Here is a 55,924-nt window from a genome sequence, read left to right as displayed (position 1 = left end):
CGCCAGCACTTCGCCGCGCGACTCGCGTCCGCGCATCGCCAGCCGCTCGGCCAGCACATCCGGCGAGGCGGTGATCTCGACGATGGCCAGATTGGCGTAGCGCTCGCGCAACACCGGAATGACCGCGCGCGATACATTCGCCACCGCGACACGGCCGTTGGCCACCGACCAGTCGACATCGGCGGGCAGGCCATAGCGCAGGCCATGCGCCTCCCAGGAGATGGCGAAGGCGCCGTCGGCCTCGGCTTCGACGAAGGCGGCGTCGGCCAGCGTGTCGTGATCCTCGCTCGCCGCATCGCTCGGCCTGGTGATGACGCGGCGGACGAACTCCAGCCGCGTCTCATCGGTGAACAGCGCGCGGGCGTAGCCGATCACCGTGTCCTTGCCGGCGCCGCTCGGGCCGACGACGGCGACGAAAACGCCATGGCGGATCGGAAACGTTTCGGCGGACAGTTCGCGCTCGATCAAGGCCGACACCATCATGCAACCCGCAGTCCCTGCCGCCAGACGGTGCGCACCACCGGGACATGGTCGTCGACTCGCACGCGCACCAGATCGGCGCGGCGGCCCTGCTCGATGATGCCGCGGTCATTGAGGCCAACCGCTTCGGCCGGGTTCTTCGAAACCATGGCGACCGCCTGCGGCAGCGAGATGCCCTCGACCACGTCGCCGAGGAAGAAGGCCGACTGGATCAGGCTGAACGGAATATAGTCTGATGACAATATGTCGAGCAGGCCGTCGCTCGCCAGTGTGCGGGCCGAGACATTGCCCGAATGCGAGGCGCCGCGCATGACGTTGGGTGCGCCCATCAGCACGCCGAGCCCGGCTTCTTTCGAAGCGCGCGCGGCTTCTTGAGTGGTCGGGAACTCGGCGACGCGCACGCCCTGTTCGATCGCCTCGCCGACGTGGCCAATGGTGGCATCGTCATGGCTGGCCAGCACGATCCCGCGCTCCTGGCAGGCGGCGGCGATATGCACCCGGTTCGGCCTCGAATTGAGCGCCGACTCGCCCATTCGCTTCTCGCAGAACTTCTGGAAGTCGCGGTCGGTCAGCTTCAGCTTGCGCTGGTAATAATAGGCGTAGGTTTCCAGATTGACGAACTGGCGCTGTCCCGGCGCATGGTCCATCAGCGATGCCAGCTTGACCCGCTCGTCGCCGTCAAAATTGGCGAAGGCCTGCAAGCAATCTGGCGCCGAAACCTCACAGCGCAGATGCAGGAAGTGATCGGCGCGCAGACGATCCTGCGCGACGCTGTCCTCGATGGCATCGGCCAGCTTGCGGATATCGGCCAAGGTAAGATCGGCGTCCTCGTCCATGCCGACGCGCAGGGCGTCGAGCACGGTGGTGATGCCGGCCGTCGCCACTTGCGCGTCATGGGCAAGCACAGCCGCGATCGGATTCCAGCGCACCTTCGGCCGTGGCGCGTAGTGGCCCTCGAGATGATCGGTATGCAGTTCGACCAGCCCAGGAATGACATAGTCGCCGCCCATGTCCTCGCCGGTCCGGCTGCTACCTGCATCGACGTCGGCGATAAACCCGTCGCGCAGCACCAGCGAGCCCTCGACGATCTCGTCGGCAAGCACGATGCGGGCATTGGAAAGAACGGTCTCGGCGGTCATTTCAGGCAATCCTTGGTTCTTCCGGTCGGAACTGTTCCGGCTCAGGCGGTCTTTCTGGCCGGGCGGCGCCCAAGCGCGTGATGGGAAAGCACCATGAACGGTGCCCCCGGTTCGAGTTCGACAAACAGCGTCAGCGCATCCACCAGCACCGGTTGCCGAAGCACGTCCGCGAACAGGCTGTCGATTGCTGCGCGCAGACGTGGGCTTTCCTGTGGCCCGGCCCGGCCGGACAGCGTCATGTGGAAGCGGAAGGTCTCGAAGACATAGGGGTAACCCCACTGGCAGAGGTTGCGAAACTCGGCCGGCTTCAGCGAATCCGGGCTGCGCCGCTCGATCTCGGCCTCGGTCAGCGGCGCGCGGAACCGGTCGAAATCGCGCACGACGTCATCGGCGAAACGGTTGAGCGGCGGCAGCGGCCCTTCCGGCACGAGCGCGAAAAAACTGTCGATCTGGCTGACGACGAGACGCGGGATCGTCACCACCGGCGTTGTTTCGGCGAAACGGTCGAGTGCCGCGCGCAGCGAGGCCTCCGTCTCGTTTGCCGCCAGGCGGAAGGGCGCCTTCAGCGTCGCGTGGAAGCCGTAGCGGCGCGCCGAAGCGGTGTGGAAGGCGACTTCCGCCGCCGACAGGTCAGCCACCGCCTCGACGGGCTTCGTCGCGGCGCCGAACGCGTCGCGGCCCAGCCAGTTGGCTGCGATCCGCGCCAGCGGCTCGTCCTGCCGGGGGGTGAAATAGATGGCGTAGCGCATGAAAAATCCTCGTCAGTCTCGCTGCCATAGGTGATTTCCATGACGGATTGACGAAGCTTTGAAGGGTTTTCGATGGCAAATCGACCCCTGTCGGTCCTTAGCCGACGATTTTTCCGAGCTGGACCAGTGGCTTCGGTCGAAACCCCGGAAGGGTCAGGCCCTCATCAACCATTCGTGCTCTGGCGCATTGTGGAATTTCCAGGTCCGCTTCGGCCCAGCCATGACGTTGAGGTAATAGAGGTCATAGCCATGGCAGGCGGCGCAGGGATGATAGCCCTCGGGCACCAGCACGACATCGCCGTCCTCGATCGCCATCGCCTCGTCGAGCGCGCGATGGCCGGTCTTGTCGGCGTCGGTGTAGACGCGCTGGAAGGCAAAGCCCTGCGGCGGGTTGAGGCGGTGGTAGTAGGTTTCCTCGAGATAGGATTCGGCGGGCAGATTGTCCCGGTCATGCTTGTGCGGCGGGTAGCTCGATGTGTGGCCCCCGGGCGTGATGACCTCGACCACCAGCAGCGAGTCCGCCGGCTGACCTTCCGGCAGGATGTTGGTGACGTAGCGCGTGTTGGTGGCCTTGCCGCGCACCTCCTGGCCGAGATCGTTGGGTCCGATCACCCGGACCGGCAATCCGCCGCCGAGGCCCGGTGCCGAGCAGACGGCGAGTTCCAGCTCGGTTCCCGCGGTCACCGACCAGTCCGATCCCTGCGGCACGTAGACCGACCATGGCTTGCCTTCGAAGGGCGACATGCGTTGCCCGAGCAGGCCGAGATCCTTGCCGCCGGCTTTCGCCTTGCCCTTGCCGGTGACGAACACCAGGCAGATTTCGCGGTCGTCAGTCTTTCCGGAAGCCGTTTCGCCCGGCTTCAGCCGATGCAGGTCGAAACCGACATAGGTCCAGCCGGCGCTTTCCGGCGTCACATGGGCGACGCGGCCATGGCCCTTGTCGGCTTTGACGAGCAGCTTCGACATTTTTTTGTCTCCTATTCCGTTGGCGCGAAGGCTCCGGGAAGCCAAGCCGTGTGTTTGAAAGGGCCATCGCAAATCTTCGGCCGGCGCCCTTCCGAAGCGGGAGGCGTTTCAGGCAATCTCCAACGCACGCGACCCGTTCCGCGCCCAACGGCCCCTCTATTCCTTCGGTTCGCCCTCGGCCGGCGCCTTGCTCTCGTCCGCCGGCTTGTAGAGGTAGAAAAACTGCCAGACGCCGTAGCCGGCAAAGCCCAGCGCGATGACGCCCCAGAACGGGGTGCCGGTGGCGAACTCGATGATCGACCAGATGACGCAGACCGCGACGACGGCGACACGACGCCACAAGGGCCGGAAGAAGGGGTGCTCGGAATCTTTCATCGGGCCAATCTACAGCAACCTGCCTCGCCGTGAACCCATCGTGTCAGGCATTCGGGAAACCCTGGGTTTCGACTGTATAGCCGGCTGATGTCATCACCCGCATCAATTCCTTGTGGCCAACCTCAGCCATCTTGAGCGGCGGGTTCTTCTTCGGGTCCTGCTCGGCCTCGACCACGAACCAGCCCTCGTAGCCATGGTCGGCGAAGCGCTGCACGATGGCGCCGAAATCCAGCGAACCGTCGCCCGGCACGGTGAAGGCGCCGAGCGCCACCGCGTCGAGGAAGGATTGTTTGGTGCGATCGACCTTTTCGATCACCGCCATGCGAACATCCTTCACATGCACGTGGCTGATCCGCCTGTGGTGGTTGTCGATGGCGCGCAGCACGTCGCCGCCGGCGAAGGCCAGATGTCCGGCGTCGAGCAGCAGCGGAATGCCTTCGCCGGAATGGCGCATGAAGGCGTCGAGTTCCGGCTCGGTCTCGACCACGGCGGCCATATGGTGGTGATAGGAGAGCGGCATGCCTTGCCCGGCGCACCATTCGCCGAACGCGGTCAGGCGCTTGGCATAGGCCTTCATCTCGTCGTCCAAGAGTTTCGGCTTGGTGGCCAGCGGCTTGGAGCGGTCGCCCTGAATCGAGCGGCCGACCTCGCCATAGACGATGCAAGGCGCGTTCACCGCCTTGAACAGGTCGATCATCGGCTGGATGCGATCCTGGTTCTTTGCCATCTCCTCGTCGACCAGCGTGCCGGAAAACCAGCCGCCGCACAGCGTCACGTCAGCCTTCTTCAGGATCGGCAGCATGACAGCGGGGTCGTTGGGAAAACGCCGGCCCATCTCCATCCCGGTGAAGCCGGCCGAGCGCGACTGGCGCAGGCATTCTTCCAGCGACACGTCATCGCTGAGTTCGGCAAGATCGTCATTCCACCACGCAATGGGGGACATGCCCAGTTTGGCTTTCAAGTTCTAGCTCCGGTTTCTTGTTCACCCTCCCCCTTGTGGGGAGGGTCGCTGCGCAGCAGCGGGGTGGGGGTCAGCGCCGATATCAATCGCCAACGCTCTGCATCTGCCGCTTTTCGTCATAGGCCTTGCGTGCCGCGTTGATCTGGGGCCGCGCGGACACTTCCGGCACCGCCACGTCCCACCAATGGCCGCCGGCATCGGTGGAGACAAGCGGGTCGGTGTCGATGACCAGCACCGTGGTGCGGTCGTTTGTCTTGGCCTTTTGCAGCGCGTTTTCCAGCCCGGCGATCGACGGCACTTTCTCGGCGATCGCGCCCAGGCTCGCCGCGTGAGCGGCGAAGTCGATGTCGGGCAGGATCTCGTGGCGCGAGTCTTTCAGCAGGTTGTTGAAGTTGGCGCCGCCGGTCGCCATCTGCAGCCGGTTGATGCAGCCATAACCCCTGTTGTCGAGCACCACGATGGTGAGCTTCAAGCCGAGCATAACCGATGTGGCGATTTCGGAATTCATCATGAGGTAGGAGCCGTCGCCGACCATGACGACGACCTCCCGGTCGGGCTTGGCCATCTTGGCGCCGAGCCCGCCGGCAATCTCGTAACCCATGGTCGAGAAGCCATATTCGCCATGGTACGAGCCGGGCGCTCCCGCCTGCCAGAGTTTATGCAGTTCACCCGGCAGGCCGCCCGACGCGTTCAGCAAAATCACGCCTGACCCCATTGCACGCTGTACGGCGCCGATCACTTGCGCATCCGAGGGGAAGGCGGCGTTGGTCGACGCCGTCACCTTGGAGGCGTCAACCTGCCAGGCCTTCTTGCCGGCAGCGGAATTGTCGGTCCACGCGGAAGGCGCTTTCCAGCCGCCCAGCGCCGCACCCAGTTCGGCCAGCCCCTCGGCCGCGTCGGCGACCAGCGGCAGCGCGCGATGCTTGCCGGCATCGAAAGGCTGCACGTTGAGCCCAACGATGGTCTTGCCGGAGTTCTTGAACAGCGCCCACGAGCCGGTGGTGAAATCCTGCAGGCGCGTGCCGATGGCCAGCACCACATCGGCCTCTTCGGCCAGCCGGTTGGCGGCAGACGTGCCGGTGACGCCGACCGCCGCCATGTTGAGCGGATGATTGTCCGGCAGCGAGGATTTGCCGCCTTGCGTCTCGCACACAGGAATGCCGGCGCCTTCCACGAATTTCGCCAGTTCATCGGAAGCCTGCGAATAGAGCACGCCACCGCCGGCGATGATCAGCGGCTTCTTCGCGCCCTTGAGCGCCGCCGCCGCCGCTGCCAGTTCGCCGCGATCCGGACGCGGCCGGCGCTGGTGCCAGACCCGCTCGGCGAAGAAGCTCTCGGGATAGTCGTAGGCCTCGGCCTGTACGTCCTGGCAGAGCGACAGCGTTACCGGGCCGCATTCGGCCGGATCGGTCAACACGGCCATGGCGCGGCTCAGCGCCGGGATGATCTGCTCGGGTCGGGTGATGCGGTCGAAATAGCGCGATACAGGGCGGAAACAGTCATTGACCGTCGCCGTGCCGTCGGAAAAGTCCTCGGCCTGCTGCAGCACCGGATCGGGAATGCGGTTGGCGAAGACATCGCCCGGCAAAAACAGGACGGGCAACCTGTTTACGTGTGCCAGTGCCGCCGCCGTCACCATGTTGAGCGCGCCCGGGCCGATCGAAGAGGTCGCGGCCATGAAGCGGCGGCGGAAATTGGCCTTGCCATAGGCGATCGCCGCGTGCGCCATCGCCTGTTCATTATGGGCGCGGAAGGTCGGCAATTCCTGCCGCACCTGGTAGAGCGCCTCGCCGATGCCGGCGACATTGCCGTGGCCGAAGATCGCCCAGACGCCGCCAAAGATCGGCACTTTCTTGCCGTCGATCTCGGTCATCTGGCGGCTGAGGAAGCGGGTCAGCGCCTGCGCCATCGTCAGGCGGATTGTCTTGCTCATCTTGTTTTCCTCCGCGGTCCTGCGTCGCGTCTTGTTATGCTACGCTCTTCTTATGCTGCTTTGCGGCCGCGCGCGGCAAGCCACGCTTCGGTCAACTGCTCGAAGCGCGACGCCATGTCGGCGACGGCCTCGTCATCCGACATCTTGCCGGCCAGCCATTGTTCGGCCGCGTGGACGAAGATGGTGCGGCCGACGGCAAAACCTTTCACGATCGGCGCCTTGGCGGTTGCGGCGAAGGCCGCTTCCAGCTCGTCCTGCGGTGCTTCAAGCCCAAGCAGCACGATGCCGCGGCACCACGGATCGTGTTTCAGGATGACGGCTTCGATCCTGGCCCAGGCGCCGCTCGATGCCTGTGGCTCGAGCTTCCACCAGTCCGGCTTGACGCCGAGCGCATAGAGTTCCTCCAGCGCACGCGGGATCGTCGTGTCGTCGAGCTTGCCATGCTTGCCGGCGATGATCTCGATGAGAAGCTCCCGGCCGACTTTCCGCGCCGCCTCGAACAGCGCGCGCAGCTTCTGCTGCTGCTCTTCCTTGAGCGCCGCCGGATCGTCCGGGTGGTAGAAACACAGGCACTTGATGCAGTGATCGACAGGCCATTCCACCAATTGCGAGCCGATGTCCTGCGAGAACTCGAAGCGCAGCGGCCGCGAGCCCGGCAGTTCCACCGGCCGGCCGAGCCAGGCGAAGGGATGGCGGGCGAATTCGAACATCGCCTCGCGGCCATGTTTCTCATCGATCAGCATGCCGTAGCCGTCGCGTCCGGCGGCGACCTTGGCCGCCGCCTTGACCGCCAGCACCTTGAAATCGCGAATGCGTGCCGGATCGGCGCCGGCCTTCGCGGCGACATCCTCGAGCTGGATGCGATGGTCGCAGGCGAGCGCCATCAGCGAAGGAACGTCGCGCCGGCGGGTTGTCGCCCAATGAATGTGGTTGATCGCCTCGTCCTTGCGCAGCGCCCGATGCTTGCTTCCGTTCTTGAGGAAGAACTGCAGCTCCTCGAAGGTCGGATATTCCGGCGCGCACAGCAGCCGCGAGACGGCGAAGGCGCCGCAGGCATTGGCCCAGGTCGCCGCCGTCGCATGGTCTTCGCCGCCGAGCCAGCCGCGCAGGAAGCCGGACATGAACGCGTCGCCTGCGCCGAGCACATTGTAGATCTCGATCGGAAAACCCTCGCCGACGACGCCGTCTTCCAGATCGTCGCTGATCGGCCCGTCATAGACGATGCAGCCCATGGCGCCGCGCTTGAGCACGATGGTCGCCGAAGACAGCGCGCGGATCGTCTTCAGCGCGCTCAGGCAGTCGTCGGCGCCCGACGCGATCATGATCTCTTCCTCGGTGCCAACGATGAGATCGCAATCGGGCAGCACCGTCTTCAACTGGGCCGAGACCCGGTCGGACTTCACATAGCGCTCGAAGCCCTCGGCATGACCGGCGAGGCCCCACAGGTTCGGCCGGTAGTCGATGTCGAAGACCACCTTGCCGCCCTTGGCTTTCATGATGCGGATCGCCTTGCGCTGGGCGGCGTCGCTGTTGGGGCGCGAAAAATGCGTGCCGGTGACGACGATCGCACCGGCCGAGGAGATGAACGCTTCGTCGATATCCTCTTCGGCCAGCGCCATGTCGGCGCAGTCCGAGCGGTAGAAGATCATCGGCGAAACGCCCTCATCCTCGACCGAAAGCAGCACCAGCGCGGTCAGCCGCTCCTTGTCGGTCTTCAGCCCGTCGGTGTTGACGCCTTCCCGCTTCAGCTGCTCGCGGATGAAACGGCCCATCTGCTCGTCGCCGACGCGCGTCAGCAGCGCCGAGCGCAGGCCGAGCCTGGCCGTACCGACCGATATGTTGGCCGGGCAGCCGCCGACCGACTTGGCGAAGGAGGTGATGTCCTCCAGCCGCGAGCCGATCTGCTGGCCATAGAGGTCGACCGAGGCACGACCGATGGTGATGACGTCGAGCGGCGCCTGTCTTGCGTCCACGGCTTCGCTCATTGGAACCTCCCGTCGGTCTTGTTGTCATGAACAACATTGTTTGGGTAACACGCGCGAGCGGCAGCGTGGCGCCGGCAATATGAAATAATAATTCCAATCCATAGTCAATATGGAATGAGCATTCCCAGCCGAAAAGTGCGGGAGCATGATCCCCGACCGAGGCCGCGGCAAGCGACCGGCTGGGCCCGGCTCAAAGCCTCGGCCGAGTCGCGTCAGGACCTGCTCAGGCCTTGCGCTTGCGGCTGACGTCGCGCCGCTTCTCGCCGACGCCGACGGTCAGCGCCATGGCCAGCGCCATCGTTGCCGACAGCGAACGGAAGCCGGCGAAATCCGCCTCGGCAACCTCGAACCACACGCTGGCAAACTGGGCAAGCGGCGAAAACGAACTGTCGGTGATGGCCACGATCGGCACGCCCTGCTCGGAAATTGCGCGGGCTTCCTCGATGGTGGCCGGCGCGTAGGGCGAGAAGCTGATGGCGATGACGGCGTCCGCCGGCGTGGCGAAGGAGACCATCTCGGCGTTCAGGCCGGCTGCCGATTCGATCAGCTGGTTGCGGATCTTCAACTTGCCCAGCGCATAAGCGATATAGCTCGCCACCGGGTAGGAGCGTCGCTTGGCCAGTACATAGATGGTCTGCGCCTTCGCCAGCAGCGAAATCGCATCTTCGAAGTGCGCGTCGTCGAGCGTGCGCGAAATGTCGTTGAGCGAGGTGCTGGCGGCGGCGACGAAGCCGTCGAAGATCGCCCGGTGGCCCGCGCCGGCATCGGCCTTGGCGCGCAGCGCCTGCAACCGTTCGTCATAGGACGAATTGCGCTCGCGCAGCCGCTCGCGAAACACCTGCTGCAGGCTGGTGAAGCCGTCGAAGCCAAGCTGCTGGGCAAAGCGGATGAGGGTGGAGGGCTGCACGCCGGCCGAGGCGGCGATGCTAGCCGCGGTGCCGAAGGCGATGTCATCGGGATTGTCGAGCGCATAGGCGGCGATCTGGGCGATGCGCTTGGGCAGGCTTTCGCGCCGATCGAGGATCGTGGCGCGCAGCGTCTCGAAGTCGCGAGGTACCCGTTCGTCCATCGTCGGCCCGTCCAAGCTTGTCCAAAGCGCGTCATGTCGAAGCGGTTTCAGTCGGCGCGCTTTAGGCCGTTTGATCCCATGCATGTCGTTGTCCCAAACCGCTGCGCACTTTGGGCGACATGCACTGGAAGCGTCCTCTGTGCCCCATCATAGCGAGCCTGCGCAAGAACACCATAAAAAATGAGGCAGACATTCCATTCGAGATAAAAATGGACTAATTCATCCACGCAACCTTTCTGTCAGTGGAGGAACGAGGGAAGATGGTCGGCGTAGGTCTTATCGGCACCGGGTTCATGGGCAAATGCCACGCCATCGCGTGGAGCGCCGTCGGTGCCGTCTTTCCGGACGTGGCCAAGCCACGGCTCGTCCATCTCGGCGAGGTCAATGAGGACTTGGCCCGGCGCAAGGCCGGCGAGTTCGGCTTCGAGAAAGCGTCCGGCGACTGGCGCGCGGTCGTCAACGATCCGGAGGTCGATGTCGTCTCGCTGACCACGCCCAACCAGTTCCATCCGGAAATGGCCATCGCGGTTCTTCAGGCCGGCAAGCATCTGTGGTGCGAAAAGCCGATGGCGCCGAGCTTCGCCGAGGCCGAGGCGATGGCCGCAGCGGCGAAGAAGTCAGGCAAGGTCGCCGCGCTTGGCTACAACTACATCCAGGGCCCGGCCATCCGTCACATCGGCGCACTGCTCGACGAGAAGATCATCGGCGAGGTCAACCATCTGCGCATCGAGATGGACGAGGATTTCATGGCCGACCCGGAAGCGCTGTTCTTCTGGAAGCACGAGGCCGCTTCCGGCTATGGCGCGCTCGACGATTTCGCCGTGCATCCGCTGTCGCTGGTCACCGCGCTGTTCGGCCGCGTCGCCAGCGTCATCTGCGACATGGCCAAGCCCTATGCCGACCGCAAGCTGGCGGCGGGCGGACGCCGCGCCGTCGAGACCTATGATATTGCCAGCGTCTTGATGCATCTGGAAAACGGCATTGCCGGCACGCTGCTGGTCAACCGCTCGGCGTGGGGCCGCAAGGGCCGCATCGCCATCCAGATCTTCGGCTCGAAAGGGTCGATCCTGTTCGACCAGGAGCGGATGAACGAGTTCCAGCTCTATCTCACGTCCGATCGCCCGACCGAACAGGGCTATCGCACCATCCTGGTGGCGCCGCAGCACAAGCCCTACGATCTTTTCGTGCCGGCGCCCGGCCACAGCCTCGGCTTCAACGATCTAAAGATCATCGAGTGCCACGAACTGCTGGCGCGGCTTGCCGGCACGCCGGCGCGGCTCATCGAGTTCGCCGAAGGCCTGGAGATCGAGCGCACCGTGCATGCAATGGCACGCTCCTTCAAGGAAAAGCGCTGGGTCGACGTGAGGTAGAGCGGCTGCTTCCCTTCTCCCCCTTGTGGGAGAAGGTGTCGCCGAAGGCGACGGATGAGGGGTGTTCCAGGGAACGCCAGCGTCTCATTCCGCTGGAACACCCCTCAACCGTCTCGGCGCTAACGCGCCGATCCACCTTCTCCCACAAGGGGGAGAAGGGAAATCGCGTCAGCTGCCAACCGCCGCATTCGCCTCCCAGCCGTTGACCCAGACCTGCCGCAAGCGGTCGCCTTCGCCCTTGAAGCGCAGCCCGGTCGGCTGGCAATCCGCGATCCGGTCGCTGCGGAAATTGCGGATCGCCTGGCGCAGCTCGCACCAGGCGACGATGTTGGCGGTTTCGGCGTAGTAGATGAGCGCGATCGGCCGGACGAGGCGCTCGGAGGCGCGGCCCATCTCGTCGCGATAGGAGAGGTCGAGCTTTTCCTCGTCGCGGATGGCGCGGCGCACCAGCGCCAGGTCGATGGTGCCGGCCGAGGGCGCGGCGAATCCCCACGCATGCAGCGCATTGGCGTCGAGCGTCTGCCGCAAAGGCGGCGGCACCGCACCGGCGATCTTGGCGCCGACACGCTTGGCCGCCTGCTTGAGCTCGTCGTCTCCCGTGCGCTCCAGCAGCGCCAGCGACAGGACGATCGCCTCCATCTCCTCGATCGAAAACATCAGCGGCGGCAGATCGAAGCCGGGACGCAGTATGTAACCGATGCCGCGTCCGCCCTCGATCGGCACGCGCATCGCCTGCAGGGCCGCGATGTCGCGGTAGATGGAACGGATGGTCACTTCCAGCTGCGCGGCGATCGTCGCCGCCGTCACCGGCTGCCGCGCCAGCCGCAGGATCTGGATGATCTCGAACAGGCGCGACGCCTTGCGCATTTTCTCACCCGGCTCCGATCGCAACTGACACATCATCGTCAGTTGGGTTGGTCTATAGGACTGCCTATCGAGTTGAAAATCAACAAATTCCTCTGCGGCGCGCCGTCAGGAGGCGACGAGCAACTGACATGAATTATGCGGAAAATCCATGAATTATGCGGAAAATCTTTGGCTCTTCTTCATCCTCCTGTTCGGCATCATCGCCGTTCCGGGCATGGACATGCTGTTCGTGCTGGCCAATGCGCTGACCGGCGGACGCGACCGGGGTCTTGCAGCAACCGGCGGCATCATGGTCGGCGGCATTGTGCACACGCTGAACGGCGCCATCGGCGTCGGCCTGCTCATGCATTTCGTGCCGATCCTGTTCACGCCGCTGCTGATTGCCGGCGCCGCCTACATGGCCTTCATCGGCATCACGCTGATGCGCAGTTCGATCACCGTCGGTGATGACGGGCCCGCCGGCAGCCGCTCCGCATGGAAGGCGTTTCGCCAGGGTTTCGTGACCTGCCTGATCAACCCGAAGGCCTACCTCTTCGTGCTGGCCGTCTACCCGCAATTCCTGAAGCCGGATTATGGTCCGATCTGGATGCAGGCGACCATCATGGGCCTGATGACGGTCCTGACCCAGGCCGCGATCTATGGCGGGCTCGCAATATCAGCCGGCCGCAGCCGCAAGCTTCTGATCGCCAATCCGCGGGCGACCGTTCTCGCCGGCCGGGCGGCCGGCTTGCTGTTGTTTGCGGTCTCGGTGTTCACCGCGTGGGAAGGGCTGAGGACGGCGTGATCCCTGGCTGAATCGGGAACCGCCGCCCTGCCTTGTGCCCGGCCAGATCAAGCGGCGCCCGGTCGGCTCTCCATCATGGCGCGGCGTGTCGAGCGGCGCCATTCGACGGCGCCGGCAAGGCCGTGCAGCACGGTCTCGGTGGTTGCCCAGTCGATGCAGCCATCGGTGATGCTCTGGCCGTAGACGAGCGGCTTGCCTGCCACCACGTCCTGCCGGCCGGCGACGAGATTGCTCTCGATCATGACGCCGACGATGCGCTCGTCACCCGCCGCCACCTGCCCCGCGACATCCGCTGCCACCTTGGGCTGGTTCTCCGGCTTCTTCGAGCTGTTGGCGTGGCTGACATCGATCATCAGCCTGGGTGCGACGCCGATGCGGGCGAGTTCCACGCTAGCCGCCTCGACGCTCGCCGCGTCATAGTTGGGCTGAACGCCGCCGCGCAGGATGACATGGCAGTCCTCATTGCCGGTGGTGGTCGCGATGCCGCTGCGGCCGCCCTTGGTCACCGCCATGAAATGATGCGGCTGCGCGGCGGATTTCACCGCCTCGGCGGCGATCCTGAGATTGCCGTCGGTGCCGTTCTTGAAACCGACCGGGCAGGAGAGGCCCGATGCCAGTTCGCGGTGGATCTGGCTCTCGGTCGTGCGCGCGCCGATCGCGCCCCAGGCGACGAGGTCGGCAATGTATTGCGGGGTGGTCATATCGAGGAATTCGGTCGCCGCCGGCAGGCCGAGATTGTTGACGGCCGAAAGGACGTTGCGCGCCATCCGCAAACCCTTGTCGATGTTGAAGCTGCCGTCGAGGTCCGGATCGTTGATCAGGCCTTTCCAGCCGACCGTCGTGCGCGGCTTTTCGAAATAGACCCGCATGACGATCTCCAACCGGTCGGACAGGGCCTCGCGCAGCGCCGCCAGACGGCTGGCATAGTCGACCGCAGCGACCGGATCGTGGATCGAACAGGGGCCGACGACGACGAGCAGCCGGTCGTCGGTCCCGTTCAGGATGGCATGGATGGCGTTTCGTGACGCGCTGACGGTGCGCGTCGCCGTCAGCGTGCGCGGGATTTCCCGCATCACCTGGTCGGGTGTGCTCAGTTCTCGGATTTCCTTGACCCGAAGGTCGTCTGTGGTGGTCAACACGGCTTTCTGCTCCTTTTTGGGAACCTGCCGGCTGATACAAAAAAGCCGCCAGGTCTGGCGGCTGTTCGGATATTGTTGCTGCAATCTTCAGATCGAGCGCAATCCTCCCGCCGCCAGCGAGCTGCTAAAGTACCAATAGGTGGCGGTCAGGTGGATCATGCGGCTCATATAGTGGAAGCCGAGGCGTTTGTCACGCGGGTGATGGCTGGTAGGCCGAACCGCAGCGATTTCGTCATTCCCAGGGCAAAGCAGGAGCGAAGCTCCGTCGCGGAGACCCTGGGATCCATGCCGCGACCCTGGCCACGGAGTGCAGCGGAGCAGAATTCTTGACCGTAGTGACGCTTCGGATTTCCCGGCATGGATCCTCGGGTCTGCGCCGCGTCGCGGCGCTCCTTGCTCCGCCCGTGGATGACGAAGTGATGGACGTTCCCGCCAAACTTCATGCCGTCCAGGGATCGAAGAGTTCTATCCCAAAGCCTTCGAAATCCTTCGTGTTGCGCGTTACCAAGGTGAGCTGCTGCGCGATCGCCGTGGCTGCGATCAGCCCGTCCATCGACGAGAGGCCGCGACCGCGGCGCTTCGCAAGGCCCATCAGGTCGCCCCAGGCCAAGGCAACCGGTTCGTTCACCGGCAAAACCCTCTGCTCGAAGCGCTGCGGCAGGTCCCGGGCGAGCCATTCGGCAAGGGCTTCGCGTTTCCGGCCCTCATCCATGAGGGCGACGCCGCGCCGGATCTCGGCGATCGATACGACGCTGATGAATGAGCGGTCCTCATCAAGCCCGTCCAGCCAGTCCAGAACGCGTGCGTCCGGCTCCGGCCTTGTCACCTCGGACAGGACATTCGTATCGAGCAGCACTCTCACAGCGGCAGGTCACGCGGCTCGTCACGCTGACGCTCGAGGTTGAGATCGGCGCCGCGCAGTGGTGACTCCAGCAGGAACTGCGCAAGCGTACCTTTGCGCACGGTCTTGCGCTGCCATTCCTCGGCCGAGACGACAACCACGCTCGGTTTGCCGTTTCTGGTGATCGTCTGCGGCGATGACTGCGCGCGCTCGATAACCTCCGAGAGCCGGGCTTTTGCCCCGGCGACCGTCCAATTGGTGTCTTTGGGCGACGGTAGCATCGCATCCCTCATGACTAGCTTGACTATCATGACTATATAGGGAGGGCGGTGCTGCCGCAACAGGGGTTGAAACTACTCCGGTGACGCCCCCGCGACGCTCTGGTCATAGTCGACCAGCGATCCGGTCATGACACCGGACTGCGGGCTGACCATGTAGCTGATCAGCCGGGCAAGCTGGTCCGGCTTCACCAACTGGCCCATCGGCTGCGCGGCTTCGGCCTTCGCCAGCCAATCATCCGGCGCGTCGTGCCATTTCTTCTGCACGATATCCTCGCCCTCGGTGTCCATCCAGCCGGGCAGCACGGCGTTGCAGCGGATGCGGTTGAAGCGATAGGCGTTGGCGACGTTCTTGGTCAGCGTCATCAGCGCGCCCTTGCTGGTCGAATAGGGCGTCAGGAACGACTGGCCGGTATGCGCCGACATCGACAGCACGTTGACGATCGAGCCGGGTGCTTTCTTTTCCAGGAGATGCGCCACCACGCCCTGCATCAGGAAAAACGGGCCGCGCACATTGGTGTCGAAGATCGTGTCGAACAGCTCTTCCGAGGTTTCGACCAGCGAGCCCCGTGCGGAAGTGGCGGCGGCGTTGACCAGCGCGTTGATGGTGCCGAAATGCGAGAGCGCGGCGGCGACCGCGCGCTTGCAGTCGGCCACCTTCGAAACGTCGGCGCTGATGAAGATCGCGTCGACGCCCGCTTTCTTGAAATGGGCGACCGCCTTGTCACCCTTCTCCTGCGAGCGGCCGATAAGCGCCAGCGCCCGGCAGCCTTCGTCGGCCAATGCTTCGGCGACGGCAAAGCCAATGCCTTGCGCCCCGCCGGTGACGATGGCGCGTGTGTTCGAATTGCGATCGGCTGATGCGCTCATCGCTTTGCTCCTGTGGCTTGGGTCCGGGTTCTTACTTGTCGAGGCGAACGGTCTTGCCTGATGTCGCCGACTTCAGCGCCGCGTCCGCCAGCTTTAGCGCCACCAGTCCGTCCGCGCCGCTCGGCGACGCCTTCTTGCCCGAGGTCGCGGCGGCAATGAACGCGGCTATCTCGATGGCATAGGCGTCGAGATAGCGGGTCATGAAGAAATCGTGCAGCGGCGGGCGGGTATAGCCCTTGTCGTTGGCGACTTCGATCGACACCGGCCGCTGGTTCTCGGCGGCCACCATGCCTTTCGAGCCATGCACCTCGATGCGCTGGTCGTAGCCATAGGTGGCGCGGCGCGAGTTGGAGATGACAGCCTGCTTGCCGGACGCGGTTTCGAGAATGACGCTGACCGAGTCGAAATCGCCGGCCTCGCCGATCTTCTTGTCCACAAGCACCGAGGCATGGGCGCTCACGGCAACTGGTTCCTCGCCGAGCAGGAAGCGCGCCATGTCGAAATCATGGATCGTCATGTCGCGGAAAATGCCGCCCGAGCGCTTGATGTAATCGATCGGCGGCGCGCCCGGATCGCGCGAGGTGATGGTGACCATCTCGACGGTGCCGATGGCGCCATCGTCGATCGCCTTGCGCACGGCGGCGAAATGCGGGTCGAAGCGCCGGTTGAAGCCGACCATCAGCGTTGCCTTGGCCTTGTCGACCACGGCCAGGCACTTCTCGACGCGCTTGACGTCGAGGTCGATCGGCTTTTCGCAGAAGATCGCCTTGCCGGCCTTGGCGAAGCGCTCGATCAGATCGGCATGGGTATCGGTCGGCGTGCAGATGACGACGGCGTCGATGTCACCGGCTTTCTCGATGGCATCGATGCTGCGCACCTCGGCTCCGTAGGCGCTTGCCAGTTCGGTCGCCGCCTTCTCGAAGGCATCGGCGACGGCCACCAGTTTGGCCTGCGGGTTGGAGCCGACGGCGCGGGCATGGACCTTGCCGATGCGGCCGGCACCGAGGAGGGCGAAACGAACAGTCATGGATATTTCCTCTAGGGGGATGGGGTTCGAGAGAATTGTGTCTCCACCTTCCCGTCGGGAAAAGGTGGCAAGTTGTTTCCGAGCGCCGCGGATCGTCCCGGAACCGGGTGATCGCCCTGTTTTAGGCCGCGAGTTCCGCCTCTCCGGTCTTGGCCCCGGTGATGTAGGAGACGATGTCCTGCCCGTCAGTGTTCTCCTTGCGCAGATTGGCGACGATGCGGCCGCGCCGGAAGACGACGATGCGGTCGCAGAGGTCGAACACCTGGCGCATGTTGTGGCTGATCAGGATCAGCGGCTCGCCATTGTCCTTCAATGTGCGGATGATGTTTTCGACCTGTGCGGTCTCCTGCACGCCGAGCGCCGCCGTCGGCTCGTCCATGATGATCAGCTTGGAGGCGAAGGTCGCGGTCCGGGCGATCGCCACGCATTGCCGCTGGCCGCCCGACATATGGCGGATGGTGTTCGACAAATTGGGGATCTTCACCGCGGTGCGGATCAGCGCAGCTTCGGTCGCCTTGCGCATGTATTTGCGGTCGAGGATCGAGAACGGGCCGAGGTTGAACAGCACTTTTTCGCGGCCGAGGAACAGGTTCGACGGCACGTCGAGGTCGTCGGCCAGCGCCAGGTTCTGGAACACGGTCTCGATGCCGGCCGTGCGAGCCTCGATCGGCCCGGCAAAATTCACTTCCTTGCCGTCGAACCAGACCTGGCCGCTGGTGCGCTGTTCGACGGCGGTGATCTGGCGCACGAAGGTCGACTTGCCGGCGCCGTTGTCTCCCATGATGGCGACATGCTCGCCTTTGCGCAGCTCGAAATTGGCGCCTTCCAGCGCATGCACGCCGCCATAGCGCTTGGTCAGGTTTTCGGTCTTCAGGACGATGTCTGTCGTGGAGATATCTGGCATGGTCAAGCCCTCAATGCCCGCATACGCTGGCGCCATTGGTCGAGAACGACCGCGCCGACGATGATCACGCCCTTGACCATCTCCTGGTAGTAGGCGTCGAGGCGCAGGAAGGTGAAGCCGGAGATGATGACGCCGAAGATCAGCGAGCCGATCACCGTGCCGATGATCGAGCCGCGGCCGCCCGACAGCGAGACGCCGCCGATGACCGCCATGGCGATGGCGTCGAGCTCGTACATCACGCCCATGCCGGACTGCGCGGTGAGGTTCTTCGAAGAGAGCACCACGGCGGCGAGCGCGGCGAGAATGCCGGCGATGACGTAGACCAGGATCTTGTGGTTGGCGATCTTGATGCCGGACATGCGCGCGGCGTCCTCGTTGGAACCGATCGCGTAACAGTGCTTGCCATACCTGGTGTAGGTCATGATCAGCTGGAACAGGATAGCCAGCGACAGGAAGATGATGACCGGCATCAACCCCTTGCCGATCGCCGCGAAACTTTCGGTGGGAAACGAGATCGGCTGGCCCTTGGACCACCATTTGGCGATGCCGCGCGCGGTGACCATCATGCCGAGCGTGGCGATGAATGGCGGAATGCGCGTGTAGGCGATCAGCGCGCCGTTGACCAGGCCGGCGAACAGGCCACAGCCGATCGCCACCAGCACCGGCACGATGACCGGCAGGTCGGTCCAGCCTTGCGCCAGGAACATCGCCTTGGGATTGGGGTTGCCGTTGACGGTCGCCACCTGGGCGAAGCTCATGGCGATCATGGCGGTCGCGCCGACGATCGAGCCCGAGGACAGGTCGATGCCGCCGGTGATGATCACTTGCGTCACGCCGATGGCGATGATGCCGACGATCGACACCTGCAGGATGATAATCTGCAGGCGTGCCTCGTTGAAGAGACCGCCGACGTCGCTGCGGGTGTTGAACAGGAAACTGTCGCCGAGAAAGATACGGCCGATCAGTTCGAAGATGACGACCAGGATGACGAGCGCCAGGAAGACGTTGAATTCGGCCGGCCAGTTGCGCTTCTTCGCGTCATAGCTGACCCCGCCGACGCCGTGAGATGTCTGTGCCAATCTTCTATCCTCCATCAGCCGCGGTCGTCCTCGGTACCCGAAGGCGCTTAGGGAAGAGGAGCGGCGCTGTCGTTGCGCGAGAGCGCCGCTCCGTGGATCCGTTGCTCAGTTCTTCTTCAGGAACTTGTCGATGTTGGCCGGCGTCACCAGTTGGAAGGGCACGTAGACCTTGTGCTCGACCTTCTCGCCCTTGGCGAGCTTCAGTGCCGCATCCAGCGCACCGGCGCCCTGGCCGGCCGCGTCCTGGAACACGGTTGCGTCGAGGTCGCCGGCTTGCATGGCCGCCAGCGCGTCCTGGGTGGCGTCGACGCCGCCGACCACAACCGACTTCATGTCGATGTTGGCGGCCTTCATCGCCTGGATGGCGCCAATGGCGCTTTCGTCATTGTTGGCGATGACGCCGTCGAACGGCTTGCCGGTCGACAGCCAGTTGGTCATCAGGTTCTGCGCTTCGTCGCGGTTCCAGTTCGACGTCTGCTTGTCGATGATCTTGATGAAGCTGCAATCTGGCGTGGCGATGACCTCTTCGATATCCTTGGTGCGCTGCACGGCGGCCTGGTTGGAAAGCTCGCCCATGATGACATAGACATTGGCTTCCTTCTTGCCGGCTTCCTTGAACAGGCGGCAGATTTCCTTGGTTTCGAGCGTGCCGGAATCGGCCTCGTTCGAGGCGACGAAGGCCTGGTTGTCCGGCAGCGTGTTCACATTGACCGGCTCGCGGTTGACGTAGACCAACGGAATCTTGGCGGCTGCGGCGGCATCCGACATGGCCTGCGTGGCCGAAGTGTCCACCGGGTTGACGATGATGGCGTCGACGCCCGAAGCCGCGAAGTTCTTGATCTGGTCGAGCTGCTTGGCAACGTCATTCTGCGCGTCTTCGACCTGCAGCTCGACGCCGCTCATGCCCTTGGCCTGCTCGATCATGCCGTTGCGCAGCACGGTCAGGAAGTTGTCGTCGAACTTGGCCATCGACACGCCGATCTTGGCGGCCATGGCCGATGAACTCATCAGCGCCGCGAAGGCGACGCCCAAAAGCAGTTTCTTCATTGTAATCTCTCCTCCACTTTTGGTGTCCGGTTGCACCGATCTATCCGGAATCCCCGATCTCCCCGGGGAATCTCTCCCTGATGTCATTCCGTTCCCTGTGGCTCCCGCATCGGCAGGAATGCCAAACCGTCTGTTTGAAACAGATATTCCGGAACGAAAGAACCAAAATACACAGCCAGTGAAATATTTATTCCATTCCAGCGGAACGTCAAGGGCGATTCCGCGGCCTGCCGCCGGATTTTCGGATCGTTCTGATGGATTCTATCATTTCCGGCCGCCACTCTCGGACGAGAAAGGCTAGATATTTTCCGGCAGATAGATGTCGAAGGGCAGGAAGGTCTGGCCAGGCGCGTTGGCGGCACCGGCTTCGATGGCGTGCACCATTCGATCGACCAGTTCGCGGCAGAGCGCGGCCAGCGGCGTCGAGATCACCATGGTGAGGATGTTGTCGGCGAGTGCCGCGCGCGACGCGGCATTGATCTCGTTGCAGACGACCACCGGCATGTTTACGGGCCTTACTGCCCGCAGCGCCGAGACCGCGCCTTCCATGCCGCCACCGGCGACATAGCAGCCGGCAAGGTCCGGATAGCGCGCCAGGAGATCGATCATCGCATCATGGGTCACCTGGTTTGCCTCCAGATTGACCAGCGTTTCGAGCACGCTGAAGTCGGGTGCATGCTCGCGAAAGAACGAGCGGAAGCCGATCTCGCGCAACTCGTGGCCATGGAAGCGAAGGCTGCCGACGAAGAGCGCTACTTTGCCGGGCTGCCGCGCCGCCCTGGCGATCATCCAGGCCGCGGTACGGCCGACCTTGCGGTTATCGAGGCCGACATAGCCCTCGCGGATACCGGCGGCGAAATCGGACAGCAGCGAGAACACCGGTTGCCCTCTCGCCTTCAACGCCTCGACCGCCGCGGTCAGGGTCGGATGGTCCGGGCCGACAACGGCGATGGCCCTCGATTTTGCCGCCAGCCTGCGCATCTGGGCGGCGATCTCGTCTGGGACCAGGGAACTGGCGAAGTCGATGGTTGCGGCGCCACGGAACCGCTGCGACTGCGAGACCGCCAGTTCGAGCTCCGTTGCGAAGTCGCCGTAGAAGACGTCATTGCCTCGCAAAAGCAAGAAGCCGAGCCGGTACTCGGGCAACTCATGGCGCATGCGTTGCTTGATCAGGCCGGCCGCGTGATAGCCGATCTCGGTCGCGGTCTCATAGACGCGGCGCGCGGTTTCCTCGCGCACCGGCAGGCGATTGTTGAGCACGCGGTCCACCGTGGCGACGCTGACACCGGAGATGCGCGCCAGGTCGGTGATGGTCGGCCGTTTCGCCATGATCGCCCTCATTCGAATTGCAGGGTATCAATACATCATTCTGATAGGAAATGATAGAAACTATCTTTATGATGTTGAGTCTATCATGGCTCGGCGTTATTTTGACGGTGGAAGCTGGCAATATCAGGCATTCGCCAATGCCTTGCCGAGGGAGGCAACCATGACCATAGCGCCGTCCCGGCGTGACTACAGCCTGATCGGCCGCGACGCCAAGCTCGCCGTGGAGAACGGCCTGTCGGCGGCCGAGTGGTATCACACCGACATTCCGCGCAAGCAGATGAAGGAGCTGATGCAGCGCTCCGACGGTCCGGCGATCCGCGATACCGCGATCTGGATTGCCGCGCTCGTCGTCAGCGGCGCCGGCGGCGCCTGGTTCTGGGGCAGTTGGTGGTGCGTGCCGTTCTTCTTCGTCTATGGCGTGCTCTACGGCTCCTCGACCGATTCACGCTGGCACGAATGCGGCCACGGCACGGCCTTCCGCACGCAGTGGATGAACGACGTCGTCTATCAGATCGCCTGCTTCATGATCATGCGCAATCCGGTGACCTGGCGCTGGAGCCACACGCGCCACCACACCGACACCATAATCGTCGGCCGCGACCCGGAAATCTCCGTCATGCGGCCACCGGACCTGGTGCGCGCCATCCTCGGCTTTGTCGGCGTGCTCGATGCCTGGCATGCGATGTCAGACATGCTGCGCAACGCCGCCGGCAACATCAGCGCCGCCGAAAAGACCTTCATTCCGGAGCAGGAACAGGGCAAGGCGATCCGCATTGCCCGCGTCTGGACCGCCATCTATGCCGCGACCATCGCGCTGGCGCTCTATTCCGGCTCGTTCCTGCCCTTGATGCTGGTCGGCCTGCCCAGGCTCTATGGCGCCTGGCACCATGTCATGGTCGGCCTGCTGCAGCATGGCGGCCTGGCCGACAATGTCACCGACCATAGGCTGAACAGCCGCACCGTCTACATGAACCCGATCAGCCGCTTCATCTACTGGAACATGAACTATCACGTGGAGCATCACATGTTCCCGATGGTGCCCTACCATGCGCTGCCGAAGCTGCATGCGCTGATCAAGCACGATTTGCCGGCGCCGACTCCGTCGATCCTGGCCGGCTACCGCGAGATGATACCGGTCTTCCTGCGCCAGCTGCGCAACGAGGATTATTTTCTCAAGCGCGAACTGCCGCCGACCGCCAGGCCGTATCGCGAGGAATTCCACAGCGATGCCGTCGCCGCCGCGGCGGAATGACGATGCGATTTTTGCGGAGGAACAAATGAGCGACTGGGTCGAGGCCTGCGCCGCCGATGACATCGACGAAGAGGACGTGATGCGCTTCGACCATGGCGGCCGCACCTTCGCCATCTATCGCAGCCCCGACGACGAGTACTTCGCCACCGATGGGCTTTGCTCACATGAGAAGGTGCATCTCGCAGACGGGCTGGTGATGGACGACATCATCGAATGCCCCAAGCACAATGGCCGCTTCAACTACAAGACGGGTGCGGCCAAGGGCGCGCCGGTCTGCGTCAACTTGAAAACCTATCCGGTCAAGGTCGACGCCGGCAAAGTCCTGGTTCAGATCGGGTGACGGATATGGCGCGCGGCATGGTCATCATCGGCGCCGGCGAATGCGGCGGGCGCGCAGCGCTCGCGCTGCGCGATCTCGGCTATGACGGGCCGGTGACGATCGTCGGCGACGAACCGCATCTGCCCTATGAAAGGCCGCCTTTGTCCAAGGACGCGATGGCCAGCGACACGCCGGAAATCAAGGCGATCGCCAGTGACGAGATGCTGGCTGAGAAGTCGATCCGCCATATCCATTCCGTCCAGGCCGTGGCGATCAATCGCGCGGCGCATGCGGTGCGCCTGTCGGACGGCTCGGTGCTGCCCTACGACAAGCTCCTGCTGGCCACCGGCTCGACCCCGCGCAAGCTGCCGATGCCCGGCCTTGGCGCGCGCTGCGTCTATCTCCGCACCTTCGCCGATGCGCTGGCCATCCGCGCCCATCTCAGCGCCGGCAACCGCATTGCCATCATCGGCGGCGGCTTCATCGGCCTGGAACTCGCCGCCGCGGCCCGCAAGCTCGGCGCCTCGGTCACTGTCATCGAGGCGCAGCCGCGCATCCTGATGCGCGGCGTGCCGGCCGAGATCGCCGAAATCATCCATCAGGCGCACATTGCCGAAGGCGTCGACATACTGTGCGGCGACGGTATTGCGTCGATCGCCGACGACGGCAGGCAAGTTCGCATCGCTCTTGCCGGCGGCCGAGAGGTATCCGCCGATCTCGCCATTATCGGCATCGGCGCCGTGCCGGTGACCGCGCTGGCCGCCGAAGCTGGCCTGGCGATCGAAAACGGCATTGCCGTGGACGAGCAACTGCGCAGCAGCGATCCCGACATCTTTGCCGCCGGCGACTGCTGTTCGTTCCCGCTCGCCGTCTATGACGGCCGTCGCGTGCGGCTGGAAGCCTGGCGCAACGCCCAGGAACAGGGCGCGCTGGCGGCCAGAAACATGCTGGGCGCCGGCGAGGCGCATGCGGCGGTGCCGTGGTTCTGGTCGGATCAGTATGGCCTGTCGCTGCAGATCGCCGGGCTCTCGGACGAAGGCCGGAGCACGGTGCGCCGCGATCTCGGCGAAGGCGCCTTCATCCTGTTCCATTTGGCTGAGGACGGCAGGCTGGTGGCGGCGAGCGGCATCGGCCCCGGCAATGCGGTCGCCCGCGACATCAGGCTGGCCGAAATGCTGATCGGCAAGCGGGCAAAGCCCACGCCGGAAGCGCTGGGATCGCAGGACGTCAAGCTGAAGTCGTTGCTGGCGGCGTGAGATTTACCCTCCCCCTTGTGGGGAGGGTCGCTGCGAAGCAGGGGGATGGGGGGCGGCACCGACCCCCACCCGGACCTTCGGTCCGACCTCCCCACAAAGGGAAGGTAGAGGGCCGTGCCCTAAAACAGCGCCTTCAGCTCCGACAATTTGTCGTTGACCAGCCAGCCGTAATAATTCTCTTCCGGCAGTTTCGCCGGCTCGCCGGCGGCGCGGCGCTTGTCGTTTTCGGCCTTCAGCGCATAGGCGCGCTGCTCCGGATTGCCGACATTGTAGAGCGTGGCGGTCAGTCCCGGATTGCCCGAAATGTCGAAGCCGGCAATGCTCTTGTAGGCGTCAATCGATTTCCGGATCGTCGCCGCCACATAAGGCAGTGTCAGGTCCGGATCCATGATGGTCTTGTAGACCGCATTGGGGTCGGCGACGTCGAGCTCCGGCAGTCCGGACACCTTGTGCACGAGATCGCTCATCTGCAGGGCGGTCAGCGGGTTCAGCTGGCCGAGCCCGAAAGTCTGGCCGGCATAGTAGGGCTGGAAGAAGGTGGCGCCGAAACGGTCGTCGGGAAAGCTTGTCCCGCCAACGGTCTTGCCGCGAAACGAGCGGTTCCACACCTGCTCGCGGCATTCCCACAAATCGTAGCTGTCCGACATTCCGGCGCATTTCCTGAATTCCGGCCGCTGCACGAAATCCGTGATGTCCTCGCCGTCATAGGCGAAGGACAGCTTGCTGGAGAGATAGGAGATCGCCTTGACGTAGTAGGTCTGCAGCCGGTCATAGGCATCGACATTGTAGGTGTGCTCGCCGACGATGGCGCCCACGATGTGCATCGGATCGACGCCGTAGGCGGCAGCCGCCTTCTTGATCTTGGCGCGCAGGTCGGCGTCATTCTGCAGCAAAGCGTAGACCTTGCGGTATTTCGCCTGGAAGGTGGTGTTGGTCGCCTGCGTGCGCCGGCTCGAGGCACCCGGAATGTCCGGCTGCTCGGCATTGCGGTTTCCCGGCGGCACCAATGTCGCCGCTTGCGCGCCGAACAGCGTCGCCGCCAGCGTCAGGCCGAGAAGGACCAGGATGAGTTTTTTCATGCGCCGCCGCTGCCCAGGCAATTCCAGGAAAGTGTGAAACGGTTTTCCGTCCGGAATTGCGTCAAACCAAGAGATCGAGAATTGCCCAAGAGATCGAGAATTGCCGCGCAAACTAGGTAAAGCTCTTGGTCGAGTCGAGAGCGCCCCCGCACAAGGCAAGACGAAAGGTGGCCAGATGGTACCATCTGGCCACACATGATGCTTTTGCCGGGACGTGTTGCCTGAACCGGCGCCGGATGAACCGGCGCCGCCTTTTAAAGGATGAATCGCGACAAATCTGTGTTTCGCGAGAGATCGCCGACATGCTTTTCGACATAGGCGGCGTCGATGGTCACCGATGTGCCGTTGCGGTCCGGCGCATCGTAGGAAATCTCGTCCAGCACCCGCTCCATCACCGTCTGCAGCCGCCGGGCGCCGATATTCTCGACGCTGGCATTGAGGTCGACGGCAATGCCGGCGAGCGAATCGATGGCATCGTCGGTGAAGGTCAGCTCGACGCCCTCGGTCTTCATCAGCGCGATATATTGCTTGATCAGGCTCGCTTCCGTCTCGGTCAGGATGCGGACGAAATCCTCCTTCTCCAGCGCACGCAATTCGACGCGGATCGGCAGGCGGCCCTGCAGCTCCGGCAAAAGGTCGGACGGCTTCGAGACGTGGAACGCGCCGGAAGCGATGAACAGGATGTGATCCGTCTTCAACGGCCCGTATTTGGTCGCCACCGTGGTGCCTTCGACCAGCGGCAGCAGGTCGCGCTGCACGCCTTCGCGCGAAGGCCCGCCGGAAATGTCGGATCTCGCCGCGATCTTGTCGATCTCGTCGAGGAAGACGATACCGTCATTTTCCGCCGCATCGAGCGCCCGGCGCACCACCTCATCCTGGTCGAGCAGCTTGTCGGACTCGTCGTTCACCAAGAGGTCGTAGGATTCCTTCACCGTCGTCTTGCGCAGCTTGGTTTTCTTGCCGCCCATCGCCTTCGACAGCATGTCGTTGATGTTGAGCACGCCGATATTGGCGCCCGGCATGCCGGGGATCTCGAAGCCGGGCATGCCGCCATTGCCGGTGTCCGCCACCTCGATCTCGATTTCCTTGTCGTCGAGTTCGCCGTCGCGAAGCTTCTTGCGGAAACTGTCGCGCGTGGCCGGGCTGGCCGTCTTGCCAACCAGCGCTTCCAGCACGCGTTCCTCGGCGTTGACGTGGGCGCGCGCCTTGACGTCCTCGCGCATCTTCTCGCGCACCAGGCCGATGGCGATCTCGACCAGGTCGCGGATGATCTGCTCGACATCGCGGCCGACATAGCCGACTTCGGTGAACTTGGTGGCTTCGACCTTGACGAAGGGCGCCCCGGCCAGCCGCGCCAGGCGGCGCGAGATCTCCGTCTTGCCGACGCCGGTCGGCCCGATCATCAGGATGTTCTTCGGCATCACCTCTTCGCGCATCTGGCCTTCAAGCTGCTGGCGGCGCCAGCGGTTGCGCAGGGCGATGGCCACGGCGCGCTTGGCGTCCTTCTGGCCGATGATGAAGCGGTCGAGTTCCGAAACGATTTCGCGGGGAGAAAATGTCGTCATAGCTAAATTCCACTTTGCCACTGCTTGATGGCCTCGAACGGATGCAGCAGCATGATCACGTTGAGCGTCAGATTGTCCCGGATGAGATAGCCGGTACCCAGTTCGAAGAGGACGGCGAGGCTGACGATCACCCATATAGGTAGCTTTCGCGCCATCACAAATCCCAGCACCATGGCCAGCGTGTCGGACACCGAATTGATGATGCTGTCGCCATAATAGTCGAGCGAGATGGTGCCCGCGCGGTACCGCTCGATGATGAACGGGCTGTTCTCGAGCAGCTCCCAGCCGCCCTCGACGAAGACGGCAAAGGCCAGCCGCAAGCCGATCGGCGAACGCGGGAACAGGAACTGGGCCAGCGCGTAGAACAGGAAGCCGTGGATGATGTGCGAGAAGGTGTACCAGTCCGAAATGTGCTGGGAGTTCTCCGAACTGTTCACCACGCCATGCCAGAGCTTGACGTAGCCACAGGTGCATATCGGCGGATGGCCCATTCCGTAGAGGGCGCCGGCCTGGAAGATGAGCAACCCGAGGACGAGCAGAAGTCCCATGCGCCAGCTGTCTTCATAGGCCGAATAGCCCTCGTCAACGCCGGGTGTGCTCATTTGATTATTCCCCCTCTTGTTCATCGTCGGCATCGATCGCCATCAGCACGACGTCGCCATAGACCGATTGCCTGCGATCAATGGCCCGGAATCCGGCCTTTTCATAGGCCCGGATGGCCCGGATGTTGGCGGGGTCGGGGTCGATGATGACGCGCGGTACGCCCTCCTCGAACAATTGCTCGACGAACTGGCGCACGATCGCCGAGCCATGGCCACGCCCGACCAGTTCCGGCCGGCCAATCGACACGTCGATGCCGAGCGTGCCGAACGGCTGGTCGGCATAGGGATGATCGTCTTCCAGATGCGGGTCGTAGCTCTGCAGATAGGCGATCGGCAAACCGTCGAGTTCGACGATCAGCGGCTCGACGGAAATACTGTCGATGTGCTCGCGGATCTCGGCGATTTCGGTCTCTGGATCGTCCCACCATTGCGCGACATGCGGCTCGGCGAGCCAGCCGGCGATCATCGGCAGGTCTTTCTCCGTCACAGGCCGAAAATCATAGAGCACGCCTGATTCAGGCGGCATCGAGCGTTTCGACGACGAAATTGTTGTTGGTGTAGACGCAGATGTCGGATGCGATCTGCATCGCCTTGCGGGCGATCTCCTCGGCATCCTTGTCGGTGTCCATCAGCGCGCGTGCGGCGGCCAGCGCGTAATTGCCGCCCGAACCGATGGCCATGACGCCAAATTCGGGTTCGAGCACGTCGCCGGTGCCGGTCAGCGCCAGCGAGACCGACTTGTCGGCAACCAGCATCATGGCCTCCAGCCGGCGCAGATAGCGGTCGGTGCGCCAGTCCTTGGCAAGCTCGACGCAGGCGCGCGTCAGCTGGTCGGGATATTGTTCGAGCTTGGCTTCCAGCCGCTCCAGCAGCGTGAAGGCGTCGGCCGTGGCGCCGGCGAAACCCGCAATCACATTGCCGCCCTTGCCGATGCGGCGGACTTTGCGGGCATTGCCCTTCATGATGGTCTGGCCAAGGCTGACCTGGCCGTCGCCGGCGATCACCACCTTGTTGCCCTTGCGCACCGTCACGATGGTCGTGGCGTGCATGGTCAGATTATCAGACATTTTTAGCTCCGATTCGCGCGATCCCAAAAGGCGATTGGCGCGGTACGAGTGATTTTATCGGCCATATGTATGCATGGGACCAATGATTGCAAACGGCTGGATAGCGGCGGGGATGGCAACTGGCAATCGCCGGATCATGCTGATAGAAGGCTTTCGTTTTCAAGCCCGCGAGCGCTTGAGGCCCGTGAACCGGTCACCATGTGAACCAATGGGACAAGGATAAAGTGATGGCGCCCCGTTCCGCCGAAGCCAGCCGCAAGACCAGGGAAACCGACATCTCGGTGTCGGTCCATGTCGACGGTTCGGGAAAATCCGATATCGCCACCGGCGTCGGCTTCTTCGACCATATGCTGGACCAGCTTTCTCGCCATTCGCTGATCGACATGACGGTCAAGGCCAAGGGCGATCTGCACATCGACGACCACCACACCGTCGAGGATACCGGCATCGCGCTTGGCCAAGCCTTGACCAAGGCGCTGGGTGAGCGGCGCGGCATCATGCGCTATGCCTCGATCGACCTTGCCATGGACGAGACGCTGACGCGCGCGGCGATCGACGTCTCCGGCCGTCCCTTCCTGGTCTGGAACGTTTCGTTCTCGTCGCCGAAGATCGGCACCTTCGACACCGAACTGGTGCGTGAATTCTTCCAGGCGCTGGCGCAGAATGCCGGCATCACGCTGCATGTCACCAACCACTATGGCGCCAACAATCATCATATCGCCGAGACCTGCTTCAAGGCGGTGGCGCGCGCGCTGCGCGCCGCACTGGAACGCGATCCGCGCCAGCCGGACGCGGTTCCCTCCACCAAGGGATCTTTGAAGGGATAGCGTCATGGCCAGCTACGTCGTGATGGAACCACCCGGCCGCAGCGAGAGAGCCGGCGCAACGGTCTTTGTCCGTGACGGCTTTACCTGGCTCGGCCTGCTGGTGCCACCACTATGGTTCGCCTGGCATCGGCTGTGGATCGAGGCGGCACTGACTTTCGTCGTCATGGGCCTGCTTTCGATGCTTGGTGAGAAGCTCGGCCTCGGCCTTGCCGGCTCGCTGCTGTCCCTGCTCGTCTCGCTCTATGTCGGCCTGGAAGGGCAGGGGCTGCGCATCGCTGCGCTCCGCCGCCGCGGCTGGCATGAATGGGGCGTGGTCCAGGCCGGCTGGCTGGATGATGCCGACATCCGCTATGCACTGGAGGCCGAGGCGCATGCGGACGAAGCCGCGCCGGCACCGCGCATGGTTCCGGATGCCGCCTTGGCGCGTCCGGCGCAGCCGGGCATGGCGCTGGGACTGACCCACATTCCGGGACGGCGCTGACATGCGGGTGGCAATCATCGATTATGGCTCGGGCAATCTGCGCTCGGCCACCAAGGCATTCGAGCGCGCCGCGCGCGAAGCCGGCATCGCGGCTGAGATCGACCTGACGGCCGATGCCGAGCGGGTGCGCACCGCCGACCGCATCGTCCTGCCGGGCGTCGGCGCCTATGCCGACTGCGCGGCCGGCTTGCGCGCCGTCGACGGCATGTGGGAAGCGGTCGAGGACGTCGCCATCGCCAAGGGCCGGCCTTTCCTCGGCATCTGCGTCGGCATGCAGCTGATGTCGCAGCGCGGCCTCGAAAAGACCGTCACCAACGGCTTTGGCTGGATTGCCGGTGACGTCAAGGAGATCGCGCCAGCCGATCCGGCGCTGAAGATCCCGCAGATCGGCTGGAACACCATCGAACTGAGGCGTCAGCATCCGCTGTTTTCAGGCATTCCCACCGGACCAGAAGGGTTGCACGCCTATTTCGTCCATTCCTACCATCTCGATGCGCGCAAGGCGGACGAGGTCCTTGCGGTCGCCGACTATGGCGGCCCGGTGACGGCCGCTGTTGCCCGCGACAATCTCGCCGGCACCCAGTTCCATCCCGAAAAGAGCCAGGCGCTCGGCCTGGCGCTGATCACCAATTTCCTGAAGTGGAGGCCCTGACGAGCATGAGCAAACTTGCCGCCTCATCAGGTCATTTCGTCATCGACGAGGGCGCCTAGATGATCCTTTTTCCCGCCATCGACCTCAAGGACGGCAAGTGCGTGCGCCTGAAGCACGGCGACATGGCCACCGCGACCATCTACAACGATGATCCGGCCGCGCAGGCAAAAGCCTTCGAGGAGCAAGGCTTCGAGTGGCTGCATGTCGTCGACCTCAACGGCGCCTTCAAGGGCCAGAGCGTCAACAGCGCCGCCGTCGGCGCCATCCTCAAGGCTACGAAGAACCCGGTGCAGCTCGGCGGCGGCATCCGCACGCTGGAGCAGATCGAGGACTGGCTCGCCCGTGGCCTCGCCCGCGTCATCCTTGGCACGGTGGCGGTGCGCGATCCCGAACTGGTCAGGCAGGCCTGCAAGGCCTTCCCGGGCAAGGTCGCCGTTGGTATCGACGCCAAGGGCGGCAAGGTAGCGGTCGAGGGCTGGGCCGAGGCGTCGAGCCTCGGCGTCATCGAGCTGGCCAGGAAATTCGAAGGCGCCGGCGTCGCCGCCATCATCTACACCGACATTGACCGCGACGGCGTGCTGACCGGCATCAACTGGGACGCCACCATCGATCTCGCCGAGGCGGTGTCGATCCCGGTCATCGCTTCGGGTGGCCTCGCCTCGATCGCCGATATCGTGCGTATGACCATGCCGGACGCGCAAAAGCTCGAAGGCGCCATTTCGGGCCGCGCACTCTATGACGGCCGCATCGATCCGGCCGAGGCGCTGGCGATCCTGCGGGGCAAACCGGCAATGGAGGCGCGGTCGTGAAGCTCACCATCATCCTGGCCTCCTATGACAGCGGCCATTATCATGGCGGCATGGGCCAGGGTCCCGATGCGCTGATCGCGGGCGGCCTCGTCGACGCCCTGACCATGGCCGGCCACGATGTGACCGTGGAGGACATCGGCAGGGTCGGCGATGCCCAGGAACGCGAGATCGCCACCGGCTTTGCCGTCTGCAATGCCGTCTCAGGCGAGGTTCGCATTGCCATCGACAGGGGCCGGTTCCCCATAGTGCTGGCCGGAAATTGCCTGACGTCAGCCGGCGCGGTCGCAGGCGAGGGCGCCGATGCGATCATCTGGGCCGACCAGCATGGCGACCTCAACACGCCCGAGACATCCACATACGGCTTTCTCGACGGCATGGCGCTGGCGACGGTGCTCGGCCTGTGCTGGCGTCCGATGGCGGGAGCCATCCCCGGCTTCAAGCCGATCGATCCCTCGCGCTGCGTGCTCGTCAACGCGCGCGATCTCGATCCGGCCGAGGAAAAACTTGTCGAGACGCTGCCGATCATCCGCACGGAATGCCTCGGCGTGGGGCAAGCGACGGCAAAGCTGAAGACCGCCGGCGCCGAACGCGTGCACATGCATCTCGATCTCGACGTGCACGATCCCGAGGAGCTGCAGGCCAACCGCTATGTCACCCCGGGCGGACCAGACCCGGAACAATTGCGCGACGCGGCTTGCGCCATCGCGCTTGCCGTGCCGATTATCGGCATCACCATTTCCGCTTACGATCCGGCCTTCGACGCCAAGGCCGACGTGCCGCCGCTGGTCGGCCAGCTGCTCAACGATCTCATCGCCACGATAGAGGGCCGCTGATGCTGAAAGCCCGCGTCATCCCCTGCCTCGACGTCAAGAACGGCCGTGTGGTCAAGGGCGTCAACTTCGTCGATCTCATCGATGCCGGCGATCCGGTCGAGGCGGCCAAGGCCTATGACGCGGCCGGCGCGGACGAGCTTTGTTTTCTCGACATCACCGCTTCGTCGGACAATCGCGAGACCATCTTCGACGTCGTCGCCCGCACCGCCGAGCAATGCTTCATGCCGTTGACCGTCGGCGGCGGCGTGCGCCAGGTCGCAGACATCCGGAAATTGCTGCTGGCCGGCGCCGACAAGGTGTCGATCAACACGGCAGCGGTGACGAATCCGGATTTCGTAGCCGAAGCCGCCGACAAGTTCGGCAATCAATGCATTGTCGTCGCCATCGACGCCAAGAAAGTGTCCGGTGCCGGCGAAGCCGACCGATGGGAGATCTTCACCCATGGCGGACGCGAGAAGACCGGCATCGATGCGGTCGAATTCGCACGCAAAATGGTCGATCGCGGCGCCGGCGAGATCCTTTTGACCTCGATGGACCGCGACGGCACCAAGGCCGGCTACGACATCGCGCTCACCCGCGCGGTTGCCGACGCGGTGCGCGCCCCGGTTATCGCTTCGGGCGGCGTCGGCACGCTCGATCACATGGTCGAAGGCATCCGCGACGGCCATGCCGGCGCGGTGCTGGCGGCCTCGATCTTCCATTTCGGCACCTACACCATAGCCCAGGCCAAGGCGCATATGGCCACGGCCGGGCTGCCGATGCGGCTAGACTCCTCGGGCGATCGGTCCTAGAGCAATTCCAGGAAAAGTGTGACATGCTTTTCCGTTCGGAATTGCGTAAAAACAAAGAGATAGAGCGGTTCGCCGTTTCCGTGAAACGGTGAAATGCTCTAGAGGCTTTCCGGCTAAGAAAAGGGGCCTCAGGCGCCATGGCTGAATTTTCGCTGTCCGACCTGGAAAAAATCCTCCACGAGCGCGCCCATTCCGGTGACCCCGACTCGTGGACGGCGAAACTGTTCGCCCGTGGCATCGACAAGGCGGCGCAGAAGCTCGGCGAAGAGGCGGTCGAGACGGTGATTGCCGCCGTCAAGGGCGACAAGCAGGGCCTCGTTTCCGAAAGTGCCGATCTTATATATCATTGGCTCGTCGTTCTCGGCCTCTCGGGTGTCCCGTTGAGCGACGTGCTCAAGGAGCTTGAAGGCCGCACGGGGCGTTCGGGCATCGCCGAGAAGGCGTCACGGCCCAAGGGCTGACCGCGAGGAAGGGCAGGTATCTCGATGGATCAGCTCGCGCCGACCGAGAAATATTCCCCGTTTCGTTTCTTCTCCGCCGAGCAATGGTCGCGATTCCGCGCCGACACGCCGCTGACGCTGAGCGAGGACGAGTTCCGCCGCTTGCGTTCGCTGAACGACCCGGTCGACCTCGCGGAGGTCTCGCGCATCTATCTGTCGCTGTCGCGGCTGCTGTCCGCCCATGTCGAGGCGAGCCAGCTTCTGTTCCGGCAGCGCCAGGCCTTCTTCAACGCCGTCGATATTGTCAAGACGCCGTTCATCATCGGCATTGCCGGCTCCGTCGCGGTCGGCAAATCGACCACGGCGCGCGTGCTGAAGGAGCTTCTGGCCCGTTGGCCGTCGAGCCCCAAGGTCGATCTCATCACCACCGACGGTTTCCTGCTGCCAAACGAGGTGCTGCGCCGCGAAAACCTGATGGAACGCAAGGGCTTCCCCGACAGCTACGATGTCGGCGCCCTGCTGCGCTTCCTCTCCGGCATCAAGTCGGCGCTGCCCGATGTCCGCGCGCCTGTTTACTCGCACCTGACCTATGACGTCATTCCCGGCGAGTTCGTCACCATAGACCGGCCGGATATCCTGATCTTCGAAGGCATCAACGTGCTGCAGCCGGGCAAGCTGCCGCAGGACGGCAAGATCGTGCCTTTCCTGTCGGACTTCTTCGATTTCGCCATCTACATCGACGCCGACGAGAAGCTGATCCACGAGTGGTATATTTCCCGCTTCATGCGGCTGCGGGAGACCGCTTTCCGCAATCCGGACTCCTTCTTCCACCGCTATTCCCAGCTCTCGGAGGATTCGGCGCGGGCCATCGCCGAAGGCCTGTGGACCAACATCAATTTGAAGAATTTGCGCGAAAACATCCTGCCGACGCGTGCCCGCGCCGACCTCATCCTGCGCAAGGGCGCCGACCACCTGGTCGAGGAAGTGGCGCTGCGCAAACTGTAGTTGCGGTGGCCGCACGGCTGGCGGCTCGTCGTCGACAAGCCGCCACGCCGTTATTCAAGCCAGCGTCGCGTCTCAGCCATTGGCGAACGGCACGGCGACATAGATCTGGCTGCCGCCGCGTTCGACCAGCAACAGCACCGACTTGCGCCCTGATTTGCCTGCCTGGGCAACCGCCTGGGTCACCTGTTTGGCGCTCTTCACCGGAACCTGGTTGACGGCGACGATGATGTCGCCCGGCTGGATGCCGGCAGCGGCCGCTGCCTTGTCGGGATTGACGCGCGCAACCACCGCGCCGCGCTCGTTGTCGGCGAGGTTCATCTGCTGGCGAATGTCGGGCGTGATGTCCATCAGGCCGAGGCCGAGCGCTGGCGCACCGGAGCCCTGCTCGGCGCCCGGCGCGCCGGAGCCGCCGGTCGATGCGGTCTTAGCATCGTCGCTGTTGCGTCCGACATCGACGGAGATCTTCATGGCCTTGCCCTTGCGCCAGACATCGAGCGTTTCCCTGGTGCCAGGGGCGACGTCGGCGACGGCCCGCGACAGATCTTTGGGATCCTTCACGTCCTGTCCGGCGAAGCCGGTGATGACGTCGCCGGTTTCGACGCCGGCAAGGGCCGCCGGGGAGCCGTCATTGACCTGGGAAACCAGCGCGCCGCCGGGATGATCGAGCCCCATGGCGCTGGCAACGTCCGGCGTCACCGGCTGGATATCGACGCCGAGATAGCCGTACTGGATGGAGCCGCCTTTCTCCAGCTTGGCGACCACCTTCTGGGCCTGGTCGGAGGGAATGGCGAAGCCGACGCCGACGCTGCCGCCATTGGGCGAATAGATCGCCGTGTTGATGCCGATGACATTGCCGCTCACATCCACCAGCGGACCGCCGGAATTGCCATGGTTGATCGGCGCGTCGATCTGGATGAAGTCGTCGAACGGCCCGCTGTGCAGGTCGCGGCCGCGCGCCGAGACGATGCCCGCGCTAACCGTGGTGCCGATGCCGAACGGATTGCCGATCGCCAGCACCTGGTCGCCGGTCATCAATTTGTCCGAGTCACCCCATTTGACCGTCGGCAAAGGCTTGCTGGCCTTGATCTTGAGCACCGCGAGATCGTTCTTGGCGTCGCTGCCGACGACCTTGGCCGGCAGCTCCGTGCCGTCGTCGAGCGTCACCTTGATCGAAGAGGCGCCGTCGACGACATGGTTGTTGGTGACGATGGTGCCGTCGGCACCGACGATGAAGCCGGAGCCCAGGGCCTCGGTTCGCGGCGCCTGCTGTTGTGGCGGCGTCCTGGGCATGGGCATGCCCTGGTCGCCGAAGAACTGCCGGAAATAGTCGTCGAACGGGGAATTGTCCTGGAAGGGCGACGCTTCGTTCATGGCTTCCGGTTGTGCCTTCATGACGGTCGTTACCGTCACGACGGCCGGTTTGGTCGCGGCCACGATCGGCGCGAACGAACCGTTCGGCGCCGATATTCCGGGTAGCGGGGTCTGGGTGGTCGCAACGATCTTGGCAATGCCGTTCGTGTTCTGGGCGAATGAAACGACAACAGGGGAGATAATCAGCGCGGCGCCCAGCAGGGCGGCGACGCGATGTCTGCGAAGAATGCCTAGAGGTGACATGGTCGTTCTGTCCGGGCGAGAGTTGATCCGGCGCCGTGAGCGTTCTTGGAGGAGCACCCATCGGCGTGTCGACGACCGGGATCGCCTGTCTCGCCGTACATGGCGGCCGGCCGGATCGACAACCAGCTATCTAGGGTGCGGATCGGCCCGATTTAGGGTTTTGGAACGAACCTTACGAAGATTTAATTCAGCGAGCGCTCACAGACCGGCATGCAAGCGCAGATAGGCCGTTGCAATCGCACGCATGCGCTCGCCGTCGAAGCTTGGGCCGTGGCCGCCATGGCCGATGCGGATCGGCAGGTCGAGCAGGCGCCGCATGGTGCCGATATAGGCGGCGCGGTCGGAATCCGGCAGGCTGTCGATCAGCGTGTCGTCGTAGATGGCGTCGCCGCTGAAGAACAGGCCGTCGGCCTCGTCGAACAGCGCGATCGAATCCGGCGAATGCCCCGGCAGGTGCAGCACGCGGAATTGCCGGTCGCCGAGATCGATCACGTCGCCTTCGTCGAGGGTCCGCGTCAGGGGCGCCGAAGGGATCTTGTAGTCGGCGGCTTTCCAGCCCGGCTCAGGCAGTTTCGAAACGGCGCCTTCGAGATCGTGGAACATGTAGGCGTAGGTCGCCGCCTCATTCATGCTTTCGAATTGCGCCGCACTCATCCTGGGTCCCGCCCGCCATGGAAATTCATGCAGCGAGCCGACATGATCGAGATGGATATGGGTGGCGACGACCAGCAGCGGCTTTCCACGGGGCGTTTCGATCTCCGGCGCCAGCGGACGGATACCCATGCCGGTGTCGACCAACAGGTCGGCATCGCGCCCACGCAGGTGCCAGATGTTGGCGCGCACATAGTCATGCACGAACGGCTCGGTCAGCATCGTCGTCTCGTCGTCGACGATGCTCCTGCTGAACCATTCCATCAGACGAACGGCTTCCCGACCTTGTACTTTTCCGGCACCAGCCGCTTGAGATAGGCCATGCCGGCCTCGGACAACTGGTTGACGTCGGGCTTCATGAAATCGTCGGGCATGTGGCGGGTCTTGCCGGCGACGTTCTTCAGCGGCACCTTCTTCAGCACCGTTTTAGCGTCGTCATACTGCAGCGCCACCGACCCGCCGCCTTGTTCGGCGACGGAGACGGCGAAGGCGCCGGCATCGAAGGCCTCCTGCGCGTCGACGGCGCTGATGGCGCCGACATAGCCGCGCGGCATGTAGCCGAGCGCGTCGACGCGGGCGCGCTTGCCCGGCAGGCCTTCGGCCAGCGCACGCTCGAGCGCCGCCGGCAGGTCGCTGCCCGACAGCTTGACGTTGCCATGCGCGTCACGCTCGAGCTTGTCCGGCGGCACCAGGCTTTCGACCAGCGCCTTGCCGTCGGCGGTGCTGACGCCTTCCGACACCGCGACGATGCAGCGTTTGTGGCGGTCGAGCGTGGCGCGCACGTCGTCGATGAAACCGGCGGCCGAGAACGGCCGTTCCGGCACATAGACCAGATGCGGGCCGCTGTCGGGATCGAGCTGCCAGGCAGCGGCGGCCGCGGTCAGGAAGCCGGCATGCCGGCCCATGACGATGCCGACATAGATGCCGGGCAGGGCGCGGAAATCGAGATCGACGGACAGGAAGGCGCCGGCGACGAACTCGGCGGCCGAGATGAATCCCGGCGTGTGGTCGTTTTCCTCGAGGTCATTGTCGATGGTTTTCGGCGCATGGACGAAAGCGATGCTGCCGCCGGCCGCATCGGTCAGGATTTGCTGCGTGCCCGAGGTATCGTTGCCGCCAATATAGATGAAGGCGTCGGCGCCGGCCTTCTTCAGGCCGTTGAGGATGATTTCGCAATAGGCGGCATCCGGCTTGTCGCGCGTCGAGCCCAGTGCAGCACTTGGCGTTCCGGCGATCAGCCGCAGGCGGTCTTCGGGAATGGCCGAGAGGTCGACATAATTGCCGTCACGAATGCCGCGCACGCCGTGGATGGAGCCCAGCACCTTGGCGGCCGGATGCCGCTTGCGGATCTCCAGCGTCGCACCGACCACCGTTTGGTTGATGACGGCGGTCGGGCCGCCACCTTGCGCGATGACAAAAGTTCCGGTCATTCCTTGCGTCTCCCGAGGCGATGATTTTCAAGGCACCTTGGCCTGTCTTGCCGCATCGCGCAACGGGAGAGTCCGGGGCATGACCCCGAACCGAAGGACCGCGTAAGCGAAAAGCGGCACCGGTTTCGGAGAAGGTCTCGCTCAAAAATAGGACCGCCGCAAGCAGCGGTCGCGATCACATGACGACGACCGGGTTTTTCTTCGAAACGCGGCTGTAGAGGTCGATGATGTCCTGGTTGATCAGGCGCACGCAGCCCGACGACATCGCCTGGCCGATGCTCCACCATTCGGGCGAGCCGTGGATGCGATAGCCGGTGTCCTTGCCGTCCTGGTAGATGTAGAGCGCGCGCGCGCCGAGCGGGTTGGTCAGGCCGCCGGGCTGGCCGCCCTGCCATTTCACCAGTTCCGGCTTGCGCTGGATCATCTCGGGCGGCGGCGTCCAGGTCGGCCATTCCCTGCCGTACTGGATGTTGGCGCGGCCGGACCAGCGGAAGCCGTCCTTGCCGATGCCGACGCCGTAGCGGATGGCATCGCCTCCCGGCTGGACCAGATAGAGCATGCGCTCCTTGAGGTGGACGACGATGGTGCCGGGCGCCTCGCCTGTGGTGTCGACGACGATTTGGCGGCGGAATTCCGGCTTGATCTTCAGGTACGGCACTTCAGGCACGTTGAAGCCGTTGTCGGTCAAGGCGGCGTACATGACATCGGCGCCGGTGATGTTCTTGTCGACGCTGATCGCGGGCCGCATCTGCGGCACCGAACCGGTTACCGTATTGTCGAGTTGGAGCATCGGCATACCGCCGTCCGCGGAGGTCGAGCAGCCTGCGGCGCTGAGCAGCGCCAGCGCGCCTGCGCCGGACAGGACGGCGCGGCGGGAAAGATGAAGATCGGTATCGATTGCGCCGCCGTTTCGTGGCGGCGTCGGACCTCGCGGCAACTCACGCATGTACCCAAACCCTACGCTGTCGGCGGGAAGCACGGTCCGGCCGGATAGCGGGCATTTTCGTCATTCATGGTTGATAAAGCGTGAATATCTGTGTCGCCTGCGTTCGAGCATGGCTTGGCGGTGTTCGTCCGCTTCCGACGACGTCAGCCGAGCGGCGGCTTTCAGTCGGGAATGGCGCAAAAACAAAAAACAGGCCCCCTTTACATTCTCACAGGGCTCAGGATTTATCCTTCTCTTTAACCCTAGGGAGACAAGCATGTCCTTCGAAAACTGGGCCGCTTTCGCCGCCGCGTCGAGCATCCTCCTCATCATTCCAGGTCCGACGATCCTGCTGGTCGTGTCCTATGCGCTAGGCCAAGGCTGGCGCACCGCCTTGCCGATGGCGGTCGGCGTGGCGCTCGGCGATTTCACCGCCATGACACTGTCGATGCTGGGCATTGGCGCCCTGCTTGCGGCCTCGGCGACCATCTTCACCGTCCTGAAGCTGATCGGCGCCGGCTATCTGATCTATCTCGGCGTAAAGCTGTTTCGCGCCGGCGGCACGCTGAAGGCCGAGCCGCGCACCGATACAGTGTCGGCGGCCAAGATGATGGCGCATGCCTGGCTGGTCACCGCTCTCAACCCGAAAAGCATCACCTTCTTCGTCGCCTTCCTGCCGCAGTTCCTCGACCGGCATGCCAGTTTCTGGACGCAGATGCTGATCTTCGAGACGACCTTCCTGGCACTCGCCTTCGCCAATGCCTTCGGTTATGCGCTGGTCGCCGCGCGCGCCCGCAACGTCGTGCGCAATCCCAAGGCGATCCGCATCTTCAACCGCACCGGCGGCACGCTGTTGGTCGGCGCCGGCATCGCCACGGTGGCGATGCGCTCGGGTAATTGAGGCGGCATAAATTCAAGGAGCCGCGGCACCGCGGGCCCTGAAGACGCGCGGTGCTGCCCGTTCACAGGCGTCACCAATTCACAGGCATCACCATTTGACGCTGAAGCCCAGATTGCCCTCGAGGATGCGGCGCTTGTCGCCGCCGAGATTGGTGGTGTAGTCGCCGGTGGCGAAGATGCTGACCTTATCGGTGACCTTGGCCACGACGCCGCCGCCGAATTCGAACGAGGTCGATCGGCCCTCGGTCGCTATATCGGTGGTGTCGAAGCTGACGGTGTCGGTGCCGCCGAAATCGTGCCAGAAATTGGCTTTGAGGTAGGGCTGCACGGCCAAGCCGTTGATCGTTGTCTCGCCTTGCAGCCGCGCGCCCAGCCGGCCGGTGACGCTGCTGTCGGTGCCGAACGAAACCGACGAGAAGCGGTCCTCGGTATCGTCCAGCGACAAATGCTGCCAGACCAGTTGCGCTTGCGGCTCGAGCGTCCAGCCCTGTCCCAGCGCTATGGGATAGCCGCCTTCCAGCGAGGCCGTGACACCGGTGCCGTCGACATCGATGCCGACGCCGCGCGACGACGTCGCGTCGCCACCGAAGAACGTGGCCATCAGGACGCCGTCGAGGTACCAGCCGCCCTGGCCGATGCGGGTCCAGTAACCACCGACACTGGTGCCGTTGACGTCGAGCTTGCCGACCGACAGATCGTTTTGTCCCAGCGCCTGGCCGCTCACGTCGCCCTTCATGCTGCCATAGGCGACGAACAGGCCGGCGCGATCGATACCACCTGAAGCGGTCTCGCGTCCGAACACGTCGAAGCCTGCCTGAAGGCCGAACAGCGTGCCGTCGAAGGAGGGCGACACCGTTCCCGACCAGCCCATCTTGGAGTCCTGGCCGAAAATGCGGCCCCATACCGGCGACATCTCGGTGCCCGACAGCAGGCTCTGTTCGCCGCGCCGCTCGTGGAAGGTGCCGAGTGTCGTCATCGCCAGATGTTCGGCCACCGGCGGCAAGGCCGAATAGACCGGCACCTCGATGCGATAGAGCAGGATCTGCTCACCCGGTGCCGGGGTTGGCAGGTCAGGCACGACGGTAGGCACAACAGGTGGGGGCGGCGGTGGATCCGCAGGCGGTGCCGGTGGTGGTGGCGGAGGCGGCGCGGGTTCCGGGTCAGCGGCCTGCACCGGCGGCGTCGGGTCGACCGGCGGGTTGTTGATGTCGCCCTCGGTCGGCACAGGCACCGGTGGCAGATTCGACGGCGGTGGCGGTGGAGGCTCGGCCGCGGGCGGTTCGGGTTGGAGATTTGGCGCGGGTTCCAGCGCAGACGGCGCCGCCGCAGGCGACGTCGGCGTTATCAGCGTCGAGCGCAGATACCAGTTCTCCCCGCTGCCGGCGCTGACGCCACCCTTGAACAGGTAATATTCGAAAGCGCCTGCCGCGACCGGCGCGTCGAGGGCAAAGGCACTGGCGCTGGATGTGGCACCGTTGATCGCCTGGACGACCATGATGCCGTCCGCGGTGGTCTCGGCGCCTGCGCCGCCGACATTGATCACCCCGATGCCGGTCGAGCCGGACGCCGTTCCTCCCGACAGGATCAGCTTGTCGGAAGCGGACGTGTCATCGCCAAGTTCGGTCTGGATGAGGAGCAGCCCGCCGAGTGCGGTATAGCTGCCTGATATCGTCAGCTGGTCGGTGGCGCCGGTTGTGCCGTTGGTCAGGTCGATACGGCCGGCATTGACGACATTGGCCAACTGGCCGGACGTGAAGGCTTGGATCGCCGAGTTGAAGCCGCCGCCATAGAGCGTGCTTGCCTGATCGACATTGAGCGACCCGGTGCCCGTGCCGCTGTCGCCGAGCACGAGATTGCCGTCCAACATCAACTGGGTGTCGTTGGTGGCGTTGATCGTCTCCCAGTTCTGGACCCTGGCGATCCCCTCCAGCTTGACGTTGTCGAACGTGAGCGTGTCGGTGCCTGCACCGCCCGTGATCGCCTTGGTGTCGCCGAGATTGCCATTGGTGAGGTTGCTGAGCTTGGCGGTGTCGTTGTCGCCGCCCAGATCGACGGAACCATAGATAATGCCGCCGCCGTTCCAGACGAAATTGTCGGAAGCAAAGCTCATCAGCACATCGCCGCCGACCGTGCCGCCGGTCACTGTCACGCTGTCGTCGCCGCCGCTGACACTGATGTTGCCGCCGATCGTGCCGCCCGACAGGATGATGGTGTCCTTGTCGAAACCGGTGACGAGGTTGCGGTCGATGATGCCGCCGGACATGTTGAAATAGTTCTGGTCGAGCTTCATGTTGACACGGCCGATGCGCCCGCCGGTCATCACGGCACGATCGCCGTCGTCGAAGAAATCGACGATGCGCCCACCGGTCATGGTGAACGTGTCCAGCCCGTCGCCCTGGTTGAGCGAACCAATCTGGCCGCCGCTCATGTTGAAGTCGTCGATGCCGGCGCCCTGCTGCACATTGCCGGCGACAGTGCCGGCGCCGATAGTGAAGAAATCCGTGCCGCCACCCTGATCGACCGTGCCGGTGATGGTGCCGGACTGCATGTCGATGCGGTCCGTTCCGACGCCAAAGGTGACGTTCCCGCTGATCTGCCCGGTACCACCTGCGGGAAAGTTCAGCGTGTTGTCGCCGTCGGTATCGGTGAGGCTTCCGCCCGAATTGCCACTATCGCAGGTGTAAACGGTATTCCCCGCGGTTGGGCCCAGCACGCATGCCGCGAAGGCCGCGGAATTGGGCAGCAACGTCAGTGCTGTAGTTGCAAGAAAGCTAATAAGCCGTGGATTGAGTCGTTGCTGCCCTTGCCGCTGCAAAGCAACCGATTCGCTGGGGTACTCCGAATGACAGTTCGGAAGCTGTATTTCACTATGCCGCATCGCGTCCCCTCTCAGATCGCGATTTCAAGCCCGCCGCCGCGCCGCAATGAAGACACAATTCGTTCGCTTTTACAAAGCCTAATCTGCACCGCATGGTTGATGAACTGCAAAAACTACTGGAATGGACATGCGCGACATCCGGTTGGCGCGCCCGTGGCCCATGCGTTAAGATCGCTTTGGACCGAGGGGCAGCGTGCCCATGACGGTCCGATCGAGGGATTTCGCATGGCGATCAGGGATGGATTCGGCCTGGCATTTTCGGGCGCTACGGAAGCCGGGCTCACGCCTTACAGCCAGGCGGTGCGCGAATTGCAGTGCTTCATCGGCGATCCCGTAGCCTCGGTCGACCGCGCTATCGCGGAAAATCCCGGTTTCGTCATGGCCCATGTCTTCAAGGGCTATCTGTTTGGCCTTGCCACCGAGCGGGAGGCGACGGCCGTGGCCAGGGCCTGCCACGAGGTGGCCCTGCCGCTCGCCGCGACAACGCGCGAGCAGGCCCATGTCCTGGCCCTCGGTCACCTCGCCAACGGGCGCTGGCATGATGCCGCCGGCATTCTCGAGGACATCGCCATCGATTTCCCGCTCGACGCCGTGGCATTGCAGGTCGGTCACCAGGTCGACTTCTTCACCGGCAATGCCCGCATGCTGCGCGACCGCATCGCCCGCGCCCTGCCATCGTGGCAAAGCGGCATGCCCGGCTACCATGCCATCCTCGGCATGCAGGCCTTCGGGCTGGAGGAGATGGGCGACTATGGCAGGGCCGAGAGGCTTGGCCGCGCGGCGGTCGAGATCGAGCCGCGCGACGGCTGGGCGCAGCACGCGGTTGCCCATGTCATGGAAATGCAAAGCCGGCAAAGGGATGGCATTGCCTGGATGCGCGCCGATCTCGAGGCGTGGACGCGGGAAAGCTTCCTGCAGGTGCACAATTGGTGGCACCTGGCGCTGTTTCACTACGATCTCGGCGAGACCGATGAGGTGCTGGCGCTCTATGACGGGCCGATCTACGGCACGCCGTCGGCGATGGCGCTGAATATGGTCGATGCGTCGGCGATCCTGTGGCGGCTTTATCTCGGCGGCGTCGATGTCGGCGATCGCTGGGCTGCGCTCGCCGCCAACTGGCCCAAGGTGGGCGCCGGCAACTATGCCTTCAACGACGCGCACGCGATGATGGCCTTTGTCGGGGCCGGTCTCGACGCGGCAGCCCTTGGCTTGCTCGAGGCGCAGCGTGAGGCCATGCATGGCAGCGACGACAATGCGGCTTTCACCCGCGATGTCGGCCATCCGCTGACGCGGGCGATCAAGGCATTCGGCGAGGGCAACTACGCCGAAACCATACGCTTGGTCAGGCCGATCCGGGCGATCGCCCATCGTTTCGGCGGCAGCCACGCACAGCGCGATGTCATCGACCTGACGCTGATCGAAGCCGCCTTGCGAGCCGGTGACGGCGCGCTTGCCAGGGCGCTCACGGCCGAGCGTTCGGCGGCGCGGCCGGACAGTCCGCTGTCGGTGCTTTTTTCGCGACGCGCCGCCGATTTGTCGGAGAATTGACCCGAAGCGGATCTTGCCTTAAAAACTGGCTCGGCCAGATTTTTTCGAGATCCGAAAAAAATAATGGCATGGGAGGATAACATGTATCTCGGCCTCGACCTGGGCACGTCGGGCGTCAAGGCGCTGCTGATCGATGCCGGACAATCCGTCATCGGCTCCGGCCATGGTTCGCTTGACGTCTCGCGGCCGCATCCCGGCTGGTCCGAACAGGATCCTTCGTACTGGATACGCGCCTGCGAAGAGGCGATTGCCGAACTGAAAGCTTCGCATCCCCGGCAGTTCGCGGCGGTGAAAGGCATCGGCCTGTCGGGCCAGATGCATGGCGCGACCTTGCTCGATGCCGCCGATCATGTGCTGCGGCCCTGTATCCTGTGGAACGACACGCGCAGTCATGTCGAGGCGGCAGCGCTGGACGCCGATCCGCGTTTCCGCGCACGCACCGGCAACATCGTCTTTCCTGGCTTCACCGCGCCCAAGCTCGCCTGGGTGAAGAACAACGAGCCCGCGGTCTTCGCCAAAGTGACCAAGGTTCTGCTGCCGAAGGATTTCCTGCGGCTTTGGCTGACCGGCGAACACATTTCGGAAATGTCCGACGCGGCCGGCACGGCCTGGCTCGATGTCGGCAAGCGCCGCTGGTCCGCGGACCTGCTCGCCGCTACCTCGCTCGACGAGAAACAAATGCCGGCCCTTGTCGAGGGCACCGAGAAGGCCGGCGGATTGCGCAGCGAATTGGCGTCGAAATGGGGCGTCGAGGCCGGCATCCCGATTGCCGGCGGCGCCGGCGACAATGCGGCTTCGGCCTGCGGCATGGGCACGGTCGGTGCCGGCCATGCCTTTGTTTCGCTGGGCACGTCGGGCGTGCTGTTTGCCGCCAACGCATCCTATCTGCCCAACCCGGCAAGCGCGGTCCACACCTTTTGCCATGCGCTGCCCAACACCTGGCACCAGATGGGGGTCATCCTGTCGGCGACCGATTCGCTAAACTGGCTGTCGGAGATCACGGGCAAGGGCGCGGGCGACCTGACAACGGAACTCGGCGATGCGTTGAAGGCACCGAGCGGCGTGTCCTTCCTGCCCTACCTTTCGGGCGAGCGCACACCGCATAATGATTCCGCCATTCGCGGCTCCTTCACCGGGCTGGCGCATGAATCGAGCCGTGCGGTGCTGACCCAGGCGGTGCTCGAAGGCGTCGCCTTTGCCTTCCGCGACAGCCTCGAAGCCCTGAAGACAGCCGGCACCGTGCTGACGCGCGTGACCGCGATCGGCGGCGGCTCGCGCTCGCGTTACTGGCTGAAGGCGATCGCCACCGCGCTGCAGCTGCCGGTGGATATTCCAGCCGACGGCGATTTCGGGGCCGCCTTCGGCGCCGCCAGGCTCGGCCTGATCGCGGCGACCGGCGCGGATCCGCTGGCGGTGTGCACGGCGCCGAAGACGGACGCCACGATCGAACCGGATGCAGCACTTGGCGGCGCGTATGCGGATGGTTACCAGCGCTACCGGGCGCTGTACCCGGCGATCAGGGCTGTGACCGCGTGAGTCAGCGCGAGGCGCCCCCCTCTGCCCTGCCGGGCATCTCCCCCTCTAGGGGGGAGATCGGCAGCGTTGACGGCTTTGCTCGTCTTGCAAGGTTGATAATTAGCGAAGGCGGGAAAGACAGCCAATCTTCCCCCTTGAGGGGGAGATGCCCGGCAGGGCAGAGGGGGGCGCCTCGCACCTGCTTCACCCAGAAACCCTCACTGCGTCGGCACCTTGTCGAGGAAGCCGGTGACGCTCTTCAGGCGGCCGTTCTCGATGATGCCGATATCCGTGCCTTCGATAACGGACGGCGTGCCCTCCGGGCCGAGATTCCAGGAGAAGCGGATCTTGTCGGCAAACCCGTCCGGCGTGCCGTTCAGCGAGAACCGGAAGCCGGCAAAGCGCTGCTGCACGCCGTCGATCAGGGCCGCGACGCCTTCGTGTCCGTCGCCCTGCATGATCGGATCGTGATAGCTGACGTCTTCGGTGAAGGTGGCCTTCAGCAGTTCGGCGCGGCGGCTGGCATCGCTTTCGTTCCAGGCGGTGATGTAGCCCTCGGCGATTGTGTTGAGGTCGGTCATGCTCTGTCTCCTTTGCTTGACGGCTTTGACATGAGCCTTTTCGACCACCGCAGACCCGAAACCAATTACGCCTGAGGTAATCAAGGCGAATTACCCGAGCCCAATTCGAGAGAGGACAGAAATCATGAGCAGCGGATTTTTCGGCGACATCCAGAAGATCAAATACGAGGCACCGGATTCGACCAATCCGCTGGCCTACCGGTTCTACAACCCCGATGAGGTGGTAGCGGGCAAGCGGCTGGAAGACCATTTGCGCTTCGCCGTCGCCTACTGGCATTCCTTCGCCTGGCCCGGCGGCGATCCGTTCGGCGGCCAGACTTTCGACCGCCCGTGGTTCCCCAAGGCCGGCGGCGTCGACACGATGGAACTGGCGAAACTGAAAGCCGACGTCGCCTTCGAGATGTTCTCGCTGCTCGGCGCGCCCTATTTCTGCTTCCACGACGCCGACGTGCGGCCGGAGGGCAAGGACTTTTCCGAAAGTGCCGCTCGCCTCGACGAGATTGCGGACTACTTTGCCGGCAAGATGAAGCAGACCGGCGTCAAGCTCTTGTGGGGCACGGCGAACCTGTTCTCCAACCGCCGCTTCATGTCGGGCGCCGCCACCAATCCCGATCCGGATGTCTTTGCCTATGCGGCGGCGACGGTGAAAAGCTGCATCGACGTCACCAAGCGGCTGAAGGGTGAGAACTACGTGCTGTGGGGCGGCCGCGAAGGCTATGAGACGCTGCTCAACACCGATCTTGCCCGCGAGCAGGAACAGGCTGGCCGTTTCCTCAGCCTCGTCGTCGACTACAAGCACAAGATCGGCTTCAAGGGCACCATCCTGATCGAGCCGAAGCCGCAGGAGCCGACCAAGCACCAGTACGATTACGACGTCGCCACCGTTTACGGCTTCCTCAAGCGCTTCGGCCTGGAGAAGGAAGTAAAACTCAACATCGAGCAGGGCCATGCCATCCTGGCCGGCCATTCCTTCGAGCACGAGCTGGCGCTGGCCAACGCGCTCGGCGTCTTCGGCTCGATCGACATGAACCGCAACGACTACCAGTCGGGCTGGGACACCGACCAGTTCCCCAACAACGTGCCGGAAATGGCGCTGGCTTATTATCAGGTCCTGCAGGCCGGCGGCTTCAAGACCGGCGGCACCAACTTCGACGCCAAGCTGCGCCGCCAGTCGCTCGATCCGCAGGATCTGCTGATCGGCCATATCGGCGGCATGGATGCCTGCGCACGCGGCCTGAAGGCCGCCGCCCGCATGGTCGAGGACAAGGCACTGTCCGGGCCCCTTGCCGAGCGCTATGCCGGCTGGAACAGCGCCGAGGCCAAGGCAATGCTGTCGGGCAAGCGCACGCTGGAGGAGATCGCCGAGCGCGTGGTGAAGAAGAAGATCGAGCCGCAGCCGCGCTCCGGCCGCCAGGAACTGCTGGAAAATATCGTCAACCGTTACGTCTGAGACGGAAGGCCGATTCGTATTGCTCGAGGGCGGCTGGGTAACACTCCCGCCGCCCTGGAACAGCCTGCGCCAAAGCGCCCGTCCGGCGACAAGCTTTTGCCCCCAGACGCCCCTCAATGGCCTCGCTCTTGCCTTCAAACAGCCGTCACGTATCTCGTATAAGAGGGACCTGTGGCGGGTGAAAAGGAAGGAGGCGAACCGATATGCAGCACGAACGCGAAATCGACGCCCTACTGGCATCCGGCGAGACCGGATCGATCATCGACCGGCTGATGGCGCTGCCGAGGCCGACCGACGACGTGAAAAACCAATGGGATCGCGCCGTCAGCAACCGTTTTGAAGTCCGGCTGGCGAGACAGATGCGCTCGCAGATCGACGCTGGCGGCGATCGTCAGAACGCCGCATAATCTCCCCGAACTAAAACTATCCTCGGCGCAGCCTGACCGGTGCTTCGCCGAAAGCTCTTGAAAACGCTCTGGAAAATGCCGCGGCGGACGAGAACCCTGTGCGCCCGGCAATATCCGCCATGGCCACCCGCGTGTCGACCACCAGCCGGCGCGCCGCGCCCAGCCGCAGCCTGAGATAGTAGGCGCCCGGGGTCTCCCCGATCGATCTCCGAAAAATGCTTTCCAAGGTGCGCGCCGTCACCCCGGCACGCATGGCTATGGCCTCTATGGTCAGCGGCTGGTCGACATGCGATTCCATCAGCCGGATGGCCTGCGCCAGGCGCGGATCGTAGCCGTCGAGCCGGCCGAGCGAGACCAATGGCTGTGCGTCGGTCGCGGCACGGGCCTGGTCGTAGATGAAGACGCTGGCGACATCGAGCGCCACGGCCATGCCGAGCCGCGTGCGAATCAAATGCAACATCAGGTCGAAGGTCGGCGAGGCGCCGCCTGAGGTGAACACCGGCCCGTCGATGACATAGCGATCCGGGCGGACATCGACGCCGGGAAAGGCCGACGAGAAATCCTCCATGTCTTCCCAGTGAGTGGTGGCGCTGCGCCCCTCCAGCAGGCCGGCGCGGGCCACTAGCCAGGTGCCGGCCTCGACGCCGCCGCATGCGCGGGCCGCGCGAGCCGCTCGCCGCAGCCCTGACAGCAGCGCTGTCGTGGCATAATTCTGGGTGCCGAAACCGGCGACGACGACGAGAACGTCGGTTGGCTCGGCCGCGTCGAAGCGCCCGCTGACCGCCACCGGCAGCCCGCATGTGGTGACCGGAGCCTCGCCGGTCACCGAGACCAGCTTGAAACCGAACAAGGTCTCGCCGGAGATGCGATTGGCGGCGCGCAGCGGATCGACGGCCGAGGCCACGCACATGATCGACGAGCCGGAAAACACCAGCAGCGTCACCTTGAGCGGCGAGCGCTCGGCGCGAAAGATAGTCGGTTTTTCGCTTTTGATCATGGAAGCTTCGTAAAACGCAAAACAGTTTCCGGCAAGTCAGTCATTGTTGAAATCTGTTTCTATGGGAGGAGAGTTCCATGCCGCTCGCGATGAACCGTGAGGTCTTCATTACCTGTGCCGTGACCGGATCCGGCGGGTCGCAGGATCGCAGCCCGCATGTGCCGCGCTCGCCCAAGCAGATCGCCGATTCGGCCATCGACGCGGCCAAGGCCGGTGCCGCGATCGTCCACTGCCATGTGCGCGACCCCGAAACCGGCAAGCCTAGGCGCGACGTGCATCTCTACCGCGAAGTCACCGAGCGCATCCGCGAAGCCAATGTCGATGTCGTGCTCAATCTCACAGCCGGCATGGGTGGCGACATGGTCTTCGGCTCGCCCGAAGCCCCGCTGCCGCTCAACGAAAAGGGCACCGACATGGGCGGCGCCACCAACCGCATGGAGCATGTGCGCCAGTGCCTGCCGGAAATCTGCACGCTGGATTGCGGCACCATGAACTTCGCCGAGGCAGACTACGTCATGACCAACACGCCCGGCATGCTGCGCGCCATGGGCGGCATGATGACGGCGCTCGGCGTCAAGCCGGAGATCGAGGCCTTCGACACCGGCCATCTCTGGTTCGCCAAGCAGCTGGTCGAGGAGAAGGTGCTCAATCCCGATGCGCTGGTGCAGCTCTGCATGGGCGTGCCGTGGGGCGCGCCTGACGACCTCAACACCTTCATGGCCATGGTCAACAACGTGCCCTCGACCTGGAACTGGTCGGCCTTCGCCATCGGCCGCAACCAGATGGCCTATGCCGCCGCGGCGGTGCTGGCCGGCGGCAATGTCCGCGTCGGGCTGGAAGACAATCTCTGGCTCGACAAGGGCGTGCTGGCCACCAACGCGCAACTGGTCGAGCGCGCTGCCAGCATCGTCACCAATCTCGGCGCCAGGATCATCGGACCGGAAGAAGTGCGCAAGAAGCTGAACCTGACCAAGCGGGCGCCGATCGCCGCGTGATTTGAGGGAGTCGACGATGACAACCGTCAAATTCACCGCGATGAAGGATGGCGACAGGGACGACTACGAGTTCCTGACCGCGCATGAAGTCGACTACGCCGCCAAGACCGGCGAGCGTTTGCTCGACGCGCTGGTGCAGCTCGACGAGGGCCTCTCCGGCTACAAGATCACGCGGCTCGGCCATTCGCTGCAGGCGGCGACGCGCGCCTGGCGTGACGGCGCCGACACCGACTGGATCGCCTGCGCGGTGCTGCACGACATCGGCGACATCTACGCGCCCTATAATCACGATGAGTATGCCGCTTCGATCCTGAAGCCCTTCGTGCGCGAGCAATGCACCTGGGTGGTGGAAAAGCACGGCGATTTCCAGCGCCTCTATTACGCCCATCATCTGGGCGGCAATCGCCATGCCCGCGACCGCTTCGCCGGCCACGCCTATTTCGACGATTGCGACCAGTTTTGCGAACGCTGGGACCAGTCGAGCTTCGACCCCGACTACGACACGCTGCCGATCGAGTTTTTCCGGCCCTTCGTGCTCGAGGTCTTTGCCCGCAAGGCCTACGACCCCTCGGTCATTCGCGCCGGCGAGCGCGTGCCCCTCGTCGATCCCACAACAGCCAAGACAAGAACCGGAGCATCCGCATGAGCATCGTCAACAAGGCAGCCGCCATCGGCGGCGGTGTCATCGGCGCCGGCTGGGTGGCGCGCCTGCTCTTGAACGGCATCGACGTGTCGATCTTCGATCCGGATCCCGAGGCCTCGCGCAAGGTTTCGGAAGTGATGAAAGGCGCGCGGCGCGCCTACAAGCAGATGGTTCCCGGCGGCCTGCCCAAGGAGGGCAAGCTGACTTTCGCCAAGACCATTGCCGAAGCCGTGGCCGATGCCGATTTCATCCAGGAAAGCGTGCCGGAACGGCTCGACCTCAAGCACCGTGTGCTGGCCGAGATCGACACCCATGCGCCGGCCAACGCCATCGTCGGCTCTTCCACCTCCGGCATCAAGCCGACCGACATGCAGGTGGCGATGAAGAAGCATCCGGAGCGGCTGGTCGTCGGCCATCCGTTCAACCCGGTCTATCTGCTGCCGCTGGTCGAGATCGTCGGCGGCGAGCAGACCTTTCCCGAGGCGATCGAGGTCGCCAGGGAGATCTATGCCTCGATCGGCATGAAGCCTGTCGTCATCCGCAAGGAGATAGAGGCCTTCGTCGGCGACCGCCTGCTCGAAGCGGCATGGCGCGAGGCGCTGTGGCTGATCAAGGACGGCATCTGCACCGTCGAGGAACTCGACGACATCATGCGCTATGGTTTCGGCCTGCGCTGGGCGCAGATGGGCATGTTCCAGGTCTATCGCGTCGCCGGCGGCGAGGCCGGCATGCGTCACTTCATGGCGCAGTTCGGGCCTTGCCTGAAATGGTCGTGGACCAAGCTGATGGACGTGCCGGAGTTCAACGACGAACTGGTCGACCTGATCGCCACCCAGTCGGACGACCAGGCTCACGGCCTGTCGATCCGCGAGTTGGAAAAGATCCGCGACGACAATCTGGTCGCGATCATGGATGCGCTGTCGAAGCAGAACAAGGGCAAGGGCTGGGGCGCCGGCGCCCTGCACAAGGACTATACCAGGCAGCTGGCCAAGCTGGCGGCGAAGAAGCCGGCGGCCTCCAAGGCAGCCGAGAAGGCCAAGGCCGGCAAGCCGGTGAAGAAAGCCGAAAAGCCGAAGAAAAAGAAGAAGGGCTAAGACCATGGATTTCGGTCTGTCGGAGGAACAGAAGCTCATTGTCGAGACCACGCGCGCCTTCGTCGAGAATGAGCTTTACCCGCATGAGCGCGAGGTCGAACGCACCGGCGTGCTGCGCCGCGAACTGATCGAGGAGATCAAGGCCAAGGCGATCGAAGCCGGTCTCTATGCCGCCAACATGCCCGCCGATGTCGGCGGCGCAGGCCTCGATACGGTGACCTGGCTGCTCTACGAAAAGGAACTCGGTCGCGCCAACTACGCGCTGCACTGGACTTGCGTGGCTCGCCCCTCCAACATCCTGCTCGCCGGCACGCCCGAACAACGCGAGAAATACCTGTTCCCTTGCATCCGTGGCGAGAAATGGGACTGCCTGGCGATGACCGAGCCGGGCGCCGGCTCGGACCTGCGCGGCATGAAGGCGACCGCCGTGCAGGACGGCGACGACTGGGTGCTGAACGGCACCAAGCATTTTATCTCCCACGCCGATCTTGCCGATTTCGCCATTTGTTTCATGGCCTCGGGAGAGGAAGAAACGGCGCGCGGCAAGCGCAAGAAGATCACCGCCTTCTTCGTCGACAAGGGTACCAAGGGTTTCACGGTGCGCGACGGCTACCGCAACGTCTCGCATCGCGGCTACACCAACGCCATTCTTGAATTCGACGATTGCCGTTTGCCGGCAAGCCAGGTTCTCGGCGAGGTGCACAAGGGCTTTGACGTCGCCAATTCCTGGCTCGGCGCCACGCGCCTGCAGGTCGGCGCCACCTGTCTCGGCCGCGCCGAGCGGGCGCTCGGCCACGCTATCGAATATTCCGCGCAGCGCCAGCAGTTCGGCCAGCAGATCGGCAAGTTCCAGGGCGTGTCGTTCAAGCTCGCCGACATGGCGACGGAGCTCAAGGCCGCCGACCTGATGGTGTTCGAAGCTGGCTGGAAGTACGATCAGGGCACTGTCACCGACCAGGATATGGCCATGGCCAAGCTGAAGGCCACCGAAATGCTCGCTTTCGTCGCCGACGAGGCGATCCAGATCCATGGCGGCATGGGGCTGATGGACGACCTGCCGCTGGAGCGCATCTGGCGCGACGCCCGCGTCGAACGCATCTGGGAAGGCACGTCGGAAATCCAGCGTCACATCATTTCGCGGGCGCTGCTGCGCCCGTTCGGGGCATGACATATGCACAAGCTTGAGCGTCTCCTGCGCCCAAAATCGATCGCCGTGTTCGGTGGCGTGCAGGCCGCCGCCGTGGTCGCGCAATCGATCAAGATGGGCTTTGCCGGCGAAATCTGGCCGGTGCACCCCATCAAGGACGAGGTTGCCGGACGCAAGGCGTACCGGTCCGTGGCGGACCTGCCCGGCGCGCCGGATGCCGCCTTTGTCGGCGTCAACCGGCATTTGACCATCGAGGTCGTCAAAGCGCTGGCCGAGCGGGGTGCGGGCGGCGCCGTCTGCTTTGCCGCCGGCTTCCTCGAAACCGAGGCCTATGACGATGATGGCGAGCGGCTGCAGGCCGAGCTGGTGGCGGCGGCGGGCGAGATGCCGATCATCGGACCCAACTGCTACGGCCTGATCAATTATGCCGATGGCGCGCTGCTGTGGCCCGACCAGCATGGCGGCATCCGGCTGGGGGAAGGTGGCAAAGGCGTCGCCATCATCACCCAGTCCTCCAACATCGCCATCAACATGACGATGCAGAAGCGCGGCCTGCCGATCGCCTTCCTGATGACCGCCGGCAACCAGGCGCAGACCGGCCTCTCTGAAATGGCATTGGGCCTGATCGAGGACGAGCGGGTGACCTCGCTCGGCCTGCACATCGAGGCCTTCGATTCGGTAGCCGGCTTTGAAAGACTGGCCGCGCGTGCCCGCGAGCTGAAAAAGCCGATCATCGCCATGAAGGTCGGCCGTTCCGAGCAGGCGCGGCAGGCGACGGTCTCGCACACCGCGTCGCTCGCCGGCTCGGACGCGGCCTCGGGCGCCTTCCTTAGGCGGCTCGGCATCGCCCGTGTCGATTCCATTCCAGCCTTCATCGAAGCGCTGAAGCTGCTGCATATCACCGGCCCGCTCCCCGGCTATCGCCTGTCGTCGATGAGCTGTTCGGGAGGCGAGGCCTCCGTCATGGCCGACAGCGCCGAAGGGCGCTGGGTCAACTTCCCGGTTCTCACCGACAGACATCGCGCCCATGTCAAATCGACGCTCGGGCCGCTGGTCGCAGTCGCCAACCCGCTCGACTACCACACCTTCATCTGGAACAACGAACCGGCGATGACGGCCACCTTCACCGCCATGGTGTCGGGCGGCTTCGACCTCAACATGCTGGTGCTCGACTTTCCGCGCCCGGATCGTTGCTCGGTCACCGACTGGTGGGCGACACTGCGCGCCTTCGAATCGGCGCTGAAGACCAACAAGGCGCACGGCGCGATCGTCTCCTCGCTGCCGGAGAACCTGCCCGAGGAATACACCGCCGAGCTCATGGCGCGGGGCATGGTTCCACTGTTCGGCATTTCGGAGGCGATGGACGCCGCCCAGGCCGCGGCCTTCATCGGCTGGGCCTGGCGCGAGCCGCAGGCGCAGCCGGTCGACACCTCCGCCTCGGGTGCCGCTGGTGGGGAGCATGTCACGCCTGACGAGGCGCAAGCCAAGGCGCGGCTGATCATGGCCGGCTTGCCGGTACCGAAGGGCGAGCGTGCCGGCAATGCCGTCGAGGCGGTGATCTCGTCGATGGCACTCGGCTTTCCCGTCGCCCTGAAGGCGCTGGGCGTCACCCATAAATCCGAGGTCGGCGCTGTCAGGCTGAACCTCAAGGATGCGGAATCGGTCAGCACGGCGGCGCATGATCTGCTGCCGCTCGGCACCGGGCTCTATGTCGAGCGCATGGTGCGCGACGGCGTCGCCGAACTGATCGTCGGCTTCACCCGCGACCCGATGTTCGGCGCGGTGATGACGCTTGGCACCGGCGGCGTGCTGGTCGAATTGCTGCGCGACAGCGTAACGCTGATGCTGCCGGCAACGCGCGACGACATTGAGGCCGCACTGCGCGGCCTCAAGCTGTTCCCGCTGCTCGAAGGCTATCGCGGCCGGCCGAAGGCCGATGTCCAGGCCGCCATCGATGCCATCGCGGGTATCGCCGCCTTCGTGCAGATGAATGCCGGCGAGATCGAGGAGCTGGACATCAACCCGCTGATCGTCTGCGCCGAAGGCAAAGGCGCCTGGATCGCCGACGCGCTGCTGGTGCTGGGAGAGAACAAGAATGTCTGACGTCATTTCGACCCGCCGCGAGGGCACCATCCTCGAGGTCACGCTCGACCGGCCCAAGGCCAACGCCATCGACCTGAAGACGTCACGGCTGATGGGCGAGACCTTCAAGGCGTTCCGCGATGATCCGGAGCTTCGCGTCGCCATCGTCAAGACCGCGGGCGACAAGTTCTTCTGCGCCGGCTGGGACCTGAAGGCGGCTGCCGGCGGCGACGCGGTCGACGGAGATTATGGCGTCGGCGGCTTTGCCGGCCTCCAGGAGCTGCGCGACCTCAATAAGCCGGTCATTGCTTGCGTCAACGGCATGGCAGTCGGCGGCGGCTTCGAGCTGGCGCTGTCCTGCGACCTCATCTACGCCTCCGACCATTCCTCCTTCGCACTGCCCGAAATCCGCGCCGGTACGCTTGCCGACGCCGCGACGATCAAGCTGCCGAAGCGCATTCCCTACCATGTCGCCATGGACCTTCTGCTCACCGGCCGCTGGATGGACGTCGCCGAGGCGCATCGCTGGGGGCTGGTCAACGAAGTGCTGCCCAAGGACAAGCTCGAGGACCGCGTCTGGGAGATCGCAAGGCTGCTCGCCGGCGGCCCGCCGCTGGTCTTCGCCGCGATCAAGGAGACCGCGCGCGTCGCCGAGGCGCTGACCTTCCAGGACGCCATGAACAAGGTCACGCGCCGCCAGTTGGCGACTGTCGATGCGCTCTACGGCTCCGAGGACAACATGGAGGGGTTTCGCGCCTTCGCAGAGAAGCGCGACCCGGTGTGGAAGGGGAAGTGAGCCATCTTACCCTCCCCTTGATGGGGAGGGTCGGACCGAAGGTCCGGGGTGGGGTGAAGCGCCGCGGGGGGGGGGGGGGGGGGGGGGGGGGGGGGGGGGGG

The 55,924-nt window shown here is 64.3% G+C and carries 55 protein-coding genes (1 of these 55 cut by a window edge); 24 read left to right on the top strand and 31 right to left on the bottom strand.

From position 1 onward, the window contains the following. From phnN to LB577_RS26000, 9 genes are all read right to left on the bottom strand, one after another. Window positions 1-483, bottom strand: the 5' portion of a protein-coding gene (phnN, locus tag LB577_RS26040) for a phosphonate metabolism protein/1,5-bisphosphokinase (PRPP-forming) PhnN (RefSeq protein ID WP_224689505.1). 147 nt of this gene lie to the left of the window's left edge; 483 of the gene's 630 nt are visible here — the first part of the coding sequence; it begins with the start codon at window positions 481-483; its stop codon lies off the left edge, out of view. Continuing rightward, entirely contained in the window at window positions 480-1,619 is a 1,140-nt protein-coding gene (locus LB577_RS26035) for an alpha-D-ribose 1-methylphosphonate 5-triphosphate diphosphatase (RefSeq protein ID WP_224689504.1), read from the bottom strand. The genes phnN and LB577_RS26035 overlap by 4 nt, the downstream gene beginning before the upstream one ends. 41 nt (window positions 1,620-1,660) lie before the next feature. Next, window positions 1,661-2,368 (bottom strand): DUF1045 domain-containing protein, encoded by a 708-nt coding sequence (locus LB577_RS26030; RefSeq protein WP_224689503.1) that lies wholly within the window; start codon window positions 2,366-2,368, stop codon window positions 1,661-1,663. A 153-nt stretch (window positions 2,369-2,521) separates the two neighbouring features. Next, entirely contained in the window at window positions 2,522-3,334 is an 813-nt protein-coding gene (iolB, locus tag LB577_RS26025; RefSeq protein ID WP_224689502.1) for a 5-deoxy-glucuronate isomerase, read from the bottom strand. A 156-nt stretch (window positions 3,335-3,490) separates the two neighbouring features. Beyond that, window positions 3,491-3,709: a DUF3329 domain-containing protein gene (locus LB577_RS26020; protein ID WP_224689501.1), complete on the bottom strand. Its 219-nt coding sequence runs from the start codon at window positions 3,707-3,709 to the stop codon at window positions 3,491-3,493. A 43-nt stretch (window positions 3,710-3,752) separates the two neighbouring features. Further along, window positions 3,753-4,670, bottom strand: coding sequence for a myo-inosose-2 dehydratase (gene iolE, locus LB577_RS26015; protein WP_224689500.1), 918 nt, complete (start codon window positions 4,668-4,670; stop codon window positions 3,753-3,755). Window positions 4,671-4,752: 82 nt separating this feature from the next. Further along, the gene (gene iolD, locus LB577_RS26010) at window positions 4,753-6,603 is read right to left on the bottom strand and encodes a 3D-(3,5/4)-trihydroxycyclohexane-1,2-dione acylhydrolase (decyclizing) (protein WP_224689499.1); all 1,851 of its coding nucleotides are present in this window, start codon (window positions 6,601-6,603) and stop codon (window positions 4,753-4,755) included. 50 nt (window positions 6,604-6,653) lie between these two features. Further along, window positions 6,654-8,588 (bottom strand): bifunctional 5-dehydro-2-deoxygluconokinase/5-dehydro-2-deoxyphosphogluconate aldolase, encoded by a 1,935-nt coding sequence (locus tag LB577_RS26005; RefSeq protein ID WP_224689498.1) that lies wholly within the window; start codon window positions 8,586-8,588, stop codon window positions 6,654-6,656. A gap of 223 nt (window positions 8,589-8,811) precedes the next feature. Further along, complete coding sequence (locus LB577_RS26000) at window positions 8,812-9,657, bottom strand: MurR/RpiR family transcriptional regulator (protein ID WP_224689497.1); 846 nt, start codon at window positions 9,655-9,657, stop codon at window positions 8,812-8,814. 260 nt (window positions 9,658-9,917) lie between these two features. On the opposite strand from LB577_RS26000, the gene LB577_RS25995 reads away from it, so the two are divergent. After that, window positions 9,918-11,027, top strand: coding sequence for a Gfo/Idh/MocA family protein (locus tag LB577_RS25995; RefSeq protein WP_224689496.1), 1,110 nt, complete (start codon window positions 9,918-9,920; stop codon window positions 11,025-11,027). A gap of 168 nt (window positions 11,028-11,195) precedes the next feature. Here the strand turns inward: LB577_RS25995 and LB577_RS25990 are convergent, their stop codons facing one another. Next, on the bottom strand, window positions 11,196-11,894 hold the full coding sequence (locus tag LB577_RS25990; protein ID WP_224689495.1) for a helix-turn-helix transcriptional regulator: 699 nt from the start codon (window positions 11,892-11,894) through the stop codon (window positions 11,196-11,198). 148 nt (window positions 11,895-12,042) lie between these two features. Here LB577_RS25990 and LB577_RS25985 point away from each other — a divergent pair, with 148 nt between their 5' ends. Beyond that, window positions 12,043-12,678, top strand: coding sequence for a LysE family translocator (locus LB577_RS25985; RefSeq protein ID WP_224689494.1), 636 nt, complete (start codon window positions 12,043-12,045; stop codon window positions 12,676-12,678). 47 nt (window positions 12,679-12,725) lie between these two features. Here LB577_RS25985 and LB577_RS25980 read toward each other — a convergent pair whose 3' ends face one another. From LB577_RS25980 to LB577_RS25940, 9 genes are all read right to left on the bottom strand, one after another. Next, window positions 12,726-13,817, bottom strand: coding sequence for a 3-deoxy-7-phosphoheptulonate synthase (locus tag LB577_RS25980; RefSeq protein ID WP_023767547.1), 1,092 nt, complete (start codon window positions 13,815-13,817; stop codon window positions 12,726-12,728). A gap of 439 nt (window positions 13,818-14,256) precedes the next feature. After that, complete coding sequence (locus LB577_RS25975) at window positions 14,257-14,679, bottom strand: type II toxin-antitoxin system VapC family toxin (RefSeq protein ID WP_224689493.1); 423 nt, start codon at window positions 14,677-14,679, stop codon at window positions 14,257-14,259. Further along, complete coding sequence (locus LB577_RS25970; protein ID WP_224689513.1) at window positions 14,676-14,939, bottom strand: type II toxin-antitoxin system Phd/YefM family antitoxin; 264 nt, start codon at window positions 14,937-14,939, stop codon at window positions 14,676-14,678. The genes LB577_RS25975 and LB577_RS25970 overlap by 4 nt, the downstream gene beginning before the upstream one ends. A gap of 72 nt (window positions 14,940-15,011) precedes the next feature. Beyond that, window positions 15,012-15,806, bottom strand: a complete 795-nt coding sequence (locus LB577_RS25965; protein WP_023776020.1) for an SDR family oxidoreductase — start codon at window positions 15,804-15,806, stop codon at window positions 15,012-15,014. A 31-nt stretch (window positions 15,807-15,837) separates the two neighbouring features. Further along, complete coding sequence (gene iolG / locus LB577_RS25960) at window positions 15,838-16,833, bottom strand: inositol 2-dehydrogenase (RefSeq protein ID WP_023776019.1); 996 nt, start codon at window positions 16,831-16,833, stop codon at window positions 15,838-15,840. Window positions 16,834-16,954: 121 nt separating this feature from the next. Further along, window positions 16,955-17,737: an ATP-binding cassette domain-containing protein gene (locus tag LB577_RS25955; RefSeq protein ID WP_013891716.1), complete on the bottom strand. Its 783-nt coding sequence runs from the start codon at window positions 17,735-17,737 to the stop codon at window positions 16,955-16,957. Window positions 17,738-17,739: 2 nt separating this feature from the next. Then, window positions 17,740-18,816, bottom strand: a complete 1,077-nt coding sequence (locus LB577_RS25950) for an ABC transporter permease (protein WP_023765674.1) — start codon at window positions 18,814-18,816, stop codon at window positions 17,740-17,742. Window positions 18,817-18,921: 105 nt separating this feature from the next. Beyond that, window positions 18,922-19,863, bottom strand: a complete 942-nt coding sequence (locus LB577_RS25945; RefSeq protein ID WP_023765673.1) for a sugar ABC transporter substrate-binding protein — start codon at window positions 19,861-19,863, stop codon at window positions 18,922-18,924. Window positions 19,864-20,160: 297 nt separating this feature from the next. Next, window positions 20,161-21,192 carry a LacI family DNA-binding transcriptional regulator gene (locus LB577_RS25940; protein ID WP_224689492.1) on the bottom strand — a complete coding sequence of 344 codons (1,032 nt, stop codon included), beginning with the start codon at window positions 21,190-21,192 and terminating at the stop codon, window positions 20,161-20,163. 160 nt (window positions 21,193-21,352) lie between these two features. Here LB577_RS25940 and LB577_RS25935 point away from each other — a divergent pair, with 160 nt between their 5' ends. From LB577_RS25935 to LB577_RS25925, 3 genes are read left to right on the top strand one after another with little or no spacing between them, the layout of a single operon-like run. After that, complete coding sequence (locus LB577_RS25935) at window positions 21,353-22,444, top strand: fatty acid desaturase family protein (RefSeq protein WP_224689491.1); 1,092 nt, start codon at window positions 21,353-21,355, stop codon at window positions 22,442-22,444. Window positions 22,445-22,469: 25 nt separating this feature from the next. Continuing rightward, entirely contained in the window at window positions 22,470-22,784 is a 315-nt protein-coding gene (locus LB577_RS25930; protein WP_224689490.1) for a MocE family 2Fe-2S type ferredoxin, read from the top strand. A 5-nt stretch (window positions 22,785-22,789) separates the two neighbouring features. After that, the gene (locus LB577_RS25925) at window positions 22,790-24,019 is read left to right on the top strand and encodes an NAD(P)/FAD-dependent oxidoreductase (RefSeq protein WP_224689489.1); all 1,230 of its coding nucleotides are present in this window, start codon (window positions 22,790-22,792) and stop codon (window positions 24,017-24,019) included. Window positions 24,020-24,138: 119 nt separating this feature from the next. Here LB577_RS25925 and LB577_RS25920 read toward each other — a convergent pair whose 3' ends face one another. From LB577_RS25920 to hslV, 5 genes are all read right to left on the bottom strand, one after another. Next, window positions 24,139-25,098 carry a DUF1402 family protein gene (locus LB577_RS25920; protein ID WP_224689488.1) on the bottom strand — a complete coding sequence of 320 codons (960 nt, stop codon included), beginning with the start codon at window positions 25,096-25,098 and terminating at the stop codon, window positions 24,139-24,141. Between the two features lie 254 nt (window positions 25,099-25,352). After that, window positions 25,353-26,663 carry an ATP-dependent protease ATPase subunit HslU gene (gene hslU / locus LB577_RS25915; protein ID WP_023776012.1) on the bottom strand — a complete coding sequence of 437 codons (1,311 nt, stop codon included), beginning with the start codon at window positions 26,661-26,663 and terminating at the stop codon, window positions 25,353-25,355. A 2-nt stretch (window positions 26,664-26,665) separates the two neighbouring features. After that, window positions 26,666-27,265: a DUF2585 domain-containing protein gene (locus LB577_RS25910; RefSeq protein ID WP_224689487.1), complete on the bottom strand. Its 600-nt coding sequence runs from the start codon at window positions 27,263-27,265 to the stop codon at window positions 26,666-26,668. A 4-nt stretch (window positions 27,266-27,269) separates the two neighbouring features. Next, on the bottom strand, window positions 27,270-27,791 hold the full coding sequence (locus LB577_RS25905) for a GNAT family N-acetyltransferase (RefSeq protein WP_224689486.1): 522 nt from the start codon (window positions 27,789-27,791) through the stop codon (window positions 27,270-27,272). Next, window positions 27,781-28,332: an ATP-dependent protease subunit HslV gene (hslV, locus tag LB577_RS25900; RefSeq protein WP_023765663.1), complete on the bottom strand. Its 552-nt coding sequence runs from the start codon at window positions 28,330-28,332 to the stop codon at window positions 27,781-27,783. Before hslV ends, LB577_RS25905 begins: the two co-directional genes overlap by 11 nt. Window positions 28,333-28,559: 227 nt before the next feature. Between hslV and hisB the strand changes: the two genes are divergently transcribed. The 8 genes from hisB (at window position 28,560) to coaA (ending at window position 34,170) form a co-directional block, all read left to right on the top strand. After that, window positions 28,560-29,159 (top strand): imidazoleglycerol-phosphate dehydratase HisB, encoded by a 600-nt coding sequence (hisB, locus tag LB577_RS25895; RefSeq protein WP_023776008.1) that lies wholly within the window; start codon window positions 28,560-28,562, stop codon window positions 29,157-29,159. 4 nt (window positions 29,160-29,163) lie between these two features. Next, window positions 29,164-29,640: a DUF2628 domain-containing protein gene (locus LB577_RS25890; RefSeq protein WP_224689485.1), complete on the top strand. Its 477-nt coding sequence runs from the start codon at window positions 29,164-29,166 to the stop codon at window positions 29,638-29,640. 1 nt (window position 29,641) lies between these two features. Further along, the gene (hisH, locus tag LB577_RS25885; RefSeq protein ID WP_224689484.1) at window positions 29,642-30,292 is read left to right on the top strand and encodes an imidazole glycerol phosphate synthase subunit HisH; all 651 of its coding nucleotides are present in this window, start codon (window positions 29,642-29,644) and stop codon (window positions 30,290-30,292) included. Window positions 30,293-30,351: 59 nt separating this feature from the next. Next, window positions 30,352-31,101, top strand: a complete 750-nt coding sequence (gene hisA / locus LB577_RS25880) for a 1-(5-phosphoribosyl)-5-[(5-phosphoribosylamino)methylideneamino]imidazole-4-carboxamide isomerase (protein ID WP_224689483.1) — start codon at window positions 30,352-30,354, stop codon at window positions 31,099-31,101. Continuing rightward, window positions 31,098-31,934: an arginase family protein gene (locus LB577_RS25875; protein WP_224689482.1), complete on the top strand. Its 837-nt coding sequence runs from the start codon at window positions 31,098-31,100 to the stop codon at window positions 31,932-31,934. The genes hisA and LB577_RS25875 overlap by 4 nt, the downstream gene beginning before the upstream one ends. Further along, window positions 31,931-32,725, top strand: coding sequence for an imidazole glycerol phosphate synthase subunit HisF (hisF, locus tag LB577_RS25870; protein WP_023765658.1), 795 nt, complete (start codon window positions 31,931-31,933; stop codon window positions 32,723-32,725). Before LB577_RS25875 ends, hisF begins: the two co-directional genes overlap by 4 nt. A 137-nt stretch (window positions 32,726-32,862) precedes the next feature. Next, a complete protein-coding gene (locus LB577_RS25865) occupies window positions 32,863-33,186 on the top strand; it encodes a phosphoribosyl-ATP diphosphatase (RefSeq protein ID WP_224689481.1) in 324 nt (107 codons plus the stop codon). A 24-nt stretch (window positions 33,187-33,210) separates the two neighbouring features. Beyond that, window positions 33,211-34,170: a type I pantothenate kinase gene (gene coaA, locus LB577_RS25860; RefSeq protein WP_023765656.1), complete on the top strand. Its 960-nt coding sequence runs from the start codon at window positions 33,211-33,213 to the stop codon at window positions 34,168-34,170. A gap of 72 nt (window positions 34,171-34,242) precedes the next feature. Here the strand turns inward: coaA and LB577_RS25855 are convergent, their stop codons facing one another. From LB577_RS25855 to LB577_RS25840, 4 genes are all read right to left on the bottom strand, one after another. Continuing rightward, window positions 34,243-35,784: a DegQ family serine endoprotease gene (locus LB577_RS25855; protein WP_224689480.1), complete on the bottom strand. Its 1,542-nt coding sequence runs from the start codon at window positions 35,782-35,784 to the stop codon at window positions 34,243-34,245. Between the two features lie 198 nt (window positions 35,785-35,982). Continuing rightward, window positions 35,983-36,699 carry an MBL fold metallo-hydrolase gene (locus tag LB577_RS25850; protein ID WP_224689479.1) on the bottom strand — a complete coding sequence of 239 codons (717 nt, stop codon included), beginning with the start codon at window positions 36,697-36,699 and terminating at the stop codon, window positions 35,983-35,985. Beyond that, window positions 36,699-37,865 (bottom strand): diphosphate--fructose-6-phosphate 1-phosphotransferase, encoded by a 1,167-nt coding sequence (locus tag LB577_RS25845; RefSeq protein ID WP_224689478.1) that lies wholly within the window; start codon window positions 37,863-37,865, stop codon window positions 36,699-36,701. The genes LB577_RS25850 and LB577_RS25845 overlap by 1 nt, the downstream gene beginning before the upstream one ends. 175 nt (window positions 37,866-38,040) lie before the next feature. After that, window positions 38,041-38,811 carry a L,D-transpeptidase gene (locus tag LB577_RS25840; protein ID WP_224689477.1) on the bottom strand — a complete coding sequence of 257 codons (771 nt, stop codon included), beginning with the start codon at window positions 38,809-38,811 and terminating at the stop codon, window positions 38,041-38,043. A gap of 256 nt (window positions 38,812-39,067) precedes the next feature. Here LB577_RS25840 and LB577_RS25835 point away from each other — a divergent pair, with 256 nt between their 5' ends. Then, on the top strand, window positions 39,068-39,691 hold the full coding sequence (locus LB577_RS25835; RefSeq protein ID WP_224689476.1) for a LysE family translocator: 624 nt from the start codon (window positions 39,068-39,070) through the stop codon (window positions 39,689-39,691). An 87-nt stretch (window positions 39,692-39,778) separates the two neighbouring features. Here the strand turns inward: LB577_RS25835 and LB577_RS25830 are convergent, their stop codons facing one another. Further along, complete coding sequence (locus LB577_RS25830; protein ID WP_224689475.1) at window positions 39,779-42,568, bottom strand: autotransporter outer membrane beta-barrel domain-containing protein; 2,790 nt, start codon at window positions 42,566-42,568, stop codon at window positions 39,779-39,781. Window positions 42,569-42,793: 225 nt separating this feature from the next. Here LB577_RS25830 and LB577_RS25825 point away from each other — a divergent pair, with 225 nt between their 5' ends. Then, complete coding sequence (locus tag LB577_RS25825) at window positions 42,794-44,116, top strand: tetratricopeptide repeat protein (RefSeq protein WP_224689474.1); 1,323 nt, start codon at window positions 42,794-42,796, stop codon at window positions 44,114-44,116. Window positions 44,117-44,197: 81 nt separating this feature from the next. Next, window positions 44,198-45,652 carry a xylulokinase gene (xylB, locus tag LB577_RS25820; RefSeq protein ID WP_224689512.1) on the top strand — a complete coding sequence of 485 codons (1,455 nt, stop codon included), beginning with the start codon at window positions 44,198-44,200 and terminating at the stop codon, window positions 45,650-45,652. Window positions 45,653-45,849: 197 nt separating this feature from the next. Here the strand turns inward: xylB and LB577_RS25815 are convergent, their stop codons facing one another. After that, complete coding sequence (locus LB577_RS25815) at window positions 45,850-46,212, bottom strand: nuclear transport factor 2 family protein (RefSeq protein ID WP_224689473.1); 363 nt, start codon at window positions 46,210-46,212, stop codon at window positions 45,850-45,852. A 124-nt stretch (window positions 46,213-46,336) separates the two neighbouring features. Between LB577_RS25815 and xylA the strand changes: the two genes are divergently transcribed. Next, window positions 46,337-47,662, top strand: a complete 1,326-nt coding sequence (xylA, locus tag LB577_RS25810; RefSeq protein WP_224689472.1) for a xylose isomerase — start codon at window positions 46,337-46,339, stop codon at window positions 47,660-47,662. Window positions 47,663-47,865: 203 nt separating this feature from the next. Continuing rightward, window positions 47,866-48,069, top strand: coding sequence for a hypothetical protein (locus tag LB577_RS25805; RefSeq protein ID WP_013891685.1), 204 nt, complete (start codon window positions 47,866-47,868; stop codon window positions 48,067-48,069). Between the two features lie 16 nt (window positions 48,070-48,085). On the opposite strand, the gene LB577_RS25800 is transcribed toward LB577_RS25805, so the two are convergent. Further along, complete coding sequence (locus tag LB577_RS25800) at window positions 48,086-49,066, bottom strand: GlxA family transcriptional regulator (RefSeq protein WP_224689471.1); 981 nt, start codon at window positions 49,064-49,066, stop codon at window positions 48,086-48,088. 77 nt (window positions 49,067-49,143) lie between these two features. Here LB577_RS25800 and LB577_RS25795 point away from each other — a divergent pair, with 77 nt between their 5' ends. From LB577_RS25795 to LB577_RS25770, 6 genes are read left to right on the top strand one after another with little or no spacing between them, the layout of a single operon-like run. Next, window positions 49,144-50,061: a 3-keto-5-aminohexanoate cleavage protein gene (locus LB577_RS25795; protein WP_023775990.1), complete on the top strand. Its 918-nt coding sequence runs from the start codon at window positions 49,144-49,146 to the stop codon at window positions 50,059-50,061. A 16-nt stretch (window positions 50,062-50,077) separates the two neighbouring features. Beyond that, the gene (locus LB577_RS25790; protein ID WP_023775989.1) at window positions 50,078-50,707 is read left to right on the top strand and encodes an HD domain-containing protein; all 630 of its coding nucleotides are present in this window, start codon (window positions 50,078-50,080) and stop codon (window positions 50,705-50,707) included. After that, entirely contained in the window at window positions 50,704-51,798 is a 1,095-nt protein-coding gene (locus LB577_RS25785) for a 3-hydroxyacyl-CoA dehydrogenase NAD-binding domain-containing protein (RefSeq protein ID WP_224689470.1), read from the top strand. The genes LB577_RS25790 and LB577_RS25785 overlap by 4 nt, the downstream gene beginning before the upstream one ends. Window positions 51,799-51,802: 4 nt before the next feature. Continuing rightward, window positions 51,803-52,966 (top strand): acyl-CoA dehydrogenase family protein, encoded by a 1,164-nt coding sequence (locus tag LB577_RS25780; RefSeq protein WP_013891680.1) that lies wholly within the window; start codon window positions 51,803-51,805, stop codon window positions 52,964-52,966. Between the two features lie 3 nt (window positions 52,967-52,969). Then, a complete protein-coding gene (locus LB577_RS25775; RefSeq protein WP_224689469.1) occupies window positions 52,970-55,048 on the top strand; it encodes an acetate--CoA ligase family protein in 2,079 nt (692 codons plus the stop codon). After that, entirely contained in the window at window positions 55,041-55,823 is a 783-nt protein-coding gene (locus LB577_RS25770) for a carnitinyl-CoA dehydratase (protein WP_224689468.1), read from the top strand. The genes LB577_RS25775 and LB577_RS25770 overlap by 8 nt, the downstream gene beginning before the upstream one ends. The last annotated feature ends 101 nt before the right edge of the window (window positions 55,824-55,924 follow it).

This window comes from Mesorhizobium sp. B283B1A (assembly GCF_020165735.1).
GTDB classification, from domain to species: domain Bacteria; phylum Pseudomonadota; class Alphaproteobacteria; order Rhizobiales; family Rhizobiaceae; genus Mesorhizobium; species Mesorhizobium opportunistum.
The sequence above is the reverse complement of the archived record's forward strand: the minus strand, read 5'-3'. Positions and strand labels throughout refer to the sequence as shown.

Bases quoted from the DNA above. Each gene is read 5' to 3' on its own strand.
- LB577_RS25835 (WP_224689476.1), top strand. From the start codon at position 39,068: ATGTCCTTCGAAAACTGGGCCGCTTTCGCCGCCGCGTCGAGCATCCTC.
- LB577_RS26030 (WP_224689503.1), bottom strand. From the start codon at position 2,368: ATGCGCTACGCCATCTATTTCACCCCCCGGCAGGACGAGCCGCTGGCG.
- iolG (WP_023776019.1), bottom strand. From the start codon at position 16,833: ATGACTGTTCGTTTCGCCCTCCTCGGTGCCGGCCGCATCGGCAAGGTC.
- LB577_RS25770 (WP_224689468.1), top strand. From the start codon at position 55,041: ATGTCTGACGTCATTTCGACCCGCCGCGAGGGCACCATCCTCGAGGTC.
- LB577_RS25815 (WP_224689473.1), bottom strand. From the start codon at position 46,212: ATGACCGACCTCAACACAATCGCCGAGGGCTACATCACCGCCTGGAAC.
- LB577_RS25825 (WP_224689474.1), top strand. From the start codon at position 42,794: ATGGCGATCAGGGATGGATTCGGCCTGGCATTTTCGGGCGCTACGGAA.
- LB577_RS25790 (WP_023775989.1), top strand. From the start codon at position 50,078: ATGACAACCGTCAAATTCACCGCGATGAAGGATGGCGACAGGGACGAC.
- LB577_RS25955 (WP_013891716.1), bottom strand. From the start codon at position 17,737: ATGCCAGATATCTCCACGACAGACATCGTCCTGAAGACCGAAAACCTG.
- LB577_RS25905 (WP_224689486.1), bottom strand. From the start codon at position 27,791: ATGCCGCCTGAATCAGGCGTGCTCTATGATTTTCGGCCTGTGACGGAG.
- LB577_RS25945 (WP_023765673.1), bottom strand. From the start codon at position 19,863: ATGAAGAAACTGCTTTTGGGCGTCGCCTTCGCGGCGCTGATGAGTTCA.
- LB577_RS25930 (WP_224689490.1), top strand. From the start codon at position 22,470: ATGAGCGACTGGGTCGAGGCCTGCGCCGCCGATGACATCGACGAAGAG.
- LB577_RS25785 (WP_224689470.1), top strand. From the start codon at position 50,704: ATGAGCATCGTCAACAAGGCAGCCGCCATCGGCGGCGGTGTCATCGGC.
- LB577_RS25925 (WP_224689489.1), top strand. From the start codon at position 22,790: ATGGCGCGCGGCATGGTCATCATCGGCGCCGGCGAATGCGGCGGGCGC.
- xylA (WP_224689472.1), top strand. From the start codon at position 46,337: ATGAGCAGCGGATTTTTCGGCGACATCCAGAAGATCAAATACGAGGCA.
- LB577_RS26005 (WP_224689498.1), bottom strand. From the start codon at position 8,588: ATGAGCGAAGCCGTGGACGCAAGACAGGCGCCGCTCGACGTCATCACC.
- iolD (WP_224689499.1), bottom strand. From the start codon at position 6,603: ATGAGCAAGACAATCCGCCTGACGATGGCGCAGGCGCTGACCCGCTTC.
- LB577_RS25830 (WP_224689475.1), bottom strand. From the start codon at position 42,568: ATGCGGCATAGTGAAATACAGCTTCCGAACTGTCATTCGGAGTACCCC.
- LB577_RS25940 (WP_224689492.1), bottom strand. From the start codon at position 21,192: ATGGCGAAACGGCCGACCATCACCGACCTGGCGCGCATCTCCGGTGTC.
- LB577_RS25795 (WP_023775990.1), top strand. From the start codon at position 49,144: ATGCCGCTCGCGATGAACCGTGAGGTCTTCATTACCTGTGCCGTGACC.
- hslV (WP_023765663.1), bottom strand. From the start codon at position 28,332: ATGTCTGATAATCTGACCATGCACGCCACGACCATCGTGACGGTGCGC.
- LB577_RS25780 (WP_013891680.1), top strand. From the start codon at position 51,803: ATGGATTTCGGTCTGTCGGAGGAACAGAAGCTCATTGTCGAGACCACG.
- LB577_RS25965 (WP_023776020.1), bottom strand. From the start codon at position 15,806: ATGAGCGCATCAGCCGATCGCAATTCGAACACACGCGCCATCGTCACC.
- LB577_RS25910 (WP_224689487.1), bottom strand. From the start codon at position 27,265: ATGAGCACACCCGGCGTTGACGAGGGCTATTCGGCCTATGAAGACAGC.
- LB577_RS25865 (WP_224689481.1), top strand. From the start codon at position 32,863: ATGGCTGAATTTTCGCTGTCCGACCTGGAAAAAATCCTCCACGAGCGC.
- LB577_RS25805 (WP_013891685.1), top strand. From the start codon at position 47,866: ATGCAGCACGAACGCGAAATCGACGCCCTACTGGCATCCGGCGAGACC.
- LB577_RS26020 (WP_224689501.1), bottom strand. From the start codon at position 3,709: ATGAAAGATTCCGAGCACCCCTTCTTCCGGCCCTTGTGGCGTCGTGTC.
- LB577_RS25920 (WP_224689488.1), bottom strand. From the start codon at position 25,098: ATGAAAAAACTCATCCTGGTCCTTCTCGGCCTGACGCTGGCGGCGACG.
- LB577_RS25990 (WP_224689495.1), bottom strand. From the start codon at position 11,894: ATGCGCAAGGCGTCGCGCCTGTTCGAGATCATCCAGATCCTGCGGCTG.
- LB577_RS25855 (WP_224689480.1), bottom strand. From the start codon at position 35,784: ATGTCACCTCTAGGCATTCTTCGCAGACATCGCGTCGCCGCCCTGCTG.
- LB577_RS25850 (WP_224689479.1), bottom strand. From the start codon at position 36,699: ATGGAATGGTTCAGCAGGAGCATCGTCGACGACGAGACGACGATGCTG.
- LB577_RS25970 (WP_224689513.1), bottom strand. From the start codon at position 14,939: ATGCTACCGTCGCCCAAAGACACCAATTGGACGGTCGCCGGGGCAAAA.
- LB577_RS25995 (WP_224689496.1), top strand. From the start codon at position 9,918: ATGGTCGGCGTAGGTCTTATCGGCACCGGGTTCATGGGCAAATGCCAC.
- iolB (WP_224689502.1), bottom strand. From the start codon at position 3,334: ATGTCGAAGCTGCTCGTCAAAGCCGACAAGGGCCATGGCCGCGTCGCC.
- LB577_RS26035 (WP_224689504.1), bottom strand. From the start codon at position 1,619: ATGACCGCCGAGACCGTTCTTTCCAATGCCCGCATCGTGCTTGCCGAC.
- LB577_RS25840 (WP_224689477.1), bottom strand. From the start codon at position 38,811: ATGCGTGAGTTGCCGCGAGGTCCGACGCCGCCACGAAACGGCGGCGCA.
- xylB (WP_224689512.1), top strand. From the start codon at position 44,198: ATGTATCTCGGCCTCGACCTGGGCACGTCGGGCGTCAAGGCGCTGCTG.
- LB577_RS25800 (WP_224689471.1), bottom strand. From the start codon at position 49,066: ATGATCAAAAGCGAAAAACCGACTATCTTTCGCGCCGAGCGCTCGCCG.
- coaA (WP_023765656.1), top strand. From the start codon at position 33,211: ATGGATCAGCTCGCGCCGACCGAGAAATATTCCCCGTTTCGTTTCTTC.
- hisH (WP_224689484.1), top strand. From the start codon at position 29,642: ATGCGGGTGGCAATCATCGATTATGGCTCGGGCAATCTGCGCTCGGCC.
- LB577_RS25775 (WP_224689469.1), top strand. From the start codon at position 52,970: ATGCACAAGCTTGAGCGTCTCCTGCGCCCAAAATCGATCGCCGTGTTC.
- LB577_RS25890 (WP_224689485.1), top strand. From the start codon at position 29,164: ATGGCCAGCTACGTCGTGATGGAACCACCCGGCCGCAGCGAGAGAGCC.
- hisA (WP_224689483.1), top strand. From the start codon at position 30,352: ATGATCCTTTTTCCCGCCATCGACCTCAAGGACGGCAAGTGCGTGCGC.
- LB577_RS25985 (WP_224689494.1), top strand. From the start codon at position 12,043: ATGAATTATGCGGAAAATCTTTGGCTCTTCTTCATCCTCCTGTTCGGC.
- hisB (WP_023776008.1), top strand. From the start codon at position 28,560: ATGGCGCCCCGTTCCGCCGAAGCCAGCCGCAAGACCAGGGAAACCGAC.
- hslU (WP_023776012.1), bottom strand. From the start codon at position 26,663: ATGACGACATTTTCTCCCCGCGAAATCGTTTCGGAACTCGACCGCTTC.
- LB577_RS25845 (WP_224689478.1), bottom strand. From the start codon at position 37,865: ATGACCGGAACTTTTGTCATCGCGCAAGGTGGCGGCCCGACCGCCGTC.
- LB577_RS25935 (WP_224689491.1), top strand. From the start codon at position 21,353: ATGACCATAGCGCCGTCCCGGCGTGACTACAGCCTGATCGGCCGCGAC.
- LB577_RS26000 (WP_224689497.1), bottom strand. From the start codon at position 9,657: ATGGACGAACGGGTACCTCGCGACTTCGAGACGCTGCGCGCCACGATC.